The organism is Escherichia sp. MAL-1, assembly GCF_052948035.1.
On record NZ_CM129609.1, the window covers coordinates 57672 to 115342 of the forward strand.

The 57671-nt window shown below is 49.7% G+C and carries 54 protein-coding genes and 3 pseudogenes (2 of these 57 cut by a window edge); 25 read left to right on the forward strand and 32 right to left on the reverse strand.

The window, feature by feature from the left end; genetic code table 11:
* The 5 genes in view from recG to gmk are tightly spaced (at most 54 nt apart) and all read right to left on the reverse strand, a layout consistent with a single transcriptional unit that may run on beyond the window.
* Positions 1–1974: the 5' portion of an ATP-dependent DNA helicase RecG gene (gene recG, locus ACU8XX_RS00275; RefSeq protein WP_000678419.1), read on the reverse strand. Its footprint begins 108 nt before the window's first position; only the first 1974 of its 2082 coding nucleotides appear in the window; the start codon lies at positions 1972–1974; the stop codon falls past the left edge of the window.
* A gap of 5 nt (positions 1975–1979) precedes the next feature.
* A complete protein-coding gene (trmH, locus tag ACU8XX_RS00280) occupies positions 1980–2669 on the reverse strand; it encodes a tRNA (guanosine(18)-2'-O)-methyltransferase TrmH (protein ID WP_001070177.1) in 690 nt (229 codons plus the stop codon).
* Positions 2670–2675: 6 nt separating this feature from the next.
* The gene (gene spoT, locus ACU8XX_RS00285; RefSeq protein WP_000280488.1) at positions 2676–4784 is read right to left on the reverse strand and encodes a bifunctional GTP diphosphokinase/guanosine-3',5'-bis pyrophosphate 3'-pyrophosphohydrolase; all 2109 of its coding nucleotides are present in this window, start codon (positions 4782–4784) and stop codon (positions 2676–2678) included.
* Between the two features lie 18 nt (positions 4785–4802).
* Entirely contained in the window at positions 4803–5078 is a 276-nt protein-coding gene (gene rpoZ / locus ACU8XX_RS00290; RefSeq protein WP_000135058.1) for a DNA-directed RNA polymerase subunit omega, read from the reverse strand.
* Positions 5079–5132: 54 nt separating this feature from the next.
* Positions 5133–5756 (reverse strand): guanylate kinase, encoded by a 624-nt coding sequence (gene gmk, locus ACU8XX_RS00295; RefSeq protein ID WP_001295237.1) that lies wholly within the window; start codon positions 5754–5756, stop codon positions 5133–5135.
* A gap of 257 nt (positions 5757–6013) precedes the next feature.
* Here gmk and ligB point away from each other — a divergent pair, with 257 nt between their 5' ends.
* A complete protein-coding gene (gene ligB, locus ACU8XX_RS00300; protein ID WP_000870047.1) occupies positions 6014–7696 on the forward strand; it encodes an NAD-dependent DNA ligase LigB in 1683 nt (560 codons plus the stop codon).
* Here ligB and ACU8XX_RS00305 read toward each other — a convergent pair.
* From ACU8XX_RS00305 to ACU8XX_RS00315, 3 genes are all read right to left on the reverse strand, one after another.
* The gene (locus ACU8XX_RS00305; protein ID WP_000924289.1) at positions 7693–8310 is read right to left on the reverse strand and encodes a trimeric intracellular cation channel family protein; all 618 of its coding nucleotides are present in this window, start codon (positions 8308–8310) and stop codon (positions 7693–7695) included. The two genes, ligB and ACU8XX_RS00305, sit on opposite strands and share 4 nt — an antisense overlap.
* A gap of 290 nt (positions 8311–8600) precedes the next feature.
* A complete protein-coding gene (dinD, locus tag ACU8XX_RS00310; protein ID WP_001300958.1) occupies positions 8601–9425 on the reverse strand; it encodes a DNA damage-inducible protein D in 825 nt (274 codons plus the stop codon).
* A 220-nt stretch (positions 9426–9645) separates the two neighbouring features.
* Entirely contained in the window at positions 9646–10509 is an 864-nt protein-coding gene (locus ACU8XX_RS00315; protein ID WP_000621336.1) for a YicC/YloC family endoribonuclease, read from the reverse strand.
* 126 nt (positions 10510–10635) lie between these two features.
* Here ACU8XX_RS00315 and rph point away from each other — a divergent pair, with 126 nt between their 5' ends.
* Complete coding sequence (rph, locus tag ACU8XX_RS00320) at positions 10636–11352, forward strand: ribonuclease PH (protein WP_001247089.1); 717 nt, start codon at positions 10636–10638, stop codon at positions 11350–11352.
* 65 nt (positions 11353–11417) lie between these two features.
* Positions 11418–12059, forward strand: a complete 642-nt coding sequence (pyrE, locus tag ACU8XX_RS00325; RefSeq protein WP_000806177.1) for an orotate phosphoribosyltransferase — start codon at positions 11418–11420, stop codon at positions 12057–12059.
* A 36-nt stretch (positions 12060–12095) separates the two neighbouring features.
* Here the strand turns inward: pyrE and slmA are convergent, their stop codons facing one another.
* The 3 genes from slmA to coaBC all read right to left on the reverse strand — a co-directional run bounded on the left by slmA (position 12096) and on the right by coaBC (position 14455).
* Positions 12096–12692, reverse strand: a complete 597-nt coding sequence (gene slmA, locus ACU8XX_RS00330) for a nucleoid occlusion factor SlmA (RefSeq protein ID WP_000818601.1) — start codon at positions 12690–12692, stop codon at positions 12096–12098.
* Positions 12693–12798: 106 nt separating this feature from the next.
* On the reverse strand, positions 12799–13257 hold the full coding sequence (dut, locus tag ACU8XX_RS00335; RefSeq protein ID WP_000976070.1) for a dUTP diphosphatase: 459 nt from the start codon (positions 13255–13257) through the stop codon (positions 12799–12801).
* Positions 13235–14455 (reverse strand): bifunctional phosphopantothenoylcysteine decarboxylase/phosphopantothenate--cysteine ligase CoaBC, encoded by a 1221-nt coding sequence (gene coaBC, locus ACU8XX_RS00340; RefSeq protein WP_000050139.1) that lies wholly within the window; start codon positions 14453–14455, stop codon positions 13235–13237. The genes dut and coaBC overlap by 23 nt, the downstream gene beginning before the upstream one ends.
* 171 nt (positions 14456–14626) lie before the next feature.
* Between coaBC and radC the strand changes: the two genes are divergently transcribed.
* The 4 genes from radC to mutM all read left to right on the forward strand — a co-directional run bounded on the left by radC (position 14627) and on the right by mutM (position 16843).
* Positions 14627–15295, forward strand: a complete 669-nt coding sequence (gene radC / locus ACU8XX_RS00345) for a RadC family protein (protein WP_001297375.1) — start codon at positions 14627–14629, stop codon at positions 15293–15295.
* A gap of 216 nt (positions 15296–15511) precedes the next feature.
* On the forward strand, positions 15512–15748 hold the full coding sequence (rpmB, locus tag ACU8XX_RS00350; RefSeq protein ID WP_000091955.1) for a 50S ribosomal protein L28: 237 nt from the start codon (positions 15512–15514) through the stop codon (positions 15746–15748).
* Positions 15749–15768: 20 nt separating this feature from the next.
* Positions 15769–15936 (forward strand): 50S ribosomal protein L33, encoded by a 168-nt coding sequence (gene rpmG / locus ACU8XX_RS00355; RefSeq protein WP_001051798.1) that lies wholly within the window; start codon positions 15769–15771, stop codon positions 15934–15936.
* 97 nt (positions 15937–16033) lie between these two features.
* Positions 16034–16843 carry a bifunctional DNA-formamidopyrimidine glycosylase/DNA-(apurinic or apyrimidinic site) lyase gene (gene mutM, locus ACU8XX_RS00360; RefSeq protein WP_001114529.1) on the forward strand — a complete coding sequence of 270 codons (810 nt, stop codon included), beginning with the start codon at positions 16034–16036 and terminating at the stop codon, positions 16841–16843.
* Between the two features lie 38 nt (positions 16844–16881).
* On the opposite strand, the gene coaD is transcribed toward mutM, so the two are convergent.
* Entirely contained in the window at positions 16882–17361 is a 480-nt protein-coding gene (gene coaD / locus ACU8XX_RS00365) for a pantetheine-phosphate adenylyltransferase (RefSeq protein WP_001171873.1), read from the reverse strand.
* 7 nt (positions 17362–17368) lie between these two features.
* A complete protein-coding gene (gene waaA / locus ACU8XX_RS00370) occupies positions 17369–18646 on the reverse strand; it encodes a lipid IV(A) 3-deoxy-D-manno-octulosonic acid transferase (protein ID WP_000891562.1) in 1278 nt (425 codons plus the stop codon).
* A 412-nt stretch (positions 18647–19058) separates the two neighbouring features.
* Between waaA and rfaQ the strand changes: the two genes are divergently transcribed.
* The 9 genes from rfaQ to ACU8XX_RS00415 are packed head-to-tail and all read left to right on the forward strand — an operon-like array spanning position 19059 to position 27921.
* Positions 19059–20117: a lipopolysaccharide core heptosyltransferase RfaQ gene (rfaQ, locus tag ACU8XX_RS00375; protein WP_000360402.1), complete on the forward strand. Its 1059-nt coding sequence runs from the start codon at positions 19059–19061 to the stop codon at positions 20115–20117.
* Entirely contained in the window at positions 20114–21238 is a 1125-nt protein-coding gene (locus ACU8XX_RS00380; protein WP_000634249.1) for a glycosyltransferase family 4 protein, read from the forward strand. The genes rfaQ and ACU8XX_RS00380 overlap by 4 nt, the downstream gene beginning before the upstream one ends.
* A complete protein-coding gene (gene rfaP, locus ACU8XX_RS00385; RefSeq protein ID WP_001338688.1) occupies positions 21231–22028 on the forward strand; it encodes a lipopolysaccharide core heptose(I) kinase RfaP in 798 nt (265 codons plus the stop codon). The genes ACU8XX_RS00380 and rfaP overlap by 8 nt, the downstream gene beginning before the upstream one ends.
* 15 nt (positions 22029–22043) lie before the next feature.
* Positions 22044–23060: a lipopolysaccharide 3-alpha-galactosyltransferase gene (waaO, locus tag ACU8XX_RS00390; RefSeq protein WP_001272730.1), complete on the forward strand. Its 1017-nt coding sequence runs from the start codon at positions 22044–22046 to the stop codon at positions 23058–23060.
* Between the two features lie 16 nt (positions 23061–23076).
* The gene (locus tag ACU8XX_RS00395) at positions 23077–24072 is read left to right on the forward strand and encodes a glycosyltransferase family 8 protein (protein WP_001001730.1); all 996 of its coding nucleotides are present in this window, start codon (positions 23077–23079) and stop codon (positions 24070–24072) included.
* A gap of 9 nt (positions 24073–24081) precedes the next feature.
* Positions 24082–24774 (forward strand): lipopolysaccharide core heptose(II) kinase RfaY, encoded by a 693-nt coding sequence (gene rfaY / locus ACU8XX_RS00400; protein WP_000633082.1) that lies wholly within the window; start codon positions 24082–24084, stop codon positions 24772–24774.
* Positions 24775–24799: 25 nt separating this feature from the next.
* Positions 24800–25828, forward strand: a complete 1029-nt coding sequence (locus ACU8XX_RS00405; RefSeq protein WP_016241718.1) for a UDP-galactose--(galactosyl) LPS alpha1,2-galactosyltransferase — start codon at positions 24800–24802, stop codon at positions 25826–25828.
* 31 nt (positions 25829–25859) lie between these two features.
* Positions 25860–26633 (forward strand): glycosyltransferase family 25 protein, encoded by a 774-nt coding sequence (locus ACU8XX_RS00410; protein ID WP_001052918.1) that lies wholly within the window; start codon positions 25860–25862, stop codon positions 26631–26633.
* A 34-nt stretch (positions 26634–26667) separates the two neighbouring features.
* Entirely contained in the window at positions 26668–27921 is a 1254-nt protein-coding gene (locus tag ACU8XX_RS00415; protein ID WP_089640202.1) for an O-antigen ligase family protein, read from the forward strand.
* Between the two features lie 47 nt (positions 27922–27968).
* Here the strand turns inward: ACU8XX_RS00415 and rfaC are convergent, their stop codons facing one another.
* Genes rfaC through rfaD form a run of 3 tightly spaced genes read right to left on the reverse strand, consistent with a single transcriptional unit; the run spans position 27969 to position 30920 of the window.
* Complete coding sequence (gene rfaC / locus ACU8XX_RS00420) at positions 27969–28928, reverse strand: lipopolysaccharide heptosyltransferase RfaC (protein ID WP_016241715.1); 960 nt, start codon at positions 28926–28928, stop codon at positions 27969–27971.
* A 3-nt stretch (positions 28929–28931) separates the two neighbouring features.
* The gene (gene rfaF, locus ACU8XX_RS00425; RefSeq protein WP_000699228.1) at positions 28932–29978 is read right to left on the reverse strand and encodes an ADP-heptose--LPS heptosyltransferase RfaF; all 1047 of its coding nucleotides are present in this window, start codon (positions 29976–29978) and stop codon (positions 28932–28934) included.
* 9 nt (positions 29979–29987) lie between these two features.
* Positions 29988–30920: an ADP-glyceromanno-heptose 6-epimerase gene (rfaD, locus tag ACU8XX_RS00430; RefSeq protein WP_023157596.1), complete on the reverse strand. Its 933-nt coding sequence runs from the start codon at positions 30918–30920 to the stop codon at positions 29988–29990.
* Positions 30921–31133: 213 nt separating this feature from the next.
* Here rfaD and kbl point away from each other — a divergent pair, with 213 nt between their 5' ends.
* From kbl to waaH, 3 genes are all read left to right on the forward strand, one after another.
* Positions 31134–32330: a glycine C-acetyltransferase gene (kbl, locus tag ACU8XX_RS00435; protein WP_016241713.1), complete on the forward strand. Its 1197-nt coding sequence runs from the start codon at positions 31134–31136 to the stop codon at positions 32328–32330.
* A gap of 9 nt (positions 32331–32339) precedes the next feature.
* Entirely contained in the window at positions 32340–33365 is a 1026-nt protein-coding gene (gene tdh, locus ACU8XX_RS00440) for an L-threonine 3-dehydrogenase (RefSeq protein WP_000646013.1), read from the forward strand.
* A gap of 238 nt (positions 33366–33603) precedes the next feature.
* The gene (gene waaH, locus ACU8XX_RS00445; RefSeq protein ID WP_000982103.1) at positions 33604–34638 is read left to right on the forward strand and encodes a UDP-glucuronate:LPS(HepIII) glycosyltransferase; all 1035 of its coding nucleotides are present in this window, start codon (positions 33604–33606) and stop codon (positions 34636–34638) included.
* Here the strand turns inward: waaH and ACU8XX_RS00450 are convergent.
* From ACU8XX_RS00450 to gpmM, 3 genes are read right to left on the reverse strand one after another with little or no spacing between them, the layout of a single operon-like run.
* Positions 34625–35584: a divergent polysaccharide deacetylase family protein gene (locus tag ACU8XX_RS00450; RefSeq protein ID WP_000483856.1), complete on the reverse strand. Its 960-nt coding sequence runs from the start codon at positions 35582–35584 to the stop codon at positions 34625–34627. The genes waaH and ACU8XX_RS00450 overlap by 14 nt on opposite strands.
* Positions 35585–35587: 3 nt before the next feature.
* Entirely contained in the window at positions 35588–36847 is a 1260-nt protein-coding gene (envC, locus tag ACU8XX_RS00455) for a murein hydrolase activator EnvC (RefSeq protein WP_000196256.1), read from the reverse strand.
* A 33-nt stretch (positions 36848–36880) separates the two neighbouring features.
* Entirely contained in the window at positions 36881–38425 is a 1545-nt protein-coding gene (gene gpmM, locus ACU8XX_RS00460; protein ID WP_000116565.1) for a 2,3-bisphosphoglycerate-independent phosphoglycerate mutase, read from the reverse strand.
* Between the two features lie 244 nt (positions 38426–38669).
* Here gpmM and ACU8XX_RS00465 point away from each other — a divergent pair, with 244 nt between their 5' ends.
* From ACU8XX_RS00465 to cysE, 5 genes are all read left to right on the forward strand, one after another.
* Positions 38670–39101 carry a rhodanese-like domain-containing protein gene (locus tag ACU8XX_RS00465; protein WP_001295234.1) on the forward strand — a complete coding sequence of 144 codons (432 nt, stop codon included), beginning with the start codon at positions 38670–38672 and terminating at the stop codon, positions 39099–39101.
* Positions 39102–39242: 141 nt separating this feature from the next.
* A complete protein-coding gene (gene grxC, locus ACU8XX_RS00470) occupies positions 39243–39494 on the forward strand; it encodes a glutaredoxin 3 (protein ID WP_000024392.1) in 252 nt (83 codons plus the stop codon).
* A 62-nt stretch (positions 39495–39556) separates the two neighbouring features.
* Positions 39557–40024, forward strand: coding sequence for a protein-export chaperone SecB (gene secB / locus ACU8XX_RS00475; RefSeq protein WP_000003382.1), 468 nt, complete (start codon positions 39557–39559; stop codon positions 40022–40024).
* Positions 40024–41043, forward strand: a complete 1020-nt coding sequence (gene gpsA / locus ACU8XX_RS00480; protein ID WP_001076194.1) for an NAD(P)H-dependent glycerol-3-phosphate dehydrogenase — start codon at positions 40024–40026, stop codon at positions 41041–41043. The genes secB and gpsA overlap by 1 nt, the downstream gene beginning before the upstream one ends.
* Before the next feature lie 79 nt (positions 41044–41122).
* Positions 41123–41944, forward strand: a complete 822-nt coding sequence (gene cysE, locus ACU8XX_RS00485) for a serine O-acetyltransferase (protein WP_001277561.1) — start codon at positions 41123–41125, stop codon at positions 41942–41944.
* A 52-nt stretch (positions 41945–41996) separates the two neighbouring features.
* Here the strand turns inward: cysE and trmL are convergent, their stop codons facing one another.
* The 10 genes and pseudogenes from trmL to ACU8XX_RS00535 all read right to left on the reverse strand — a co-directional run bounded on the left by trmL (position 41997) and on the right by ACU8XX_RS00535 (position 54549).
* Positions 41997–42470 (reverse strand): tRNA (uridine(34)/cytosine(34)/5-carboxymethylaminomethyluridine(34)-2'-O)-methyltransferase TrmL, encoded by a 474-nt coding sequence (trmL, locus tag ACU8XX_RS00490; protein ID WP_097723070.1) that lies wholly within the window; start codon positions 42468–42470, stop codon positions 41997–41999.
* Between the two features lie 153 nt (positions 42471–42623).
* Positions 42624–43814: a quinone-dependent L-lactate dehydrogenase gene (gene lldD / locus ACU8XX_RS00495; RefSeq protein WP_000586976.1), complete on the reverse strand. Its 1191-nt coding sequence runs from the start codon at positions 43812–43814 to the stop codon at positions 42624–42626.
* Positions 43811–44587: a transcriptional regulator LldR gene (gene lldR / locus ACU8XX_RS00500; protein ID WP_000636500.1), complete on the reverse strand. Its 777-nt coding sequence runs from the start codon at positions 44585–44587 to the stop codon at positions 43811–43813. The genes lldD and lldR overlap by 4 nt, the downstream gene beginning before the upstream one ends.
* The gene (gene lldP, locus ACU8XX_RS00505) at positions 44587–46242 is read right to left on the reverse strand and encodes an L-lactate permease (RefSeq protein ID WP_001297977.1); all 1656 of its coding nucleotides are present in this window, start codon (positions 46240–46242) and stop codon (positions 44587–44589) included. Before lldP ends, lldR begins: the two co-directional genes overlap by 1 nt.
* A 426-nt stretch (positions 46243–46668) precedes the next feature.
* A pseudogene (locus ACU8XX_RS00510) lies at positions 46669–51423 on the reverse strand (YadA-like family protein); the annotation flags it as partial.
* Between the two features lie 13 nt (positions 51424–51436).
* Positions 51437–52588: an IS30-like element IS30 family transposase gene (locus tag ACU8XX_RS00515; protein ID WP_001254932.1), complete on the reverse strand. Its 1152-nt coding sequence runs from the start codon at positions 52586–52588 to the stop codon at positions 51437–51439.
* Positions 52585–52668 (reverse strand): annotated as a pseudogene (locus ACU8XX_RS00520) (hypothetical protein); the annotation flags it as partial. The pseudogene ACU8XX_RS00520 and the gene ACU8XX_RS00515, both read right to left, overlap by 4 nt.
* A 164-nt stretch (positions 52669–52832) precedes the next feature.
* Positions 52833–52916: pseudogene (locus ACU8XX_RS00525) on the reverse strand (ESPR domain-containing protein); the annotation flags it as partial.
* A 43-nt stretch (positions 52917–52959) separates the two neighbouring features.
* A complete protein-coding gene (locus ACU8XX_RS00530; protein ID WP_001049550.1) occupies positions 52960–53643 on the reverse strand; it encodes a DUF3251 domain-containing protein in 684 nt (227 codons plus the stop codon).
* Positions 53644–54186: 543 nt separating this feature from the next.
* Positions 54187–54549 (reverse strand): YibL family ribosome-associated protein, encoded by a 363-nt coding sequence (locus ACU8XX_RS00535; protein WP_000665676.1) that lies wholly within the window; start codon positions 54547–54549, stop codon positions 54187–54189.
* A gap of 284 nt (positions 54550–54833) precedes the next feature.
* On the opposite strand from ACU8XX_RS00535, the gene yibT reads away from it, so the two are divergent.
* Positions 54834–55043 (forward strand): protein YibT, encoded by a 210-nt coding sequence (gene yibT / locus ACU8XX_RS00540; RefSeq protein ID WP_000517100.1) that lies wholly within the window; start codon positions 54834–54836, stop codon positions 55041–55043.
* 11 nt (positions 55044–55054) lie between these two features.
* Here the strand turns inward: yibT and mtlR are convergent, their stop codons facing one another.
* The 3 genes from mtlR to mtlA form a co-directional block, all read right to left on the reverse strand.
* Positions 55055–55642: a mannitol operon repressor MtlR gene (gene mtlR, locus ACU8XX_RS00545; protein ID WP_000228271.1), complete on the reverse strand. Its 588-nt coding sequence runs from the start codon at positions 55640–55642 to the stop codon at positions 55055–55057.
* Positions 55642–56790: a mannitol-1-phosphate 5-dehydrogenase gene (gene mtlD / locus ACU8XX_RS00550; protein WP_000645405.1), complete on the reverse strand. Its 1149-nt coding sequence runs from the start codon at positions 56788–56790 to the stop codon at positions 55642–55644. The genes mtlR and mtlD overlap by 1 nt, the downstream gene beginning before the upstream one ends.
* Before the next feature lie 229 nt (positions 56791–57019).
* On the reverse strand, positions 57020–57671 hold the final stretch of the coding sequence (gene mtlA / locus ACU8XX_RS00555) for a PTS mannitol transporter subunit IICBA (RefSeq protein ID WP_000093258.1). It continues 1262 nt past the right edge of the window; only the last 652 of its 1914 coding nucleotides appear in the window; its start codon lies off the right edge, out of view — the gene reads right to left on this strand; the stop codon is at positions 57020–57022.

The following is a 57671-nucleotide window of genomic DNA, read 5'->3' on the forward strand; positions in this document are numbered from 1 at the left end:
GATCATCGCCTGATCGCGCAGTAAATCCGCCACTTTAAACTCAGCATTACCCGTCTGACGCGTACCTAACAGTTCACCCGGTCCGCGAATCTCTAAGTCTTTCTGTGCAATCACAAAACCGTCGTTGCTGTCGCGCAGCACTTGCAGCCGAATTTGCGCGGTTTTGGAGAGCGGCGTTTTGTAGAGCAGCACGCAGTGAGAAGCCACCGCACCACGACCTACACGCCCGCGAAGCTGGTGTAACTGCGCCAGACCCAGACGCTCCGGGTTTTCGATAATCATCAGACTGGCGTTAGGCACATCAACGCCGACTTCAATAACGGTTGTGGCAACCAGCAGGTGTAGCTCACCTTGTTTAAACGACGCCATCACCGCCTGTTTCTCGGCAGGTTTCATCCGCCCGTGTACCAGGCCAACGTTCAACTCTGGTAGCGCCAGTTTCAACTCTTCCCAGGTAGCTTCCGCCGCCTGCGCTTCCAGCAATTCCGACTCTTCAATCAACGTACAAACCCAGTATGCCTGACGACCTTCAGTTATGCAGGCGTGGTGCACGCGGTCAATGATGTCGGTACGGCGGGTATCAGGAATAGCGACCGTAGTCACTGGCGTGCGGCCTGGCGGCAGCTCATCTATCACCGAGGTATCGAGATCGGCATACGCAGTCATTGCCAGCGTGCGGGGGATCGGCGTGGCGGTCATGATCAACTGATGCGGATGGAAGCCCTGCTGCTGGCCTTTCTCCCACAATGCCAGACGCTGATGCACGCCAAAACGATGCTGTTCGTCGATAATCACCAGCGCCAGGCCGTTAAACTGCACCTGTTCCTGGAAGATGGCGTGTGTACCGACAATCATCTGCACCTGACCGCTGGCGATGGCTTCCTGCTGTGCCAGCCGTGCTTTACCTTTCTGCTTACCGGCGAGCCAGCCCACTTCGATACCGAGCGGTGCAAACCAGTTGCGGAAGTTATTGGCGTGCTGCTCGGCGAGTAATTCGGTTGGTGCCATCAATGCTACCTGTTTGCCGTGGGCAATCGCACGCAACGCGGCGAGGGCGGCGACCAGCGTTTTACCGGAACCTACATCGCCCTGCACCAGACGCATCATCGGCACATCCAGCGCCATATCGCGCTCGATCTCCGCCACTACGCGTGCCTGTGCGCCCGTTGGCTTGAACGGTAAGGCGGCGAGGAGTTTATTTTTCAGCGTGTCATTGGCGCTCAGCGGCTGGGCATGAAAACGCTGTGCTCCGGCACGTAAGGCTAACATGCTGAGGTTGTGCGCCAGCAGTTCTTCCAGAATCAGACGACGTTGCGCCGGATGCTGCCCGGTTTCCAGATCGCTAAGCTGTAGCGTCGGTGGCGGGCGGTGCAAAGTGCGCAACGCTTCCGGTAGCGTCATCATTCCTTGTGACAGTTCCGGCGGCAGGAGTTCTTCAATGGCGCAGGTGTCGAGCAGATCCAGCGCCTGGTCGGTTAATTTACGCAGCGTGGCCTGCTTTACGCCTTCCGTTGTTGGATAAACCGGCGTGAGCGTTTCCTGTAATTCTGGCGTGCTGAGATCGCCCTGCACGCGGTATTCCGGGTGGATCATCTCCGCACCATATTTACCGCGCTTTGCTTCGCCATAAGCCAGTACACGGCGGCCCGCCGCCAGGCTATTTTTCATTGCCGCGCTGAAATTGAAAAAGCGCATGGTGAGGATGCCGGAACCGTCGCTGATCTGGCAGGTCATCATCCGCCGACCGCCGAAGGAGATATTGCAGTTCAGCACTTCGCCTTCCACCGTGGCATAAACGCCCGGCAGTAGTTCTCCGATGGGGTAGAGATGGGTGCGATCTTCGTAGCGCAGGGGAAGGTGTAAGAGTAGATCCTGCACGGTATGCAGGTTGATTTTCGCCAGTTTGTTACTAAGTGCTGCGCCAACGCCCGTTAGGGAACTGAGTGGGACAGCATCTAACAGGCGACCTTTCATGGCACTTACCCTGCAGCCTGCATAGTAGCCCACCAGTCGGCATCAGCTTCGATCTCGCCTTGCTGATTGACGTGGGGATAAGGCAGGCCTTTGCGTTTTGCGACTTTCGCCAGCACCGGATAGCCGCCTTCAAACAACAGGCGTTGTTGCTCTGCTTCCGGCAACATGCTGTTTTCACGCAGGTACATGCCTGCATTTTGCCGCTGACGCTGGGCTTCGTAAAGAATGAGGGCTGAGGCAACGGAAACATTCAGCGACTGCACCATGCCGATCATCGGAATGATGATGTCCTGATCCGCCAGGGCCAATGCTTCCTGCGTGATGCCCGTTTTCTCCTGTCCCATCAAAATGCAGGTCGGGCGAGTGTAATCAATTTCGCGGAAATCGACAGCGTTATCAGAAAGATGGGTTGCCAGAATCTGCATGCCCTGGCCTTTGAGATGAGCGACGGCATCGCCAATGGTGCGGTGTGTTTTCACCTGTACCCAGCTGTTACTACCCGCCGCTGCCGAAGCCATGGTGCGCATGCGGCTACCAGGCCAGACGGCGTGAACTTCATGTACGCCAACGGCATCTGCGGTACGAATAATCGCAGAAACGTTATGAGGTTTGTGGACCTGCTCCATGCAGACGGTCAGATCAGGCTGCCGCCTGGCGAGCATTTCGCAGATGCGTGCATAACGTGTTGGGTTCATAAAACATTAATTTCGGTTTCGGGTGACTTTAATCACGTCTGGCATCACGCGGATTTTGCGCATGATATTCGCCAGATGCACACGGTCACGAGCGGTCAGACGAATAAAGGCGCTGTAGACGCGACCATCTTTCTCTTCCGTATTCAAACTTTGAATATTCGAAGTCGTGGTGTTAATTGCCGCCGTCAGGTTTGCCAGCGCACCCTGATGATTGAACATCTCCACCTTGATTTCGGTGATGAACTCCTGCGCCGTCTCTTTATCCCATTCCACAGCCATAAACTTCTCTGGCTCTTTCTGGTAGCCACGGATATTACGGCAGGATTCATGGTGGATCACCAGACCTTTACCGGGGCTGACGTGGGCGATAATCGGGTCGCCAGGAATAGGGCGGCAGCATTTCGCAAAGGTGATCAGCACGCCATCGGCACCTTTAATGGGCAGATGTCCGTGGCTTTGGGTTGCCGGTGGAATGGAGGCGTCCCCATGTTGCAGATTTTTCGCGACCACCACGCTCATTGCGTTACCAAGTCCGATTTCTGCCAGCAGATCGTCAAGCGTTGCCAGCTTCATGCGATCCAGCTCGCGCTGAATATTTTCCTGCGGGATTTCATTCAGCTTACGGCTACCACCCAAAGCATGGTTGAGCAGACGACGGCCCAGGCTTACAGAATCATCACGCTTGAGGTTTTTCAGCAACTGACGAATTTTGGCGCGCGCTTTCGAGCTAACGACAAAGTTCAGCCAAGCGGCATTCGGGCGAGCGCCCGGAGCGGTAATGATTTCAACGGTTTGACCGCTGGTAAGCGGCTGCGACAGCGGGTAAGGCTGGCGGTCAACGCGTGCGCCCACGCAGGCATGACCGATATCGGTATGCACTGCATAAGCGAAGTCGACGGGCGTTGCACCGGCAGGCAGCTCGACAATGCGCCCTTCCGGTGTGAAAACGTAAATCTCATCCGGGAAGAGATCGGATTTAACGCTCTCGATAAATTCAAACGAACTACCGGCGCTCTGTTGCAGCTCCAGCAGGCTTTGCATCCAGCGCTGGGCGCGGATTTGTGCGGTAGTACTGGTTTCGCCGTGCTCTTTATAAGCCCAGTGCGCGGCAACACCCATCTCCGCCATCTGATCCATATCTTCGGTACGGATCTGGACCTCAACCGGCACGCCGTGCGGGCCAATCATCGAGGTGTGCAACGACTGATAGCCGTTCGCTTTTGGAATGGCGATATAGTCTTTCACGCGGCCCGGACGCGGCTTGTACAGGCTGTGCATCTGGCCCAGCACGCGATAACAGGTGTCAGAATCATTGACGATCACGCGGAAAGCGTAGATGTCCATGATTGAGTGAAAACGCTGCTCTTTGAGCACCATTTTGCAGTAAATCGAATAAAGATGCTTTTCGCGACCACTGACGCGGCACGGTATTCCCGCTTCCTGCAAACGCCCTTCGATTTCAGAGAGGATTTTTTGGATCATCTCTTTACGGTTGCCGCGCGCGGCTTTCACCACTTCTTTAATTACGCGGTAACGATTGGGATACAGCGCCTCAAAACCCAGCTCTTCGAGTTCGGTTTTAATGTGGTGGATACCTAAACGGTGCGCCAGCGGGCTGTAAATTTCGAGAGTTTCACGGGCGATGCGGCGACGTTTGTCCGGGCGAAGTGAGCCCAGCGTGCGCATGTTGTGGGTACGGTCGGCAAGTTTGATGAGGATGACGCGGATATCCTGCACCATCGCCATAATCATCTTGCGAAAGTTTTCGGCCTGCGCCTCTTTCTTATCGCGGAACTTGAGTTTATCAAGTTTCGACACCCCCTCTACCAGCTCGGCGACGCTTTTACCAAAAAGCTGTTCCATATCCTGGTAGGTGGCGGGAGTATCTTCAATCACGTCATGCAGCAGCGCCGCCATCAGCGTTTCATAGTCGAGTTTCATCTCGGCCAGAATGCAGGCAACCGCTACCGGGTGCGTGATATAGGGTTCACCGCTTGAACGTGTTTGCCCCTCGTGAGCATCACGTGCAACGAGATACGCCTGCCGCAGACGCTTGATTTGGTCTTCCGGCAGGTAGGTTTGAATCAGTTGATTCAGGCTTTCAAACAGATACAAGGGCGACCCGCTTTGTGATTAACGACGACCTTCAGCAATAGCGGTAACGGCTTGTAATTCAGCGGCTTCCTGCTCTTGCTGTTCCTGGCGTTCGCGAACGTCGAGGATCTGGTTGTTGATCAGACCTTCTTCGATTTCGCGTAGCGCGATTACAGTGGTTTTATCGTTTTCTTCCGGTACCAGCGGATCCTTTCCGCCTACCTGCATCTGACGAGCGCGACGCGCGGCGACCAGTACCAGGTCAAAACGGTTACCAATTTTCTCTACAGCGTCCTGAACAGTTACGCGTGCCATACTTAAAAAGCTCCACAGGTGAAGAAATGACTGGGCATGATACTGAAATCAGGTTCAGTCTGCCAACAATTTGCTGATTAAAGCGTCATGACGCTGCTTTTGGCGGCTCATGCGCAGACGTTCGGCGCGAATAATGGTCTTCAAATCGGTCAACGCGGTATCGAAGTCATCATTCACAATCAGGTAATCATATTCGGCGTAATGGCTCATTTCTGCAACAGCTTGCGCCATACGCTTTGCAATGACCTCTTCGCTGTCCTGACCGCGACCGCGTAGACGGCGGTCCAGTTCAATTTTAGACGGCGGTAAAATAAAGATACTCCGCGCGTGCGGCATCTTCTGGCGAATTTGCTGCGCGCCCTGCCAGTCGATATCGAGAAAAACATCGACACCGGTCGCCAGTACTTGCTCAATGGCCTCACGCGAAGTGCCATAGTAATTACCAAAAACTTCTGCGTGTTCGAGGAACGCATCTCTGCTAATCATTTCTTTAAATTCATCATGATTAACAAAGAAATAATGTTCACCGTGGACTTCACCAGGACGCGGTTGGCGTGTGGTGTGTGAAACAGAAACCTGGGTGTCATACAACGGTTGGGTTTTTAATAAAGCCTGAATCAGGCTGGATTTACCCGCGCCACTGGGGGCAGAAACAATATAAAGCGTGCCTTGAGCCATGAGTATCTTTCGTATGTGATTAGCGAAATAAAGCCTACATACGAGCTTATTATACACGGCGCGGCCATGTGACGTAGCCCTTGCTCACACTTTTTGCGCAAAGTTGTTGCGTTTTGCGTAGCTGCTTCCGCATTTGCCTGTCATTCACTGCAATAAAGACGATTTTCAGGAAGCGTCCTCGCAGACTCCGTTTTTGCCACTCGGCTTTGCTTTCATCACGTTGTATATCTGCCTGACTACCTACAGCGGAGGTGATGATGAAAGTATGGATGGCGATATTAATAAGTATCTTGTGCTGGCAATCATCTGTGTGGGCGGTCTGTCCGGCCTGGTCGCCAGCCAGAGCACAGGAAGAAATTTCCCGCCTGCAACAGCAAATAAAACAGTGGGACGATGACTACTGGAAGGAAGGAAAAAGTGAGGTGGAAGACGGTGTTTACGATCAGTTAAGCGCCCGTCTTACGCAGTGGCAACGCTGCTTTGGGAGCGAGCCCCGCGACGTGATGATGCCGCCTTTAAATGGTGCGGTTATGCATCCGGTTGCCCATACGGGTGTACGCAAAATGGTGGATAAAAACGCATTAAGTCTGTGGATGCGAGAACGTAGCGATCTTTGGGTGCAGCCAAAAGTTGATGGCGTTGCGGTAACCCTGGTTTATCGGGACGGGAAACTGAACAAAGCAATCAGTCGCGGTAATGGCCTGAAAGGCGAGGACTGGACGCAGAAAGTTAGCTTAATTTCCGCTGTGCCGCAAACCGTTAGCGGGCCTTTAGCCAACAGTACGCTTCAGGGGGAAATATTTCTCCAGCGCGAGGGGCATATCCAACAACAAATGGGGGGAATAAATGCCCGCGCAAAAGTTGCTGGCTTGATGATGCGCCAGGACGATAGCGACACGCTGAATTCTCTGGGCGTTTTTGTCTGGGCATGGCCGGATGGACCGCAGTTAATGTCTGATCGTTTAAAAGAGCTGGCTACCGCAGGTTTTACTCTAACGCAGACGTATACCCGTGCGGTGAAAAATGCTGATGAAGTTGCGCGCGTACGCAATGAGTGGTGGAAAGCGGAATTACCCTTCGTCACCGATGGCGTAGTTGTACGAGCGGCGAAAGAGCCAGAATCCCGCCATTGGCTACCGGGCCAGGCAGAGTGGCTGGTGGCCTGGAAATATCAACCTGTAGCTCAGGTTGCCGAAGTGAAGGCAATTCAGTTTGCGGTGGGTAAGAGCGGTAAAATATCGGTGGTTGCGTCACTCGCACCTGTCATGCTGGATGATAAAAAAGTCCAGCGGGTGAATATTGGTTCCGTCAGGCGCTGGCAGGAGTGGGATATTGCGCCTGGTGATCAGATTCTCGTCAGCCTTGCCGGTCAGGGTATTCCTCGCATTGATGATGTGGTGTGGCGCGGTGCAGAACGTACAAAACCGACACCGCCAGAAAACCGCTTTAACTCGTTGACCTGCTACTTTGCTTCTGATGTTTGTCAGGAACAGTTCATTTCACGCTTAGTCTGGCTGGGGGCAAAACAGGTTCTTGGGCTGGATGGCATTGGTGAGGCCGGCTGGCGCGCGCTGCATCAGACTCATCGCTTTGAGCATATCTTTTCCTGGCTTTTATTAACGCCAGAGCAATTACAGAACACGCCGGGGATCGCGAAAAGTAAAAGTGCGCAGCTATGGCATCAGTTTAATCTGGCTCGTAAGCAGCCTTTTACTCGCTGGGTGATGGCAATGGGAATACCGCTAACCCGGGCGGCGCTTAATGCCAGTGATGAACGGTCCTGGTCGCAACTTTTATTTAGCACGGAGCAGTTCTGGCAGCAGCTGCCGGGCACTGGATCGGGGCGCGCCAGACAGGTTATTGAATGGAAGGAAAATGCGCAAATCAAGAAGCTGGGCAGTTGGCTGGCTGCCCAGCAGATCACAGGTTTTGAACCTTAGTGTCCTTCGTGGCTGTAGTAAAAGACCGGTAATCCCAGCTTAAGGCGTAGCGCCAGTAAGCGGGCAAAAAAGCCGAATACCAGGGTGGAGATAATTACCACATCATGATTAGAAACATAGTGTTGCAGCGCGATGTACAGCACGGCGGAGGCAAATGAGACACCGGCATACAACTCTTTCTGGAATACCAGTGGGATGCGTTTACAGAACATATCGCGCAAAACGCCGCCAAACACGCCGGTGGTTACCGCCGCGACAACGGCAATAATTGGGCCGTGCCCCATATCCAGTGCAACCTGTGCCCCGATGATAGAAAAGACCACCAGTCCGAGCGCATCGAGCACCAGAAACACTTTGCGCAGGTAAGGCATTACAGGAGCAACGATAGTGGTGAGTACTGCGGCGGTAGCGACGATAATCACATATTCCGGGTGTTTGACCCAGCCGAGCGGATAGTGGCCCAGCAGAATATCGCGCACTGACCCTCCGCCAATTGCGGTGGCGGTCGCAATAATAATTACGCCAAATGTATCCATGCGCCGTCGTCCGGCCGCCAGCGCCCCCGTCATGGCTTCGGCAGTAATGCCAACCAAATACAAAATGTGTAACAGCATGGTTCTCTCCCTAAAAATCTGTCTGGCAGGGTAGCGATTTGTGCGCATTGTCACGATTGAGATTTTTTAAGGTGAGGGGAAATTGATAACTTGTAGTTATGTGAAATCGCTATTTTCTGTAGCAGAGATGCATTCTTCTGACTTCTTGTCTGAGAAAATGCATAAGAAAAAATAGGTTAAAACTGAGGGGGGAAAAGAAAGGTGCAATATTTAGCCATTGTGTTCACTGCACCTGGACCTTGGCTTACGCATCGGGTGTCTCAATCAACAAAAAGAGTTTTTAGTTTCTGCTATTTCTTCTCTGTAATTTTTACACTGTTTTCCAACTGCTTGATGCTGACCTGCGGGGTCGGCAACTCCTCAGGCATGGTTCCGCCAAGTTCCTGAATGGTTTGCCTCACCTTGCGACCCACGTCAAAGTGTGTGGTGTTTGCTTGCTGTTTTGAATTCACGCCATCCCGCTTGAGTTTTTCTTCTGTTTGGGTAGCTCGAAAGAGATTAGCCGCCAGTTCTGTTGAACCCATATGATCCAGGATCTTCTGATTCTTTTTCAGCCCCTTCCGCTGATGAATAGCTTTCTGATCTAATCCACCATACAGCCCCCGGTAACCATGATTCTGAAATATGGCGAAATCGATAGCTGTCGCTCCCCCAGCTTGCTGCGCTGCCTCAACCAATTGTTTGTTATGTTCTTTCAATTCATTTCTCAGAAAAAGACGCTTTTCGTCTTCACGAAGTTGCCTGAAAGCTTCATCGTCAGCCAGCTCCTGCCGTCGGGTCTGGATAGCAAAATAAGTTTGCCCTGCCGCAATAACCGGTTTCGCAGGGTCGCCGTTTTGTACTACCAGGTAACAGGCATAGCGGGAGAGATGAACATCTTCAAGTTCTCGTTGAGCCCCTGAACCTAATACAACCATTTTGGTGGTTTCAACGAAATGGTCAGATGCAGCTTGATTGCTGGCTTCGCACGCTTGAGTCGCGCGGGCCAGTACCTTTTGAAAATTGCGCCAGTCCCGATAATCCAGTAACGGTGCCAATTCTCTAGCTGACCAAAATTCTTGCCCTTCAGTGCCATAATGCCGTATTTCTTCAAAAGGTTGATGATGTTCGTTCATTGCCCACTCCATGTGATATCGATTGCAAAGAAAGTAAATCTGTAACTGTATTTATATACAGTTGTGAGTATCTCACGTTCTCAGTGTGCTGGGCAAAAAAACATCGCAAAATCTGGAGCAGGCACGCAAAACAGAATTGAAGTTGCGGGGAAGAAAAATGCCGCTCTGTTTGAGTGGGCGGCATTTGTGAAGGCTGAAAAGTAAGAATTAGTGTTACGAGTTACTCAATATTCTGAATCTGCTCGCGCATCTGCTCAATCAACACTTTCAGCTCGATGGCGGAGTTTGTCACTTCGGCATTGATAGATTTCGACGCAAGAGTGTTCGACTCGCGGTTGAATTCCTGCATCATAAAGTCCAGACGACGACCAACGGCTTCTTTTTTCTTCAGAATGTTGTAGGTCTCTTTGACATGCGCTTCCAGGCGGTCCAGTTCTTCGGCAACGTCAATTCGTTGTGCCAGCAGAACCAACTCCTGCTCCAGACGGTTGTTTTCCAACTGAACCTGAGCATCTTCCAGCTTCGCGACCAGACGCTCACGCTGCCATTGCAGGATTTCCGGCATATGGGCGCGGACTTTGACCACTTCGGCGGTGACGCCTTCCAGACGCTGCTCGATCAATGCTTTCAGTGCCTGACCTTCGGTTTCGCGCGCGACAATAAAGTCGTCCAGCGTACCATCCAGCGCCGCGAGAATTTCAGCGGCAATGGCGTCGAGATCCTGCTCCTGGGCTGCCATCACGCCCGGCCAGCGCAGAATATCAACCGGGTTGATTTCCCCTTCGTCACTCTGCATTTTTACCCAGTTCGCGGCAGTTACCAGCTGTTTAGCCAGTTTTTCATTGAGGATCAGCTCACCTTGTGCGCTAACATCTGGCTCATAGCGCAGGGTACATTCCACTTTACCGCGCGTCAGGCGAGAACGAATACGCTCGCGAACGACAGGTTCAAGGCTACGGAACTGCTCCGGCAGACGAAAGTAAGTTTCCAGATAACGCTGGTTTACCGAGCGCATTTCCCAGGTTGCGCTCCCCCATTCACCCTTGATTTCACGCCGGGCGTAGGCGGTCATACTGCGGATCATAGACGTTCCTGTTTATAAAAGGAGAGGTGGAAGGATTATAGCCATCGATGCCTTGTCAGGATAGGAATAACCGCCGGAAGTCCGTATAATGCGCAGCCACATTTGTTTCAAGCCGGAGATTTCAATATGCGTCCAGCAGGCCGTAGCAATAATCAGGTGCGTCCCGTTACCCTGACTCGTAACTATACAAAACATGCAGAAGGCTCGGTGCTGGTCGAATTTGGCGATACCAAAGTGTTGTGTACCGCCTCTATTGAAGAAGGCGTGCCGCGCTTCCTGAAAGGTCAGGGCCAGGGCTGGATCACCGCAGAGTACGGCATGCTGCCACGTTCTACCCACACCCGTAACGCTCGTGAAGCGGCGAAAGGTAAGCAGGGTGGACGCACAATGGAAATCCAGCGTCTGATCGCCCGTGCTCTTCGCGCGGCAGTAGATTTGAAAGCGCTGGGTGAGTTCACCATTACGCTGGACTGCGACGTGCTTCAGGCTGATGGTGGCACGCGTACCGCGTCGATTACGGGTGCCTGCGTGGCGCTGGCAGATGCGCTACAGAAGCTGGTGGAAAACGGCAAGCTGAAAACCAACCCGATGAAAGGGATGGTAGCCGCAGTTTCTGTCGGTATTGTAAACGGTGAAGCAATTTGCGATCTGGAATACGTTGAAGACTCAGCCGCAGAGACCGACATGAACGTAGTGATGACCGAAGACGGGCGCATCATTGAAGTGCAGGGGACGGCAGAAGGCGAGCCGTTCACCCATGAAGAGCTACTCACCTTGTTGGCGCTGGCCCGAGGGGGAATCGAATCCATTGTAGCGACGCAGAAGGCGGCGCTGGCAAACTGATTTTTAAGGCGACTGATGAGTCGCCTTTTTTTTGTCTGTAGAAAAGTAAGATGAGGAGCGAAGGCATGAAACCATATCAGCGCCAGTTTATTGAATTTGCGCTTAGCAAGCAGGTGTTAAAGTTTGGCGAGTTTACGCTGAAATCCGGGCGCAAAAGCCCCTATTTCTTCAACGCCGGGCTGTTTAATACCGGGCGCGACCTGGCACTGTTAGGCCGTTTTTACGCTGAAGCATTGGTGGATTCTGGCATTGAGTTCGATCTGCTGTTTGGCCCTGCTTACAAAGGGATCCCGATTGCGACCACTACCGCCGTGGCGCTGGCGGAGCATCATGACCTTGACCTGCCGTACTGCTTTAACCGCAAAGAGGCAAAAGACCACGGTGAAGGCGGCAATCTGGTTGGTAGCGCGTTACAAGGACGCGTAATGCTGGTAGATGATGTGATCACCGCCGGAACGGCGATTCGCGAATCGATGGAGATTATTCAGGCTAATGGCGCGACGCTTGCTGGTGTATTGATTTCGCTTGATCGTCAGGAACGGGGGCGCGGCGAGATTTCGGCGATTCAGGAAGTTGAGCGTGATTACAACTGCAAAGTGATCTCTATCATCACCCTGAAAGATCTGATTGCCTATCTGGAAGAGAAGCCGGAAATGGCGGAACATCTGGCGGCGGTTAAGGCCTATCGCGAAGAGTTTGGCGTTTAAAGAAACTCGCCGGATGAAAAGTCATCCGGCGTCATATTACTGCAACTGCGCGGCAATTAGCGGCCAGCGGGCGTCAAAATCATCCGTCGGGCGGTATTTAAATTCGCTGCGGACAAAACGTGACAGCATACCTTCACAGAAGGCCAGGATCTGGCTTGCCAGCAGGGTTTCATCGGTGGTGTAACCTTCACCCTCACGCATTCTCTTTTCACGCAATACCTGACGCAGCTGCGCTTCAATACGCTCGAACAGCTGGTTGATACGCCCTTGCAGGCGATCCTGTTCAAACATCAGCGCATGACCAGTGAGGATGCGGGTCAGGCCAGGATTACGCTCACCAAAACCGAGAAGCAGCAACACAATCAGACGCAGGCGCGCTGTGGTGTCTTTCTCATCTTTCAGAATCAGGTTGATGCGAGTAATCAGGCTATCTTCGATAAACTCAATCAGGCTATCGAACATGCGGGTCTTACTGGGGAAGTGGCGATACAGTGCCGCTTCGGAAACGCCGACAGAGGCGGCCAGTTTTGCCGTCGTGATACGTTGGCTTCCATCGCTGGATTCCAGCATCAGCGCCAGAGACTGAAGTATTTCCTCGCGACGGTTCCTTTTCGCAGTTTGTTTTTCTGCCATGTTACAAAATACCCCTGAAAATAAGCACTTGCCAGGCGGCACCCACGCTATGACCGCAAACGAAATGTTTGCGGCTATGTTATGACGTTATTCGGATGCGTATGTGTTACTGACGACCAGAGTGACCAAAGCCGCCTTCACCGCGGTCGGTGGCGTCGAAATCTTCCACCAGATTAAATTCAGCCTGTACTACCGGAACAAAAATCATCTGGGCGATGCGTTCGCCAGGTTGAATGGTGAAGCTGTCCTGACCACGGTTCCAAACGGAAATCATCAACTGGCCCTGATAGTCAGAATCGATCAATCCTACCAGGTTACCAAGCACGATACCGTGCTTATGTCCCAATCCGGAGCGCGGCAGCATCATTGCCGCCAGTGAAGGATCGGCAATATGAATCGCCAGCCCGGTCGGAACCAGCGTAGTGTCACCCGGAGCCAGTTCTACGGCGTCGTCGAGACAGGCACGCAGGTCAAGTCCGGCAGAGCCAGAGGTGGCATAAGTCGGGAGCGGAAATTCCTTCCCAACGCGCGGGTCCAGAATCTTAACGTCGATTTTTTTCATCATAACGGGTCACGATCTCGTCGAGTAATAATTGGCCAAGGAGCTCTTTGCGCTCAAGCGGTAAGACTTTATCTCCGTCCTGCCAGAAAAGGTGTAATGCGTTGTTGTCGCTGTTAAATCCTTGAGTTGGCTGGGAAACATCGTTCGCGCAGATCAGATCAAGGTTTTTACGGATACGTTTTTGCCGGGCGTATTCTTCCACATTATTTGTTTCGGCGGCAAATCCAACGACGTAGGGTCGATGGTCTTTTAGTGCGGCAACGCCTGCGACGATATCGGGGTTTTTAACCATTTTTATTGTTAATTCATCACCCTGCGTGGCCTGCTTTTTGATTTTTTCTGGGGCCACGGTAGCTGCGCGATAATCCGCCACGGCGGCGCAACCGATAAAAATATTTTGCTGCTGTACAGAAGCATTCACGGCGGCTTCCATTTCCAGCGCGGTCATCACATCAACACGTTTAACAAACGGTGGCGTCGGTAGTGAAACTGGACCTGATACCAGCGTGACGTTCGCGCCACGACGGGCAGCGGCGGCGGCGATAGCAAAACCCATCTTGCCGGAGCTGTGATTAGAGATATAACGCACCGGATCGAGCGGTTCACGCGTCGGACCGGCGGTAATCATAATGTTCAGATGTTTCAGGTCGTTGACGGGCGAAAAATGCGCCACCGCCATATCCACAATGGTTAACGGATCGAGCATTCGCCCAGGACCGATATCACCACAAGCCTGACTGCCACTGTCTGGCCCCCAGATGAGCAAACCACGGGAAGCAAGCACCTCTAAATTATGCTGCGTGGCAGCGGCACGGTACATCTGCTGGTTCATGGCGGGGAGCACGGCTACAGGCGCAGGTGTAGCCAGACAAATCGTCGATACCAGGTCATTCGCCATTCCGGCAGCAACACGGGCAATCAAATCTGCCGTGGCAGGGGCGAGAATCACTAAATCAGCCCATTTACCCAGCTCAATATGGCCCATAGCGGCTTCGGCTGCCGGGTCCAGCAAACTGTCGGAAACGGGATAACCAGAAACCGCCTGCAAGCTAAGTGGGGTGATAAAGGCTTTTGCCGCTTCGGTCATGGCTACGCGGACGTCGGCCCCGCGATCGCGCAAACGACGCACCAGTTCAGGGGTTTTATAGGCAGCAATACCGCCGCTAACGCCGAGAACGATTTTTTTACCGGCCAGGCTCATGTTGATTTTTCCTGTAGGGTGACACCAGAAGTTGGCGATTTTATCACAATACTTTTGTTGTCGTGCCTTCACCTGAGATTCACTTTGCGAGGCGCTTTCCAGGATTGAAAACTGGCCGTCGATTTAACGGAACGGCTATGACAGGATGCGAGCACCACAAAGGAGGTGAAGGTGAAAAACAATGCACAGCTGTTGATGCCGCGCGAAAAAATGCTGAAGTTTGGTATTAGCGCCTTAACGGATGTCGAGCTGCTGGCGTTATTTCTGCGTACCGGAACGCGCGGTAAAGATGTATTAACCCTGGCAAAAGAGATGCTGGAGAATTTCGGCTCTCTTTATGGCTTGTTAACCTCTGAATATGAACAATTTAGTGGCGTTCATGGAATTGGCGTAGCGAAATTTGCCCAGTTAAAGGGGATTGCTGAACTGGCGCGGCGTTACTACAACGTGCGGATGCGTGAAGAAAGCCCTTTACTCAGCCCGGAGATGACGCGGGAATTTTTACAAAGCCAGCTCACGGGTGAGGAGCGGGAGATCTTTATGGTGATCTTTCTCGACTCACAACACCGGGTTATAACGCATAGCCGTCTTTTTTCCGGCACGCTAAACCATGTTGAAGTCCATCCTCGGGAAATTATCCGCGAAGCGATAAAAATAAACGCCTCGGCGCTGATCCTTGCACATAATCACCCTTCGGGTTGTGCTGAACCCAGTAAAGCGGATAAACTCATTACTGAACGGATAATAAAGAGTTGTCAGTTCATGGATTTACGCGTGCTCGACCATATCGTGATTGGGCGTGGAGAGTATGTTTCTTTTGCCGAACGCGGCTGGATTTAACCCGCTATGCGCGATCCTTCGGGATCTTTGTCTGTTCGGGACTTGAGCACATCGCTGAGTCAGCGTATACTACGCCACCTTTGAGAATCTCGGGTTTGGCATTTGGGCCTGGCAATCGAGAGTTCACATAGAACTGCGATGACCGGGCTGTAAAGCCTGACGAGGCGCCAATACCCCATACGAAGCTCGAGCTAATTTGATTTTTGGAGAATAGACATGTCCCGAGTCTGCCAAGTTACTGGCAAGCGTCCGGTGACCGGTAACAACCGTTCCCACGCACTGAACGCGACTAAACGCCGTTTCCTGCCGAACCTGCACTCTCACCGTTTCTGGGTTGAGAGCGAGAAGCGTTTTGTCACCCTGCGCGTATCTGCTAAAGGTATGCGTGTAATCGATAAAAAAGGCATCGATACAGTTCTGGCTGAACTGCGTGCCCGTGGCGAAAAGTACTAAGTACTTAGAGGAAATAAATCATGGCTAAAGGTATTCGTGAGAAAATCAAGCTGGTTTCTTCTGCTGGTACTGGTCACTTCTATACCACTACGAAGAACAAACGTACTAAGCCGGAAAAACTGGAACTGAAAAAATTCGATCCAGTTGTTCGCCAGCACGTGATCTACAAAGAAGCGAAAATCAAATAATTCTCGCTTTGATGTAACAAAAAACCTCGCTCCGGCGGGGTTTTTTGTTATCTGCTTGCCCCCATATTGACTGCATCTGTTCATTCCTGGAGATGCTATGCCTGAATTACCCGAAGTTGAAACCAGCCGCCGCGGCATAGAACCGCATCTCGTTGGTGCAACCATTCTTCATGCAGTGGTGCGCAACGGACGCTTGCGCTGGCCGGTTTCAGAAGAGATCTACCGTTTAAGCGACCAACCAGTGCTTAGCGTGCAGCGGCGGGCTAAATATCTGCTGCTGGAGCTGCCTGAGGGCTGGATTATCATTCATTTAGGGATGTCTGGCAGCCTGCGCATCCTTCCAGAAGAACTTCCCCCTGAAAAGCATGACCATGTGGATTTGGTGATGAACAACGGCAAAGTGCTGCGCTACACCGATCCGCGCCGCTTTGGTGCCTGGCTGTGGACCAAAGAGCTGGAAGGGCATAATGTGCTGGCCCATCTTGGACCGGAGCCGCTTAGCGACGATTTCAACGGTGAGTACCTGCATCAGAAGTGCGCGAAGAAAAAAACGGCGATCAAACCGTGGCTGATGGATAACAAGCTGGTGGTAGGCGTAGGGAATATCTATGCCAGCGAATCTCTGTTTGCGGCGGGGATCCATCCGGATCGGCTGGCGTCATCACTGTCGCTGGCGGAGTGCGAATTGCTGGCTCGGGTGATTAAAGCGGTGTTGCTGCGTTCGATTGAGCAGGGTGGTACAACTCTGAAAGATTTTCTGCAAAGTGATGGTAAACCGGGCTATTTCGCGCAGGAATTGCAGGTTTACGGGCGAAAAGGCGAGCCGTGTCGGGTGTGCGGTACGCCGATTGTGGCGACTAAACATGCGCAGCGGGCAACGTTTTATTGTCGGCAGTGCCAGAAGTAATTCATGCGCGCCGGATGGCATACCATCCGGCATAAACGCTACGCTAACTTCGCCATCAGCGCCTGATGGACATTCTCCGGCAGGAAATGGGTGACATCGCCCTGATGGCGCGCCACCTCTTTCACCAACGATGAAGAGATAAACGACCACTCTTTCGACGGCATCAGAAACACACTTTCCAGTTCCGGCATTAAGTGGCGATTCATATGCGCCAGCTGCATTTCATATTCAAAATCCGCCACCGCACGCAGGCCACGAATCAGCACCGTAGCGTGTTGATTACGGGCGAAGTTCGCCATCAAATCACTAAACCCGACCACTTCCACGTTCCCCAGATGCGCGGTTGCCTGCTGTGCCAGCTCCACACGCTCTTCCAGGGTAAACATCGGTTTTTTACTGGGGCTGGCGGCAATCGCCAGAATAACGTGATCGAACATTTGCGTGGCGCGCGTCACGATATCGATATGACCATTGGTAATGGGATCGAAAGTACCCGGATAAATCGCCCGTTTTTGCATAACAACCTCAATGCGTTTTCGGTGGCAGGTAAGGTTCCAGCAGTTGAAGCAGACGCTGTAGCGCGCCCTGGTTTTGATACAGTACTTCAACGGCATGACGGCCATAGAAACTACGGTAATCGGCGTCGGTGAGTAAAGAGGAAACCTCTTTTGCAAGCGACGTGGCATCGGTAACGGTAATCAGCCCGCTTGCCTGCTCCAGCCGCGCGCAAATGTCTTTAAAGTTAAAAGTATGCGGCCCCATCAATACCGGAATAGCGTGTGCGGCAGCTTCCAGCGGATTATGCCCACCACGTTCAACCAGTGAACCGCCAACAAAGGCGAGATCGGCAATGCCGTACAGTAACATCAACTCGCCCATCGTATCGCCCACCACAACCTGCGTGCTGGTGGAGGGGACTTCCCCTGAAGAGCGTGTGATATAGCTTAGTCCAGCCTGGCGGACAAGATTAATCGCATCCGGGAAGCGTTCTGGATGACGGGGTACCAGGATGAGCAATAAATTCGGGAATTGCTGTAACAATGCCTGATGTGCGGCGATCACCACACTCTCTTCGCCTTCGTGAGTGCTGGTGGCAATCCATACCGGGCGGTGTGGTGCCCACTGGCGGCGCAGCGTCACGGCTTTAGCAGCCAACTGCGGCGTTACAGAAATATCGAATTTCAGGCTACCGGTAACGGTTACCTGGTTATTTTTTGCGCCCAGCGCCACAAAACGTGCACCATCTTCTTCATTTTGGGCGGCAATCAGCGTAATACGACGCAGCAAGCGACGGACGAATTTACCCAGTTTGGCATAACCTGCGGCCGAGCGGGCAGAGAGTCGCGCGTTAGCGATCACCAGCGGAATTTTACGTTTATGTAGCGCCGCAATCAGGTTAGGCCATAGTTCGGTTTCCATAATCAACACCAGTTTAGGGTCGACTTTATTCAGGAAACGGTTGAGCGCATCGGGCAGGTCATACGGCAGATAAACGTGCTGAACATCCTTCCCGAAAGCCGATTGTACGCGCTCCGAACCGGTTGGCGTCATGGTTGTAACGGTAATCGGTAAATCAGGATAACGATGACGCAGCGCGCGCACCAACGGGATCGCCGCCAGAGTTTCACCGACGGAGACGGAGTGCAGCATAATGCCGCCTGGTTTTAGCGGATGGCGGTAAAAACCGTAACGTTCACCCCAGCGTTTTCGATAGGCCGGAGCCTTACGTCCGCGCACCCAGAGCCGTATCCAGATCAGCGGCTGAATAAGGTAGAGAAGGGCGGTGTAAAGCAATTCGAGCATAGTAAATAGCTGACTTATGGATGTGCTGGGGATTCTATGTATTTAGCTGTGGCTTTACCATTACTTTTCCCGTTTTTGACTTAAATAGCAATTTACCCGCCAATTCTTGCTGAACATCTATACTTTTTTTGTATTTTTATGCGATTCATTGATTTCTGCTGTACGTGCAGGAAGGAATCGCAGAGCAACAGTGAAAGAATATGGTTGCTAATGATTTTATTTGATTGATTTCTTTATTGAAAATCAACAATGTGCTTAAAAATCATTCGGGTCGGATTGCCGCGAAAGAAGTGATACACTAGCGCGTCAATATCAGTGCGGTATCAGTATTCAGGTAGCTGTTGAGCCTGGGGCGGTAGCGTGCTTTTTCTGCTTCACCTTAATCGGATAATCTCAACAAAAAGAGTTACTTGTGGATAAGCCATTTCGAAGAATTTTGCTCATTAAGATGCGTTTTCATGGGGATATGTTATTAACTACTCCCGTCATTAGTTCGCTGAAAAAAAATTACCCTGACGCAAAAATCGATGTGCTGCTTTATCAGGACACCATCCCGATCCTGTCTGAAAATCCAGAGATTAACGCGCTCTACGGCATAAAAAATAAAAAAGCAAAAGCCTCAGAAAAAATTGCCAACTTTTTTCATCTCATCAAGGTATTACGTGCCAATAAGTATGACCTTATCGTCAATCTTACCGATCAATGGATGGTTGCTATACTGGTTCGCTTATTAAATGCCCGTGTGAAAATTTCCCAGGATTATCATCATCGGCAGTCTGCTTTTTGGCGTAAAAGTTTCACCCATTTGGTGCCGTTGCAGGGTGGAAATGTGGTGGAAAGTAACTTATCCGTGCTGACACCATTGGGACTTGATTCGTTGGTGAAGCAGACAACCATGAGTTACCCGCCTGCAAGCTGGAAACGTATGCGTCGCGAACTTGATCACGCTGGTGTTGGACAAAATTATGTGGTTATCCAACCTACGGCGCGGCAAATCTTCAAATGCTGGGACAACGCCAAGTTTTCCGCTGTGATTGATGCCTTACATGCTCGTGGTTATGAAGTCGTTCTGACGTCCGGCCCAGATAAAGACGATCTGGCCTGCGTCAATGAAATTGCGCAGGGATGCCAGACGCCACCAGTAACGGCGCTGGCTGGAAAGGTGACCTTCCCGGAACTTGGTGCGTTAATCGATCATGCGCAGCTATTTATTGGCGTTGATTCCGCACCGGCGCATATTGCCGCAGCAGTTAATACGCCGCTGATATCGCTGTTTGGTGCGACAGACCATATTTTCTGGCGTCCCTGGTCAAATAACATGATTCAATTCTGGGCGGGAGATTACCGGGAAATGCCAACGCGCGATCAGCGTGACCGAAATGAGATGTATCTTTCGGTTATTCCGGCGGCAGATGTCATTGCTGCTGTCGATAAATTACTGCCCTCCTCCACGACAGGTACGTCGTTATGATCGTTGCTTTTTGTTTATATAAATATTTTCCCTTTGGCGGTTTGCAGCGCGATTTTATGCGTATTGCTCAGACAGTCGCCGCCCGAGGTCATCATGTTCGGGTTTATACCCAGTCGTGGGAAGGCGAATGCCCTGATGTATTTGAACTGATCAAAGTACCGGTTAAATCGCATACCAATCACGGGCGCAATGCGGAGTATTTTGCCTGGGTGCAAAAACATTTACGCGAACATCCCGTCGATAAAGTCGTTGGATTCAACAAAATGCCGGGGCTGGACGTTTATTATGCCGCTGATGTTTGTTATGCCGAGAAAGTAGCGCAGGAGAAAGGCTTTTTCTATCGCCTGACGTCACGTTATCGCCATTATGCCGCCTTTGAGCGGGCAACCTTCGAACAGGGTAAGCCGACACAGCTGCTGATGCTGACAGATAAGCAAATCGCCGATTTCCAGAAACATTATCAGACTGAAGCGGAGCGTTTTCATATTCTGCCACCGGGGATTTATCCTGATCGTAAATATAGCCAGCAGCCAGCCAATAGCCGTGAAATCTTCCGTAAGAAGAATGGAATAACCGAACAACAATATTTATTGTTGCAGGTCGGTTCAGACTTCACGCGTAAAGGTGTCGATCGTTCCATTGAAGCACTTGCTTCGTTACCGGATTCGCTGCGCCACAACACATTGCTATATGTTGTTGGGCAGGATAAACCGCGAAAATTTGAGGCACTGGCAGAAAAACGCGGCGTGCGCAGTAATGTTCACTTCTTCTCGGGGCGCAACGATGTCTCGGAATTAATGGCGGCGGCGGATTTATTACTGCATCCTGCCTACCAGGAAGCGGCGGGAATTGTGCTGCTGGAAGCGATTACTGCAGGATTACCGGTACTAACAACAGCCGTTTGTGGCTATGCGCATTATATTGTCGAGGCCAATTGCGGCGAGGCTATTGTTGAGCCATTCCGCCAGGAAACATTGAATGAGATTTTACGCAAAGCGTTAACGCAATCTTCATTGCGCCAGGCCTGGGCGGAAAATGCGCGACATTATGCTGATACACAAGATTTATACAGTCTGCCAGAGAAAGCGGCGGATATCATAACGGGTGGTCTGGATGGTTGAACTTAAAGAGCCGTTTGCCACGTTATGGCGCGGCAAAGATCCTTTTGAGGAAGTTAAAACCTTGCAGGGTGAGGTATTTCGTGAACTGGAAACTCGCCGTACTCTGCGCTTTGAAATGGCGGGCAAAAGCTATTTTCTCAAATGGCATCGCGGCACGACCCTGAAAGAGATAATCAAAAATTTACTCTCATTGCGGATGCCAGTATTAGGCGCTGACCGCGAATGGAATGCGATTCATCGACTGCGGGATGTCGGCGTTGATACTATGTATGGGGTGGCATTTGGCGAAAAAGGCATGAATCCGCTGACCAGAACTTCATTTATTATTACCGAAGATCTGACACCAACCATAAGTCTGGAAGATTACTGTGCTGACTGGGCGACTAACCCTCCAGATGTTCGCGTAAAGCGTATGCTTATTAAGCGTGTCGCGACGATGGTGCGCGATATGCATGCTGCGGGCATTAACCACCGTGACTGTTATATCTGTCATTTCCTGCTGCACTTGCCTTTTTCCGGTAAGGAAGAGGAGTTAAAAATTTCGGTAATTGACCTGCACCGGGCGCAGCTTCGCACGCGCGTTCCACGTCGTTGGCGGGATAAAGATCTTATTGGGCTTTATTTTTCTTCGATGAATATCGACCTGACTCAGCGGGATATCTGGCGGTTTATGAAAGTGTATTTTGCCGCCCCGCTTAAAGACATTCTCAAGCAGGAACAAGGACTGCTGTCGCAAGCAGAAGCAAAAGCCACAAAAATCAGGGAAAGAACGATTCGAAAATCGTTGTAATTTCCGGAGAGAAATATGAGTGCCCACTATTTTAATCCACAAGAGATGATCAATAAGACAATCATCTTCGATGAAAGGCCAGCGGCGTCAGTGGCATCATCATTCCATGTTGCTTATGGCATTGATAAAAACTTTCTTTTTGGTTGTGGTGTTTCAATCACGTCAGTTTTGTTACATAACAACGACGTGAGTTTTGTTTTCCACGTTTTTATTGATGATATCCCTGAAGCCGATATCCAGCGTTTAGCCCAATTGGCGAAAAGCTATCGTACCTGTATCCAGATCCATCTGGTAAATTGTGAACGGCTTAAGGCATTACCGACGACCAAAAATTGGTCTATTGCCATGTATTTCCGTTTTGTAATTGCAGATTACTTTATTGATCAACAAGATAAGATCCTTTACCTGGATGCTGATATCGCCTGTCAGGGAAACTTAAAGCCGCTGATAACAATGGATCTTGCCAATAACGTTGCTGCTGTTGTTACTGAACGCGATGCTAACTGGTGGTCGTTACGGGGTCAAAGTCTGCAGTGTAATGAACTTGAAAAGGGTTACTTTAATTCAGGTGTCCTGTTAATTAATACACTAGCGTGGGCGCAGGAGTCCGTTTCTGCTAAAGCGATGTCGATGCTTGCTGATAAAGCCATCGTTTCCCATTTAACCTATATGGATCAAGATATCCTTAATCTTATCCTGTTAGGGAAAGTTAAATTCATTGATGCTAAATACAATACGCAGTTTAGTTTAAATTATGAATTAAAAAAATCATTTGTTTGTCCAATTAATGATGAAATCGTATTAATTCATTATGTCGGCCCGACAAAACCCTGGCATTACTGGGCCAGTTATCCAAGTGCGCAACCATTTATCAAAGCCAAAGAAGCATCGCCCTGGAAAAATGAACCGTTAATGCGGCCAGTTAACTCAAACTATGCTCGTTATTGCGCCAAGCATAATTTTAAACAAAATAAACCAATTAACGGGATAATGAATTATATTTATTATTTTTATTTAAAGATAATAAAATGAAATTGAGAAAAGTTAAATGAATGAATTTATAAAAGAACGGTTTTCGTATTTAGCAGATAATAAAAAAGAAAACGCCCCAGAGCTAAATGTTTCCTACGGTATCGATAAGAATTTTTTGTATGGTGCTGGCGTTTCAATTTCTTCCGTTTTGATTAATAATTCAGATATTAATTTTGTCTTTCATGTTTTCACTGATTATGTGGATGATAATTATTTAAAGTCATTTAATGAAACAGCAAAACAATTTAATACCTCAATTATTGTATATTTAATTGACCCCAAATACTTTGCTGATCTGCCGACGTCACAGTTTTGGTCGTACGCGACATACTTCAGGGTATTGTCTTTTGAATATCTGAGTGAAAGTATTTCCACACTGCTGTATCTGGATGCCGATGTTGTTTGTAAAGGAAGCCTGAAACCTCTCACAGAAATTATATTTAAAGATGAGTTTGCTGCGGTCATTCCTGACAATGATAGTACTCAGGCGGCATGTGCAAAACGCCTCAACATTCCCGAAATGAATGGACGTTATTTCAATGCAGGCGTTATCTATGTCAATCTTAAAAAATGGCATGAAGCAAATTTGACACCGTATTTACTCACGCTTTTACGAGGGGAAACTAAATATGGCTCTCTTAAATATTTAGATCAGGATGCGTTGAATATCGCATTTAATATGAATAATATCTACCTCGCGAAGGATTTTGATACTATTTATACCCTGAAAAACGAACTTCATGATCGTAGTCATCGAAAGTATCAGCAAACCATTACTGATAAAACAGTATTGATTCACTATACAGGGATAACTAAACCATGGCATAGCTGGGCTGGATATCCGTCTGCATCATACTTTAATATCGCGCGTGAACAATCTCCCTGGAAGAAATATCCTCTTAAAGAGGCGCGGACTGTTGCAGAAATGCAGAAACAATATAAGCATCTGTTTGCCCATGGTGAGTATATTAAAGGTATAACTTCATTAATTAAGTACAAGCTTAAGAAATAAATTACTCTTATGATTACAAGTATACGCTATCGCGGCTTCTCATTTTATTACAAAGATAACGATAATAAATATAAAGAAATCTTTGATGAAATACTGGCCTATAATTTTAAAACAGTAAAAGTATTACGTAATATTGATGATACCAAAGTATCGTTGATTGATACGAAATATGGTCGCTATGTTTTTAAAGTCTTTGCCCCGAAAACGAAAAGGAATGAACGTTTTTTAAAATCTTTTGTAAAAGGTGACTACTATCAGAATTTGATCGTTGAAACCGATCGTGTCAGAAGTGCAGGTCTTACTTTTCCTAATGATTTTTATTTTCTGGCTGAGCGTAAAATTTTCAACTATGCCAGTGTTTTTATCATGCTTATCGAGTATGTCGAGGGCGTAGAGCTCAATGATATGCCGATTATTCCAGAAGATGTTAAAGCAGAAATTAAGGCTTCAATGGAAAAATTGCATGCCTTAAATATGCTATCGGGCGACCCACACCGGGGTAACTTTATCGTTAGTAAAGATGGTGTCAGGATAATTGACCTATCCGGTAAAAGCTGTACGGCAGAGCGGAAAGCCCGTGATCGTCTGGCCATGGAACGTCACCTGGGTATTGCCAACGAAATAAAAGATTATGGCTACTATTCAGTAATCTACAGAACCAAACTACGCAAATTTATTAAAAAATTAAAAGGCAAAGCGTAAACCACACAGTCAAAACGGAACCAACATGGATTTATTAGCTGAGAGTATTACTGAAGTCGCTGTCTCTGGGGAAATTGCTAACACCGATCGTGTGTTAAATATCGCTTACGGTATTGACCGTAACTTTTTATTTGGTGCGGCAGTATCTATGCAATCAGTTGTTATGCATAACCCGGACCTTGCGGTTAAGTTTCATCTCTTTACCGACTACATTGATGAAGATTATCTACAACGTGTTAATGCTTTTACCAGCAAAAATGCTAACGTTGAAGTAAGAATTTATAAAGTCTCCAATGCCTTTATTGATATCTTCCCCAGCCTGAAACAGTGGTCTTATGCAACATTCTTCCGTTTAGTTGCGTTCCAGTATCTGAGTGAAACTATTGAAAATCTGTTATATATCGATGCTGATGTCATCTGTAAAGGCTCATTAGCTGGATTGCTTGATATTAATTTTGATGGGGATAAGTTTGCAGCTGTTATTAAAGATGTGCCTTTTATGCAGGAAAAACCAGCGAAGCGTCTGGCTATAGAGGGACTTCCAGGGAATTATTTCAACGCCGGTGTAGTATATCTGCAGCTTGAAGCATGGGCGAAAAATGATTTTATGAATAAAGCCATTGCTATGCTGGCAAGTGACCCGCAGCACACGAAGTATAAATGCCTTGATCAGGATATTTTAAATATTCTGTTTTTTGGTCATTGTATTTTTATTAGCGGCGATTATGATTGCTTTTATGGCATCGATTATGAGTTAAAAAATAAAAGCGATGAAGATTATAAAAAGACCATTACCGATGATACTAAGCTGATTCATTATGTTGGCGTAACGAAGCCCTGGAACGACTGGACGAATTATCCCTGCCAGAAGTATTTTAATGAGGCTTATCAGGCTTCTTGCTGGAATGATGTGGCGTTTATTCCAGCCACGAATGAAAAGCAGTATCAAGTGAAATCCAGACATTTGAAAAGAAATGGTAATATTGCATCTTCATTTTACTATTTCATGCTCTATTATAGTAAGAAAATAGCGCGTAAGCATTTTTCCAAATAATTATTAAGATTAATCACCCAGAGATTTTTTAATGAACTTGCCCATTTATATTGTCTCACTTAAAAGAGATATTGAGCGAAGAAATAAAATAAATGATGTTTTTCATCGATTAAATATTAATTTTGATTTTTTTGATGCCATAGATGCTAAAGACCCTCAAAATAAAGAAATTATTGATAAAATGAGATTAAGTGGTGTCGGCGCAGAAATGACTGATGGAGAAATTGCTTGTACATTAAGTCATCAGCTTATATATAAGGATATGATAGATAAAAATATAGAATGGGCAGTCATTCTCGAGGATGATGTTATCGTCAATGAGAAGTTTAAAAAATTTCTGCAATATTTTAATCTTTCTGAAAAAGACAAGTTAAAACATAATAATTTGTATTTGCTTGGAGGACAAAAAGGATTACATGATTATCCGGTATTGGGGCAAAGCCTTTTTAGTAAAGTTAAGGTAAGTACTTGTACTTTTCGGCGTGTTAATTTCAATAAAAATAAAATTCGTCGTACATGTTCATATTTGATGAATAAAGATATGGCACAAAAGTTGCTCAAATTGACAAAGGATTATGGCACCTATCGAGCTGATAGCTGGAAGTTAATGCACCAACATAATATTATAAAAGAGTTTTATTTAGACGAAATAATATTACATCCTATTTTAAATGAGTTTAATAGTCATCTTGAAAGTGAAAGGCTATTAACATCGGAAAAAAAACAACCTAGAACAAGGCTTCAGAAAAGAATGAAGTTTATACGCTCCTGGATAAAGGTGGCTTTTTTTTCTCTTTTGAAATGAGATTGTTAATTTCAATTTGTTGTGAGATATTAACGTGGAAGTAAAAATTGAGCAATTTCGAAATAATAGCTGTAATTTTATTTTTTTATTGTATTTAATCGGTTTGTTGTTTGTGCCAATTGATCTTAATATCACCACTAAAATAATTAATGCGACAGGTGCATTTTCTCTTTTCTTATTAATTGTAAATAAAAAGCATAATTATAATAAAAATGTCATTATATTAATTCTTGGTTTACTTCTTTTGGGTGCAATGAACCTGATATGGTATGAATTTTATAAAACAGAAGATGTAGTATATAGAAATGCTTATCGAGGCTACCTTGAGTCTGGAAAACTATTAGTATTTAGCTCGTTGACATTTTTATTACTAAGTAAAAATAAATTCAGGCAAAATGAAAAACTACATTTTATTTCAGCTATCTTAGTTCAAATAATCATGCTATGTAGAGCATATTATCAAGGGATATATTTGCATGCAGACCGCATTCCCCTCTCCGCAATGAATGGGAATATTGGTCAGATGGGGGCAGCGACTATTGCGGCTTATGTGATTACATTCACTACTTTATATTCTTCAATTGTATTCATCAAAATGCAATCGAAATATAAATGGTTTCTATTTTATGCCAACTTTGCTTTAAGCTTTGCAGCAGTGATGTTAACAGGAACGCGTGCGGCAATTTTTACATTCCCACTTATGATTATGGTCATATTATTTCTTCAGCATCGTGATCAAAAAGTGTTTTTATTTAAAGGATTGAGTTGTGTTTTTATATTGCTACTTGCTTGTGGTTTGATATTTAATAAGGAAATTGAGAGGCGAATTAATTCATTAAAAGCTGATGTTATTTCATATGCTACAAAAAATAACAGTCAATCCTCGGTCGGAGCACGTTTTGCAATGGTTAACGCAGGAATTAAAGGAAGTCCTGATGGTTTGAATTGGCAATCTCTTGAGCAGCGTGCTGAAAAGATAAAAGCATTAAGTGCAGACAATAATATTTATAGTGGAGCTTTATTATTCCTTGATGTACATATGCATAATGAAATTGTTGAAGCTCTTTCCACGAAAGGGAAAATTGGTCTTCTTGTTCTTATTATGTTCTATGTTGCAATTATCTACTACTGTATCCGGGAGAAAAAATATATACTTTTGGTTTTCCCTGCTTCTATTATGTTATTTGGCATTAGTGATGTCATTACGCATGCTAAACCAATACCGGCATCATGGATTGTGTGCCTCTTCCTGTCTATATCGTTTTTGAGTAAAAAAGAACCGCAATAATAAAAACGTTGATTAAGTAAGTGGGTATAATGCCCACTTACTATTTATTAAATCAATGTAATTTCTTTATAAACAGCCGCTGCTTCTAAATTATTTAAACTCTTTAGCGGAGCCCTACATACCATCTGATTCTTCCCATACCCGCCAATTAATCCAGGATCGGTAGGTCCATAAACCGTGATATTCGGTCTATCCAGTGCCGCCGTTAAATGGCTTAACCCCGTATCCACCGACACTACAAATTTAGCCCCGGCCAGCACGCGGGCAACGCCTTCCAGACTCATCTTCGGCAATACTTCAACATAAGCAAATCCTTCCGCCAGTCGTTTCGCCCGTTCTTCCTCATGCGGCGCGCCCCACGGAAGTTTAATCCGTATTCCTGAATCAGCCAGTAAACCAATCAATTCTCGCCAGTGTTCTTCCGGCCAGTGTTTATCATCACGGGTCGTCGCATGAAGAAATACGGCATATTCGCCAGCATCTGTAGGCAGGTTCGTCAGGAAATGCTGTGCAATAGCATAATCGCCCTGGGTTTGCGGTTTGCTATAGCCCAGACTTTTGGCAAACAGTTCGCGGGTGCGTTCTACGGCGTGCTGCTGTTTTGCAATATGATGCTTACGATTGTAAAACAGGCTGGCTAACGGTTCGCGAGCGGTTTGCCAGTCCAATCCATGCTTTACGCCATGCGCCAGACGCGTCACCAGCGCCGCGCTTTTTACCAGCCCCTGAGCATCGATAACTGCGTCATAGTTCTCTGCTTGTAGCGCTTCACGAAACGCTTTGCGTTCAGCTTTTATGGGGGCCGAGAACCAGGCTTTACGCCAGCGACGTATTGCCACAGGAATAACTCGCTCAACGGCAGCGTGCCAGGAAGGAATCTGTGCGAACCCTTCTTCCACCACCCAGTCAAACTTAATCCCTGGGATTGCCTGCTGGGCATCAGTGAGTGCGGGCAACGTATGGAGAACATCGCCCATCGACGATGTTTTAACGATCAAAACCCGCATCCGTCAGGCTTCCTCTTGTAACAATAGCGCGTTGAGTTCTTCCAGTACGCGCTGGGGAGTAATGTCGATCAAGCTCTGGTGATAACCCTCCGCAGCGTCACCTTTACGCACTTTGTGATAGCCGGTAATCAGACGGATCACGCGCGCTTTATGGGATAGCGGCGGTGTGAAGTCCGGGCTACTCGGACCATACAGGGCAACCAGCGGACGATTGAGCGCCGCCGCAACGTGCATTAGGCCAGAATCGTTAGTGACAATGGCTTTACAGGCTGCAATCAGGATAACCGCTTGATCAAGCTGTGTTTCCCCCGCCAGGTTCCGACACCATGCCTGCTGCTCGGTATTCAAAGCGGCAAGAATCTCATTGCCCGCTTCATGATCTTTCGCAGAGCCAAACAGAACCACCTGATAACCTTCATCAATCAGCTGCTTTGCCAGCTCCGCATAGTGGTAGTGTGGCCAGCGTTTTGCCGGACCAAACTCCGCACCCGGGCAAAAGCCAATCATCGGACGTTCTGATGAAAGCGAAAATTGATTACAGGTATATGATTTTTCACCTTCGCTCACCTGCAACTGCGGCCATAACAATGGCTGCGGCAGATCTTGTGCGGTACGCATAATGCCTTTGTCATAGGCCAGCGCGACATAGCGTTCCACCATTAGCGGCCAGGCTTCTTTATCGAGCACGCGTACATCGTTGAGTAAACCGTAGCGCATCTCGCCGCGCCAGCCGGTGCGATGAGGAATACCCGCGAAGAAAGGCACTAATGCAGATTTGAAGGAGTTTGGTAAGACGTAGGCGCGGTCGTAGCGCTTTTCACGCAGGCTATGACCCAGTTTGCGGCGTTCGCCGATTTCCAGCGCTCCGTGACCGAGAGGCATAGGGATAGCTTCGTTAACTTCCGGCATCCGCGATAATAATGGACGGCACCATGCCGGTGCCATCACATCGATTATCGCCTGGGGATAGCGCGCCTGGAGCGTGCGATAGAGACTTTGCGACATCATCATGTCGCCAACCCAAGACGGGCCGATCACCAGTATTTTCATGCAGAGCTCTTATGCGTCGCGATTCAGCCAGGCCATGTATTCCGTTACACCTTCAGCAACGGTTTTGAACGGTTTGTCGTAACCCGCCGCGCGCAGATTTGTCAGATCTGCCTGAGTGAACGCCTGGTAGCGGCCTTTCAGCTTATCCGGGAACGGAATGTATTCGATCTGGCCTTTCTTGTGATAAGCCAGAGTAGCATCTGCTACGGCCTGGAAGGATTCCGCACGACCAGTACCGAGGTTGAAGATACCGGAAACGCCATTTTCCAGGAACCACAGGTTTACATCTGCCACGTCGCCCACATAGACGAAGTCACGTTTGAAGTTCTCGCTACCTTCAAACAGCTTCGGTGATTCACCTTTGTTAAGCTGAGTGTTGAGATGGAAAGCGACGCTCGCCATGCTGCCTTTATGGCCTTCACGCGGTCCATAAACGTTGAAATAGCGGAAGCCAACAATCTGCGAGTTCGCTTCAGGCAGGATTTGGCGAACATATTCATCAAACAGGAATTTTGAGTAACCGTAGACGTTCAACGGTTTTTCGTACTCGCGGGATTCAATAAAGTCGGAGGTGCGTCCGCCGTAGGTGGCTGCGGAAGAAGCGTACAGGAACGGGATTTCGCGCTCCAGGCAGTAGTGCAGCAGCTCCTTGGAGTATTGATAGTTGTTATCCATCATATACTTGCCGTCCCACTCGGTGGTGGAAGAGCATGCGCCTTCGTGGAAAATCGCTTCGACATCGCCGAACTCTTCGCCAGCCATAATCTGGATCAGGAAGTCTTCCTTATCCATATAGTCCGCGATATCCAGATCCACCAGGTTCACAAACTTGGTGCCGTCTTTCAGGTTGTCCACCACCAGAATATCGGTGATGCCTTTATCATTCAGGGCCTTAACGATGTTGCTGCCGATAAAGCCCGCGCCGCCGGTAACGATGATCATAACTGTAACCTTCGAATTATGGAGTCAGAGACAATCTCAGACACGAATACTTCTATCATATCACTACACGGCGTTGGCTTCAGCCATTCGCCAAAAGTGAGATTGATGGACGTTATTTATCCTGAATTTTGCAGAAGTGTTAACGCGTCATCTCGTCGCGACCTATAAGTTTGGGTAATATGTGCTGGAATTTGCCCTGTCTGGAGAATCGCAATGCGTGGAGAATTTTATCAGCAGTTAACCAACGATCTGGAAACCGCACGGGCGGAAGGGTTGTTTAAAGAAGAGCGCATTATTACGTCTGCGCAGCAAGCAGATATCACTGTGGCTGATGGAAGCCACGTCATTAACTTTTGTGCCAACAACTATCTCGGGCTGGCGAATCATCCGGATCTGATTGCGGCAGCAAAGGCGGGAATGGATTCTCACGGTTTCGGCATGGCTTCGGTGCGTTTTATTTGCGGCACTCAGGACAGCCATAAAGAGCTTGAACAAAAACTGGCGGCATTCCTGGGGATGGAAGATGCGATTCTCTACTCTTCCTGCTTTGATGCTAACGGTGGACTGTTTGAAACGCTGCTGGGTGCGGAAGACGCCATTATCTCCGACGCACTGAACCACGCGTCTATTATTGATGGTGTGCGTCTGTGCAAAGCTAAACGCTATCGCTATGCCAACAACGATATGCAGGAGCTGGAAGCACGTCTGAAAGAAGCGCGTGAAGCCGGTGCGCGTCATGTGCTGATTGCCACCGATGGTGTGTTCTCAATGGACGGCGTGATTGCCAACCTGAAAGGCGTTTGCGATCTGGCAGATAAATACGATGCCCTGGTGATGGTAGACGACTCCCACGCGGTCGGTTTTGTCGGTGAAAATGGTCGTGGTTCCCATGAATACTGCGATGTGATGGGCCGGGTCGATATTATCACCGGTACGCTTGGTAAAGCGCTGGGCGGGGCTTCTGGTGGTTATACCGCGGCGCGCAAAGAGGTGGTTGAGTGGCTGCGCCAGCGTTCTCGTCCGTACCTGTTCTCCAACTCGCTGGCACCGGCCATTGTTGCCGCGTCCATCAAAGTACTGGAGATGGTCGAAGCGGGCAGCGAACTGCGTGACTGTCTGTGGGCGAACGCGCGCCAGTTCCGTGAGCAAATGTCGGCGGCGGGCTTTACCCTGGCGGGAGCCGATCATGCCATTATTCCGGTCATGCTTGGCGATGCAGTAGTGGCTCAGAAATTTGCCCGTGAGCTGCAAAAAGAGGGCATTTACGTCACCGGTTTCTTCTATCCGGTCGTTCCGAAAGGTCAGGCGCGTATTCGTACCCAGATGTCTGCGGCGCATACCCCTGAGCAAATTACGCGTGCAGTAGAAGCATTCACGCGTATTGGTAAACAACTGGGCGTTATCGCCTGAGGATGTGAGATGAAAGCGTTATCCAAACTGAAAGCGGAAGAGGGCATCTGGATGACCGACGTTCCTGTACCGGAACTCGGGCATAACGATCTGCTGATTAAAATCCGTAAAACAGCCATCTGCGGGACTGACGTTCACATCTATAACTGGGATGAGTGGTCGCAAAAAACCATCCCGGTGCCGATGGTCGTAGGCCATGAATATGTCGGTGAAGTGGTAGGTATTGGTCAGGAAGTGAAAGGCTTCAAAATCGGCGATCGCGTTTCTGGCGAAGGCCATATCACCTGCGGTCACTGTCGCAACTGTCGTGGCGGTCGTACCCATCTGTGCCGCAACACCATTGGTGTCGGTGTTAACCGTCCGGGCTGCTTCGCCGAATATCTGGTGATTCCGGCGTTCAACGCTTTCAAAATCCCCGACAATATCTCCGACGACCTGGCTTCCATTTTTGATCCCTTCGGTAACGCCGTGCATACCGCGCTGTCGTTCGATCTGGTGGGCGAAGATGTGCTGGTTTCTGGTGCAGGTCCGATAGGTATTATGGCTGCGGCGGTGGCGAAACACGTTGGTGCACGCAATGTGGTGATCACCGATGTTAACGAATACCGCCTTGAGCTGGCGCGCAAAATGGGTATCACCCGTGCGGTTAACGTCGCGAAAGAAAACCTTAATGATGTGATGGCTGAACTGGGCATGACCGAAGGCTTTGATGTCGGTCTGGAAATGTCCGGCGCGCCGCCAGCGTTTCGTACCATGCTCGATACCATGAACCACGGCGGTCGTATTGCGATGCTGGGTATTCCACCGTCTGACATGTCTATCGACTGGACCAAAGTGATCTTTAAAGGCTTGTTCATTAAAGGCATTTACGGTCGTGAGATGTTTGAAACCTGGTACAAGATGGCGGCGCTGATTCAGTCTGGCCTCGATCTCTCGCCGATCATTACCCATCGTTTCTCTATCGATGATTTCCAGAAGGGCTTTGACGCTATGTGTTCGGGCCAGTCCGGGAAAGTTATTCTGAGCTGGGATTAACACGAAAAAGGGCTGGTATTCCAGCCCTTTTGCCTGAGGATAATCTGTTAAATATGTAAAATCCTGTCAGTGTAATAAAGAGTTCGTAATTGCGCTGATCTTTTATATAGCTGTTCTCATTATCTCTCTACCCTGAAGTGACTCTCTCACCTGTAAAAATAATATCTCACAGGCTTAATAGTTTCTTAATACAAAGCCTGTAAAACGTCAGGATAACTTCAGAGGTCGTCGGTAATTTATGATGAACAGCACCAATAAACTTAGTGTTATTATTCCGTTATATAATGCGGGCGATGATTTCCGCACTTGTATGGAATCTTTAATTACGCAAACCTGGACTGCTCTGGAAATCATTATTATTAACGATGGTTCAACGGATAATTCTGTTGAAATAGCAAAGCATTACGCAGAAAACTATCCGCACGTTCGTTTGTTGCATCAGGCGAATGCTGGCGCATCGGTGGCGCGTAATCGTGGGATCGAGGTGGCGACGGGCAAATATGTCGCTTTTGTCGATGCTGACGATGAGGTCTATCCCACCATGTACGAAACGCTGATGACCATGGCGTTAGAGGACGACCTCGACGTGGCGCAGTGCAACGCTGACTGGTCTTTTCGTGAAACGGGAGAAACCTGGCAATCCATCCCCAGCGATCGCCTTCGCTCAACCGGTGTATTAACCGGCCCGGACTGGCTGCGGATGGGGCTTTCTTCGCGCCGTTGGACTCACGTTGTCTGGATGGGGGTTTATCGCCGTGATGTTATTGTTAAAAATAACATTAAATTTATTGCCGGATTACATCATCAGGATATTGTCTGGACAACAGAATTCATGTTTAACGCGCTGCGTGCGCGATATACCGAGCAATCATTATATAAATATTATCTGCATAATACGTCAGTGAGTCGGTTGCATAGACAAGGGAATAAAAACCTTAATTATCAACGTCACTATATTAAGATTACCCGCCTGCTGGAGAAATTAAATCGAAATTATGCCGACAAAATTATGATTTATCCGGAATTTCATCAGCAAATAACTTACGAAGCATTGCGTGTTTGCCATGCGGTGCGCAAAGAGCCGGATATTCTTACCCGCCAACGGATGATTGCCGAGATATTTACTTCCGGTATGTATAAGCGCCTGATTACCAATGTGCGCAGCGTGAAGGTCGGTTACCAGGCGTTACTGTGGTCTTTCCGCTTATGGCAATGGCGCGACAAAACGCGGTCGCACCATCGCATTACGCGTAGCGCCTTTAATTTGCGCTAGCGTTAAACTTCGCCGCTTCGGGCTGTTTGCCCCAGCCTTGCCACTGATGCTGGAAGTAAACGATCAGCGTGCTCTGGCTGATGCTTTCGCTTAATACTTCAAAGAAGCGATTAGCATAAACAGGTTCTATCGGTTTCTTCGGTTTGCACAGCTTCACGCCACGGAACGGATTACGCGGTGCATCAGGCACAGCGTTTTTCGGCGGTGTAGAAGTATCAACCTGCGGTTCATTCAGCAAGCTGCTGGCTTTCACCAGCGTAATGTCTGGCGGCAGGTTATAAACCATCTGTTGTAGCACGCGTACCGTTGAAGGGTGAGGATGCCCAATGGCAATGGTTGAACCGTTGCGACGCGCCAGATCAATTGCGCGATTAAATTGCACACGGATGTCCGCTTCGTTCTGCGAATCGTCGAGGAACACCTTCCGTTTGATCACCTTCACGCCAGTACCTTGCGCGGCGCGCATCGCCTGGGTATTACCGATGGTTACGCTGTCGAGGAAGTAAAGATTGTAACGCTCCAGTGCCTGCATCACTTTCTGCATACCAAACAGGTTAGAGGTCATCTTGCTACCCATGTGGTTGTTGATCCCCACGGCATAGGGCACGTTATTGACCGCACTACGAATAATGCGCTCAATTTCGTCGCTGCTCATCTCCGGGCGCAGCGTATTTTTCTCCAGCGGCTGTTTACTCAGTGGTGCCATCGGGAGATGAATCAACACTTCGTGCCCGCTGTTATGCGCTTTGGTCGCCATCTCTCTGGCGTGCGGTGAATCGGGTAATACAGCGACGGAGATAGCGGAGGGCATCGCCAGCACCTGGTTTTCGTTGTGCGGGCGATACCCAAAATCATCAATGACGATGGCAAGTTTGCCAGCAAGTACGGGGGAGGAGAGCGCCAACAGAGCGGCAAATGCAAGAACGTTACGACGAAATGGAAACAAAACTTATCTTCCCAACCACGGCTGTGGATTGACCGCCTGACCCTGGCGGCGAATTTCGAAATAGAGTGAAGGCCGACCCTGACCGCCACTGCTGCCCACCAGTGCAATTGGCTGGCCCGCGCGAACCTGCGAACCAACGCTCACCAGTGCGCTCTGATTATAGCCGTAAAGACTCATGTCGCCTTTACCGTGCTCAACCACCACCACCAGACCGTAACCTTGCAGCCAGTCAGCCAGAATCACCCGACCGTCGGCAATCGCTTTAACTTCAGTACCTTCAGAGGCACCGATAACCATTCCTTTCCAGCGTAGTTCGCCCTGTAGCTGTTCACCATAGCGATGCAGCGTCGGCCCGCGAACCGGCCAGAATGCCTGACCACGCGGCGCACCCAGGCCACCAGTTCGGGACATCAGCGATTTTTCGCTTTCGGTCGGTTTATAGGTGGTGCCTTTGCGCGTCGCTTCTTTCTGGCGGTCGCGAACCGCCTGGGCCTCACGCGCTTCTCGTTCAGCACGCGCTTTCGCCGCGGCTTCCGCACGGGCAATGCTGTTACGCAGACGGGATTCGTTGGCACGCAGTTCACTTAGCTGCTGCTGACCTTGCTGGATGGAAGATTCCAGCCCCGCCAGCGTCTTTTTACGCTCGTTCAGAGCCTGAGTCAGTTTCGCCTGTTGGGCGCGCTGTTCATATAACAGCGTTTGTTGCTCGCTTTGTTTCTCTTCCAGTTCAGCACGCTGCATGGCGACTTCTTCACGCGTTTGCTTCAACTGGGCAATGGTTTCTTGTCGCGCCTGGTTGAGATAGCCGAAATAAGCCTGTAAACGCTGTCCACGCTGGCTTTCTTCACCGCTGAGAATTAGCTGAATACCGGTATGCTCGCCCTGACGGAATGCGGCATCCAGTTGTGCGGCGAGGCTGCGCTCCTGGGCGGCTTTTTGCTGCTCCAGTTTGGCAATTGACGCGTTCATCTCATCAATCTGTTTATTGAGTTGATTGAGCGTGTTTTGCGTTTCGCGCAGTTTGCGAGTGGCTTCAGAGATCGCTTCTTCCTGCTTTTTCAATTGTGCGAGCAGGCTTGCGCGTTGTTGTTGCTTTTGGCGTACCGCGCGCTCTTTTGCGGCGATGTCAGCCTGAATAGATTTGAGTTGGTCACGCTCATCCGCGTGGGCGGAAAAGGCGCACAACAATACGCCAGCGCTAAGAACGCTGGCGTAGATGATGGGCCTGATTGCAAACCTGCGCGGTTTCACGGCCCGTGTCATGGTATTAATCGCCTTTCCCCTCATGGGGAGGGATTATTCCACGATGAACAGCGGCTTACCAGTCATCTCTTGCGGGATTTCCATACCCATCAGCGACAACATGGTCGGCGCGATGTCAGAAAGTTTGCCGCCTGCAACCGCTTTCACGTTCTTATCACCAACGTAAATCAGCGGAACTGGCAGGTTGGTGTGTGCCGTGTGTGCCTGACCCGTTGCCGGATCGCGCATCTGTTCAGCGTTACCGTGGTCAGCGGTGATCAGCAGTTGTCCACCCACGGACTCAACCGCTTTCGCGACTTCTTCCACGCAGTGATCCAGCGCTTCAACTGCTTTAACCGCCGCTTCCATCACCCCGGTGTGACCTACCATGTCGCCGTTCGGATAGTTACAGATAATGGTGTCGTATTTGCCGCTCTTGATTGCCGCAACCAGTTTTTCGGTCAGCTCTGCGGAGCTCATTTCCGGTTGCAGATCGTAGGTAGCCACTTTCGGTGAGTTGATCAGAATGCGATCTTCGCCTTTGAACGACTCTTCTACGCCACCGTTGAAGAAGAAAGTAACGTGGGCATATTTTTCGGTTTCGGAAATACGCAACTGAGTTTTGTCGTTTTTCGCCATCCACTCGCCGAAGGTGTTAACCAGGGAAGCGGGTGGGTAAGCAACCGCAGTTTTGATGTCAGCGGCGTATTCGGTCAGCATCACGAAATCGACGTTAACCACTTTCTTACGCGCGAAGCCGTCGAAATCTGCGTTTACGAATGCACGAGTGATTTCGCGCGCGCGGTCAGCACGGAAGTTCATGAAAATCAGCGCATCGCCGTCTTCCATTGCCGCATCTGGCTGACCTTCTGCACGAATAACGGTCGCTTTCACGAACTCGTCGTTTTCGTCGCGAGCATAAGCTGCCTGCAAACCAGCAACGGCAGTATCGGCCTGGAACTCACCCTGCGCCAGAGTCAGCAGGTCATAGGCTTTTTCAACGCGATCCCAACGGTTATCGCGGTCCATCGCGTAGTAACGACCAATGATGGACGCTACGCGGCCTTTACCCAGCGCAGCAAATTTCTCTTCAAATTTTTTCAGCGAGGATTCAGCACTGCGCGGCGGGGTGTCGCGACCGTCAAGGAATGCGTGCAGGTAGATTTTTTCTGCGCCGCGTTCAGCTGCCAGTTCTACCATCGCCATGATGTGATCTTCGTGGCTGTGTACGCCGCCTGCGGAGAGCAGACCCATAATGTGTACTGCTTTACCTGCGTTTTTCGCTTTATCTACCGCGCCAGTCAGCACTGGATTAGCAAAGAAAGCGCGATCTTTGATTTCAACGTCCAGACGAGTCAGGTCCTGATACACGATGCGGCCGGCACCCAGGTTAACGTGGCCTACTTCGGAGTTACCCATCTGACGGTCAGGCAGACCGACTTCCAGACCGGAAGCGTCGATCAGGGTATGCGGACGATTGGCCCACAGTGCATCCATTACCGGGGTTTTAGCACTAAAAATGGCGTTATCCTGCTGTTCTTCACGATAGCCATAGCCATCCAGAATCACCAGTACCATAGGTTTTTTAGAAACCGACATTGCGACAACCTCATACTCAAGAGTCAAAATTTGCGTAATTTTACTACAGCTGAATCGATAAAATAGCCTCTGAAGATCAAAATATACGACCGCTCGCGGCAAGCCGATGCCAGATTTGCGCTTTTTTTTCGTCGTGCCCCGCAAAATTGCATTCCAGTTAACGCGCTGGCTGTATTTGCCGCACCGCGCAGGTATACTCCTTTCCTGGTTTTTTTAATCACTACGTCGGGAGTTGTTACCCCCCATGCAAGAAATTATGCAATTTGTTGGCCGTCATCCCATACTGAGTATCGCCTGGATCGCGTTACTGGTGGCGGTTCTTGTGACTACGTTTAAGAGCCTGACCTCGAAAGTGAAGGTGATTACTCGTGGTGAAGCTACGCGTCTGATCAACAAAGAAGACGCTGTGGTTGTGGATTTACGTCAGCGTGATGACTTCCGTAAAGGCCATATCGCAGGTTCTATCAATCTGTTGCCGAGCGAAATCAAAGTCAACAATGTTGGTGAGCTTGAGAAGCACAAAGACAAACCGGTTATCGTGGTAGACGGTTCTGGCATGCAGTGCCAGGAGCCTGCAAACGCACTGACGAAAGCTGGTTTTGCGCAAGTATTCGTGCTGAAAGAAGGCGTCGCTGGCTGGGCTGGCGAAAACTTGCCTTTGGTGCGCGGCAAATAATTTACCTGTCGTCTTTCATGATGCAGGCCGTTAGCTGCAATTAGGCCCCCAGCGACTTATTGTTATAAGCTTCTGGGGACACTCCATTTTGCAGCCGCCCTGCAACATGAAATTTCAGGGTAAAAAAACAGGAGCTAAATTATGGCCAATGTTGAAATCTATACCAAAGAAACCTGCCCGTATTGCCATCGTGCAAAAGCACTGCTGAGCAGCAAGGGCGTGAGTTTTCAGGAGTTGCCGATCGATGGCAATGCCGCCAAGCGTGAAGAGATGATCAAACGCAGCGGTCGCACCACGGTTCCCCAGATTTTTATTGACGCACAGCACATTGGCGGCTGTGATGACTTGTATGCATTGGATGCACGTGGTGGACTGGATCCCCTGCTGAAATAACGTGTGAACGTTGGCATTACATTGCGCAGTATTTAAGGACAACACTTAAGGGTTTTCTACACATGTCAGAACAAAACAACACCGAAATGACTTTCCAGATCCAACGTATTTATACCAAGGATATTTCTTTCGAAGCGCCGAACGCGCCGCACGTTTTCCAGAAAGATTGGCAGCCAGAAGTTAAACTTGATCTGGATACGGCATCTACTCAACTGGCAGATGACGTTTACGAAGTGGTACTGCGTGTTACCGTAACGGCCTCCCTGGGCGAAGAAACCGCGTTCCTGTGTGAAGTTCAGCAGGGCGGTATTTTCTCCATCGCGGGTATCGAAGGCACCCAGATGGCACATTGCCTGGGCGCATACTGCCCGAACATTCTGTTCCCGTATGCTCGTGAGTGCATCACCAGCATGGTATCCCGCGGTACATTCCCGCAACTGAACCTTGCGCCGGTTAACTTCGATGCGCTGTTCATGAACTATTTGCAGCAGCAGGCTGGCGAAGGTACTGAAGAACATCAGGATGCCTGATGAACCAACGTAATGCTTCAATGACTGTGATCGGTGCCGGCTCGTACGGCACCGCTCTTGCCATTACCCTGGCAAGAAATGGCCACGAGGTTGTCCTCTGGGGCCATGACCCTGAACATATCGCAACGCTTGAACGCGACCGCTGTAACGCCGCGTTTCTCCCCGATGTGCCTTTTCCCGATACGCTCCATCTTGAAAGCGATCTCGCCACTGCGCTGGCAGCCAGCCGTAATATTCTCGTCGTCGTACCCAGCCATGTCTTTGGTGAAGTGCTGCGCCAGATTAAACCGCTGATGCGTCCTGATGCGCGTCTGGTGTGGGCGACCAAAGGGCTGGAAGCGGAAACCGGGCGTCTGTTACAGGACGTGGCCCGCGAGGCGTTAGGCGATCAAATTCCGCTGGCGGTTATCTCTGGCCCAACGTTTGCGAAAGAACTGGCGGCAGGTTTACCGACAGCTATTTCGCTGGCCTCGACCGATCAGACCTTTGCTGATGATCTTCAGCAGCTGCTGCACTGCGGCAAAAGTTTCCGCGTTTACAGTAACCCGGATTTCATTGGCGTGCAGCTTGGCGGCGCGGTGAAAAACGTCATTGCCATTGGTGCGGGGATGTCCGACGGTATCGGTTTTGGTGCGAATGCGCGTACGGCGCTGATCACCCGTGGGCTGGCTGAAATGTCGCGTCTTGGCGCGGCGCTGGGTGCCGATCCTGCCACCTTTATGGGCATGGCGGGGCTGGGGGATCTGGTGCTTACCTGTACCGACAACCAGTCGCGTAACCGCCGTTTTGGCATGATGCTCGGTCAGGGCATGGATGTACAAAGCGCGCAGGAGAAGATTGGTCAGGTGGTGGAAGGCTACCGCAATACGAAAGAAGTCCGCGAACTGGCGCATCGCTTCGGCGTAGAAATGCCAATAACCGAGGAAATTTATCAAGTATTATATTGCGGAAAAAACGCGCGCGAGGCAGCATTGACGTTATTAGGTCGTGCACGCAAGGACGAGCGCAGCAGCCACTAACCCCAGGGAACCTTTGTTACCGCTATGACCCGGCCCGCGCAGAACGGGCCGGTCATTATCTCATCGTGTGGAGTAAGCAATGTCGTGTGAAGAACTGGAAATTGTCTGGAACAATATTAAAGCCGAAGCCAGAACGCTGGCGGACTGTGAGCCAATGCTGGCCAGTTTTTACCACGCGACGCTACTCAAGCACGAAAACCTTGGAAGTGCACTGAGCTACATGCTGGCGAACAAGCTGTCATCGCCAATTATGCCTGCTATTGCTATCCGTGAAGTGGTGGAAGAAGCCTACGCCGCTGACCCGGAAATGATCGCCTCTGCGGCCTGTGATATTCAGGCGGTGCGTACCCGCGACCCGGCAGTCGATAAATACTCAACCCCGTTGTTATACCTGAAGGGTTTTCATGCCTTGCAGGCCTATCGCATCGGTCACTGGTTGTGGAATCAGGGGCGTCGCGCATTGGCAATCTTTCTGCAAAACCAGGTTTCTGTGACGTTCCAGGTCGATATTCACCCGGCAGCAAAAATTGGCCGTGGCATTATGCTCGACCACGCCACGGGCATCGTTGTGGGTGAAACGGCGGTAATTGAAAACGACGTATCGATTCTGCAATCTGTGACGCTTGGCGGTACGGGTAAATCTGGTGGTGACCGTCACCCGAAAATTCGTGAAGGTGTGATGATTGGCGCGGGCGCGAAAATCCTCGGCAATATTGAAGTTGGTCGCGGCGCGAAGATTGGCGCAGGTTCCGTGGTGCTGCAACCGGTGCCGCCGCATACAACCGCCGCTGGCGTTCCGGCTCGTATTGTCGGTAAACCAGACAGCGATAAGCCATCAATGGATATGGACCAGCATTTCAACGGTATTAACCATACATTTGAGTATGGGGATGGGATCTAATGTCCTGTGATCGTGCCGGATGCGATGTAATCATCTATCCGGCATACAGTAACTAATCTCTCAACAACGCTCCCGGATATCCCAGCTGCCGCCAGGCTTCATACACCACAACTGACACCGCATTGGACAGGTTCATGCTGCGGCTGTCCGGCACCATCGGAATGCGAATTTTTTGTTCAGCGGGCAGGGCATCAAGAATGCTCGCTGGCAGGCCGCGTGTTTCCGGGCCGAACATCAGATAATCGCCATCCTGATAGCTTACGGCGCTGTGAGCAGGCGTACCTTTCGTGGTGAGGGCAAACAGGCGCTGGGGATTTTCTGCTTCGAGGAACGCGCGAAAGTCATGATGACGCATAACGGCGGTAAACTCGTGATAGTCCAGCCCCGCGCGGCGCAGGCGCTTATCGTCCCAGGCAAATCCCATCGGTTCGATGATATGCAGACGAAAGCCGGTATTAGCGCAAAGACGGATGATGTTGCCAGTATTTGGCGGAATTTCTGGTTCGTAAAGTACGATGTTTAGCATACTGCCCCCTTAGTGCGGGGGCAGGATAGCAGAAAATTGGTGAGCAGTGCGGCCTTTTCCCCTCACCCCGGCCTCCCCCTGTCTCTTGATCAGGAGATCTGATCAAGAGACAGCTCCCTGAGGGAGAGGGTTAGGGGGAGGGGGCGCAAACGACTATGCCGCATTCCCTTTCGCCATCGGGGCCAGTGCCGCAGGCAACTCTTTACCCAGCCCCTGCACCAGCGAATCTTGCGTAATTTCGCTGATCGATTTCGCGCCAGTCAGCGTCATCGCCACTTTCATCTCTTTTTCGATCAGATTTAGCAGGTTAGCTACACCCGCCTGGCCCGCTGTTGCCAGCGCATACAAGAAAGCACGACCCAGCAGTACGGTGTCGGCACCGAGCGCAATCATACGCACGACATCAAGCCCGTTACGAATTCCGCTATCCGCCAGAATGGCTATATCACCTTTCACCGCATCTGCAATAGCAGGCAGTGCACGGGCGGAAGAGAGTACACCGTCCAGCTGGCGGCCACCGTGGTTAGAAACCACAATTCCATCAGCACCAAAACGTACTGCATCGCGCGCATCTTCCGGATCGAGGATCCCTTTGATCACCATCGGGCCATCCCAGAAATCGCGGATCCACTCAAGGTCTTTCCATGAGATGGACGGATCGAAGTTATTTCCCAGCCAGCCGATGTAATCTTCCAGTCCGGTCGGTTTGCCGAGGTAAGCCGAAATATTTCCTAAATCATGCGGACGACCGTTCAGGCCCACATCCCACGCCCATTGCGGATGCGTCACCGCCTGCAAATAGCGGCGCATTGCCGCGTTCGGGCCGCTCATTCCAGAATGCGCATCACGATAACGCGCTCCCGGTGTCGGCATATCCACGGTGAAAACCAGCGTCGAACAACCCGCTGCTTTTGCTCGCTCCAGCGCGTTACGCATAAAGCCGCGATCGCGCAGTACATAAAGCTGGAACCACATTGGGCGCTTGATGGCTGGCGCGACTTCTTCAATCGGGCAAACGGAAACCGTCGAGAGAGTAAACGGAATGCCATGCGCATCCGCCGCTTTGGCTGCCTGAACTTCGCCGCGTCGCGCATACATGCCACACAAACCTACCGGACCTAGCGCCACCGGCATCGACAATTTCTCATTAAACAGCGTCGTTTCCAGGCTTAAGTCGGACATGTTTTTCAGAATACGCTGGCGCAGCGCCACTTCTGACAAATCTTCCACGTTGCGGCGCAGCGTGTATTCAGAATATGCACCCCCATCCATATAGTGGAACAGGAACGGCGGCAGAATGCGTTGCGCTGCGGCGCGATAATCGCTGGCTGCGGAAATAATCATGCGTTTTTCTCCCTCGAATGCTCATTATGCTCACCGGGCAGGCGGGTAATCCGTGCGTGGCGAGCCTGATCTTCATCGAATCGTTTCATGGTGGTGTGAACAAAACTAAGGTGCGCCATCATTGCTTTACGCGCCCCGTCGGCATCACCAGCAAAAATGGCGTCAATGACAGCCTGATGTTGTTCGGTCAGTTGTGAAAAAACCGGTGGCACCAGATACATCCGCTGACGGCTATGCTTCACTGAGGATTGCAGGACATCGAAGAAACCGCGCATGGTTTGCAGCAGCACGATGTTATGTGAGGCTTCGGCAATCGCCAGATGAAAACGAACGTCCGCTTGTGAGGCGATATCCGGGTCTTCACTTAGCGTTGCTTCAAAGCAAAGCTGAATCTTTTCTTTGTCGCCAGGTGTGGCGCGCATTGCCGCATGCCATGCGGTGCTGGCTTCAATGGCGTAGCGAGCTTCCAGAATATCGAAACTGTAATCCGGATCATCGGCCATCAGCGTTTTTAGCGGCTGGACGATGTTTTGCTCCGACCATGTGTCATGACGCCAGCGAATAAACGTCCCGCCGCCGCGTCGACTGAGCAGCACGCCTTCGCTCACCAGTTTTGCCAGCGCCTCGCGCAGTGAATTACGCGATACGCCGAGTTGCATTGCCAGTTGACGTTCAGCGGGCAACTTCATGCCCGCTTCCAGGTTTTTTTCATCAATCAGCGCCCGCACACGATCGGCAACCTCGTCTGACAGGCGTCTGGGTAAAACAATCATTAAGGAATCATCCACGTTAAGACATAAGCCTGAAGCGTGGTGATCACGCCCACCATACAGGTGAAGATCAGGCTGTGTTTGACAGTAAAGCGGAACAAATCAGACTCTTTGCCCACCAGGCCTACCGCCGCACAGGCGATAGCGATAGATTGCGGGGAGATCATCTTACCGGTGACGCCACCGGTGGTATTGGCGGCAACCAGCAACAGATCAGAGACGCCAATTTGTTGTGCTGCGGTGGCTTGCAGCGCGGCGAACAGGGCGTTAGATGAGGTATCCGACCCGGTCAGGAATACCCCCAGCCAGCCGAGGAACGGCGAGAAGAAGGTGAATGCATGACCGGTGTGCGCCAGTGCCAGCGCCAGGGTTGATGACAGTCCGGAATAGTTCGAAATAAAGGCGAATGCCAGCACCATACCGATGGAGTAGATGGGCAGAGCCAGTTCTTTCAGCGTGCTGCCGAAGGTGCTGATAGCGTCAGACGGTTTCATCTTCAGCCAGACAATCGAGAGCAGTGCAGCAAACAGAATGGCGGTGCCGGTGGCAGAGAACCAGTCAAACTTAAACACGGCGGCATAGGCTGTAGCCTCGCTGACCACTGGCGGCATACGGGCAACCAGTTTATCGAGGTACGGCACCGGAATGTTGATCACCCACTCATACAGCGCGCCACCCGATGCGAACAGGGCTTTAAACGGCGGGATACTCCACAGTGTTACGGTAGCTGTCAGGAACAGGAACGGTGTCCAGGCACGTAACACCTGACCCGCAGTGTAACCGGTGTGGGCCAGCGTCATATCAACCTGTGACGCCCCCAAATCACCAAAACGGAATACGCGCACTGGCTGCCAGCGTTTGAGGAACAGCGTCAGGCAGAGCAGTGATACCAGCGAAGAGATAATGTCCGGCAGCTCCGGCCCAATGAAGTTAGAGCTAAGGTACTGAGCGATGGCAAACGAGCCGCCCGCAACCACGACCGCAGGCCACGTCTCTTTGATACCGCGCCAGCCGTCCATAATCGCCATGATCCAGAACAGCACGATAATGGTCATAAACGGTAGCTGACGCCCCACCATCTGGCCAATCTCAAAACTGTCGATGCCTGTTACTTGTCCGGCAACCAGGATTGGAATGCCCATCGCGCCAAATGCCACTGGCGCGGTGTTAACAATCAGGCACAGTCCGGCGGCGTACAGCGGTTTAAAACCCAGGCCGACCAGCAATGCGGCGGTAATTGCTACCGGTGCGCCAAAGCCTGCGGCTCCTTCAAGGAAAGCGCCGAAACAGAAACCGACGATCAGCATTTGCAGACGCTGGTCAGGGGTTATCGAAAGAATAGACGAGCGAATGATGTCAAACTGCCCGGTTTTCACCGAGATCTTATAGACGAACACTGCTGCAATAATGATCCACGCGATGGGCCACAAACCATAGAAGAAGCCATAAACCACCGAGGCCAGCGCGTTAGCGACCGGCATTTTATAGAACAGCAAAGCCACGGCAAGGGCGATTGCTACCGTCCATGAGGCGGCGACGTATCCTTTCAGTTTGAGCTTAATCAGCGCAAAGAAGAAAAACAGGATGGGAAGCGATGCTATCAGACTGGAAAGCCAGATATTCCCGGCGGGATCGTAGTTTTGTTGCCAGAGATTCATTGCAGGTCTCCTGGAGTCCACGCACATCGTGTAATGAGTCTGTTGCTCATCTCCTTGTCACACGTTGTGTAAAAGTGGCACTGCCAATTGTGTTGTGTAGGGATAATGACAATGAATGGTTAACTAAATGTTATGTATTGGCAATATTGATGTGAGTTTTAATTGGGGAATTGTGAACCAGAGGTCAGATAAGCGAAGAATTGGTAGGGCCAATTCTTGTGGGGGGAGATGTCTGGTAAAGAAAAGGGCAATCCTCATCAGAGAATTGCCCTTAGATTGTTGACCCGGAGCGCCTTATCTTGCCAGATGCGGCGTGAACACCTTACTCGGCCTATAGGAATGTGCAGAATCACCCTGTAGGCCTGATAAGCGTAGCGCATCAGGCAATTTGGCGTTTGCCCTTAGTCACACTAACTTAATGGATCATTACCACTGAATACCGGCACCGAGTGCGGCGGAGTATTCACCCTGGCTATTGGTACTACCTTGTAATTTGTAGACCCAACGACCATTGGCGCTCACCATCGATACACCTAAAGCAACTGCCGATTCACCGTTGTAAGTACCGCCACCAATAGAAGCCATGCTGGCACCTGGAGTGTAAGCCTGCGGCAGACCGGTCATTGCCATTGCAGAAGCGATACCACCGCTCAACTTGCTTTCAGTTTTAGACAGTTTGTTATCCATCTCAACCATCCGCTGATCGGTGTATTGCTTCGTTTCCTGCACGCTTTGCTTCAACTGCGCGTAGTTCACCGCGTCGTTGTTGTTGACGCCAGCGGAGACGTTGCTGATACGAGTCGTACCACCGTTGCCGCCACCGAGGGTGATATTGCTATAGTCGATAGAACCATCAGCTTTGGTGTCGTAACGCACGCCGCCCGCCTCAGAAGACTTCAACTGCGCAACGTTAACAGCATCGGTAGCATTTTTACCTGCGGCAACGTTAGTAATACGGCGTTGGTTAGTGGAAGAACCTACAGAGATTGTATTTTCTTCATCTGCAACGGAACCGGTACCCAGTGCGACGCTGTTGTCAGCGGCAGCAATGGAACCAGAACCAATAGCAACGCTATCTTTACCCTGGGCGTTGGCATCTACGCCATCGGTGTTGGTCTTGAAGTACTTGGTGCTACCGGTGGTGACAATGTCGCCAATACCGTTTTCGATATTAGTAACGCGAGTATCCAGATTAGTGACCTGATTGTTCAGGTTAGTAATGCTCTGGGTATTTTGCGCTACGCGCTCATCAGTGACTTTCAACTGACCTACGTTAACCGCATCGGTATCCGCTGAACCAGCCGCGACGTTGGTGATCTGACGTTGACCGTCTTCGCTGCCGACAGAGAATTCACCGACAGAATTCTGCGGCGCGTCCATGTTGTAGGCGGTGTAGTCAGTCTGCGCACCACGGGTGGTCTGGGAACCACTACCCATCGCAATACTGTTTGCATGATTTGCACTCGCGTTGCTACCGATAGCAATACCGTTGATTGCATCAGTTAACACCAGAGTGTTCAGGCCAATACCGATCCCGGCATCACCATTAACAATGGTTTTCGCACCCATTGCCAGTGAGTCTTCACCGACAGCCAGTGAATCTTCTTCCGTTGAATTAGCATGGAAGTATTTGGACGGTGTCGTTGCTACAGCACCAATCGCATTCTGCAACTGGCGAACCGTAACGGCGTCATGGGCTTCGGAACCATCGGCGACGTTGATGATTTGACGATATTTACCGTCATCACCAATCGACAATGCGCCAAGCAGTTCGCCATCACTGGTGTTATAACCAATGACTACGCCATCTTCGGTTACGCTGGTATCACGGGAGCCCTGAAGGATGACACGGTTAGACACAGAACTGCTGCCCAGAGCAATTCCAGATTCAATAGTACTGCTGCTATTCTGTCCAATTGCCACACTGCTATCGCCTGATGCGACGGAGTTATAACCTACAGCTGTAGCGCCCACACCTGTAGCACTGGCATCCTCAAAGACTAAACCGCTGTCGTTAGTACGCACATAGTTGATACCTTCACCGTTCTCTGTGATATAGCTTTCGCTGGTATCACCGGCAATATTCTGGATCAACATATTCGTGGCATTTAACTGGGAACCGTTAACCGCGTCGGTGCTGGTTTCGTTAATCTGACCATTGGCTACGTTGGTGATGACACTGGCTTTGCCATCATGGCTAGCGTTAAACGCACCGTTTTCACCTGCGGCAGCGTCCCAAAGCAAGGCGTTATCCAGGGTTGAGTCAATTGCATTCATCGCATCGCCGACGTTGGTATAGTCGGTATCAGCAATGGTGTAAGTCGGTGCGCTGATGCTGCCGTCAGAATTCACCGCCGCACCACCACCAAGAGCCTCAGCGACGGAACTGCTAACGCCGTGGAGTTGAGCCCCATTAACCGCATCGGTGCTGGTGTCAGAAATTGTTCCTGCCGCGACGTTAGTTATTTTGCTGGCACTGCCATCGTGGCTGGCACTGAAGGCACCATTTTCACCTGCGGTAGCATCCCACAGCATCGCATCGTCAAGAGTGGTATCAAGCGCGTTTAGGGCATCGCCGACATTATCGTAATCAGTGTTAGCAATGGTGTACGTTGGTGCACTGATGCTGCCATCCGTATTCACGCCAGCACCACCACCCAGAACATCGACAACAGAGTTGCTAACATCGTACAGTTGTGAGCCATTCACAGCATCAGAGCTAGAGTCAGAGACTGCACCGTCTGCGACGTTAGTGATTACGCTGGCGGTAGAACCGTGTTTGGCACTAAATGCGCCAGTCGTGCTATCCCAAAGGAGGGCATCGCCGAGTGAGTCGCTAAGTGAGGTGTTAATGGCGTCAAGTGCAGCACCAACATTGGTGTAATCATTACCATCAATGTTATAGGTAGGGCCGCTAAATACGCCAGAATCGCTCACAGTAGCACCACCACCAAGATAGGTAGCGATCGAACTGCTCAACCCATGAAGCTGGCTGCCATTAATGGCATCAGTACTGGCGGATGATACAGTCCCTGCCAGGACATTGGTGATTTTGCTGGCATCTTTGTTTGCACCATGCGCTGCACTGAATGCAGTGCCATCCCAAAGCAGCGCATCCTGTTCCAGAGCGTCAATGGATGTATTCAGAGTATTAATGCTGGCGGTGTTAGTAGCAATATTGGTGGTGTTGGTCGCCACATTCGCGTTAGTCGCGTTCAGCTGCGCACCGTTAACTGCGTCCGTACTATTTTCAGATAAAGTACCTGCTTTAACGTTGGTAATAGTGCTGGCTGTTTCTGTACCGTGCGCGGCGCTATACGCTGTTCCGTTCCAGAGTATTGCATCCTGCTCAAGGGTATCGATCGACGTATTGAGAGTATTAATATTGGCGGTGTTGGTCGCAATGTTAGCCGTATTGCTGGCGATATTGGTGGTGTTGGTTGCCACGTTATCGTTAGTAGCTTTCAGTTGCGAGCCATTAACCGCGTCAGTACTGTCATCCGAAAGGGTGCCAGCTTTCACATTAGTGATGGTGCTGGTGGTTTCCGTACCATGAGCGGCGTTGAATGCAGTGCCGTTCCAGAGCATAGCATCCTGTTCAAGAGCATCCACAGACGTGTTCAGGCTATTTATGCTTGTGGTGTTAGCCGCGATATTAGTGATATTGGTAGCAATGTTGGCAGTGTTACCTGCAATATTGCTGGTGTTGGTCGCAATGTTGGCAGTGTTATCGGCAATATTACTGGTGTTGGTCGCAATGTTGGCAGTGTTATCGGCAATATTACTGGTGTTAGTGGCAATGTTAGCCGTGTTGCTAGCGATATTGGTGGTGTTGGTCGCCACGTTATCGTTAGTGTCTTTCAGTTGCGAGCCATTAACCGCGTCAGTACTGTCATCCGAAAGGGTACCAGCTTTCACGTTGGTGATGGTGCTGGTGGTTTCCGTACCATGAGCGGCGTTGAATGCAGTGCCATTCCAGAGCAGGGCATCATCTTTAAGGTCGCCAACAGTATCTGTCAAATTAGTGATATTGGTGGTGTTGGTAGCAATATTTGCAGTGTTAGTTGCAATATTTCCGGTATTGGTAGCGATATTGGTGGTATTGGTCTCAACATCATCATTGGTGGCTTTCAGTTGTGAACCGTTAACCGCGTCTTTACTGGAATCTGAAACTGCGCCATCCGCCACATCGGTGATTACGCTGGCAGTTGAGCTACCATGAGCGGCGCTGTATTTGTCTCTGTTTTGATCCCATTGCAGGGTGAATTGATCGAGTACAGTGAGCGCATCGCCAACGTTATTTTTGTTACCATTTTTTAAATTGTAGGTTGGTGCTTTAACAGTACCGTCGTCAACGTTTACCGATGAACCCCCGCCAAGCCGTTTTGCCACCGAGTCGCTGATGGCATAAAGCTGTGAGCCATTAATGGCGTCGTGGCTATCAGCCTTGATCGTGCCATTTTTTACATTAACGATCTTGCGTTGTAATGAGTCACTGCCGACAGAAACGCTATCGTCTTGATCCGCAATAGAACCTGCGCCCAGCGCGACAGAGTTAATACCGTTGGCATTGGTATTGCTCCCAAGCGCAAGACTATTATCGCCAGTTACAACACTGGCCTTACCTAAGGCAATAGCGTTTAAGCCACTCGACTGGCTACCATTACCCAGAGCGATAGCATCAGCGCCGTTAGCCTTGTTGCCCTGGCCAATAGCAATTGCACTATCTGCCAGAGCCTGGCTGCCATTACCCAACGCGATGCTATTCACTCCTTTTGCATGCGCTTTATTGCCGATAGCGGTCGCATTTTCAGCGGCTTCGCTTTCTGCTCCCAGCGCCATAGCATAATCTTGTGACGCATTGGCATTATCACCGAGACCGATGCTCATAATACCAGCCGCCTTAGCGGCATTTCCCAGCGCAATGGCGTTTGCTCCATCCGCTTTGGAGCTATCCCCCATAGCTATAGACAATCTACCCAGCGCTTTGGAATAACGACCAAGGGCCATTGAGTATTGGCCGAATGAATACGACGATGCACCCAGCGCGATACTCCTGTCACCTTCAGAGATTGCACTAACCCCAAAGGCCATTGATGCACCACCAATAGCATGGGTTTTTGAGCCGATGGCAGAGCTATATTGGCCTTCAGCTATAGCGTCATAACCTAAAGCGGTACTGGCACCTGTAGATTCAATCTGTCAATGCAACACCCCTTTCAATTATCTCTTTCGGTGTTTTGAACTTCAGTGTCTTTCTCGGTCTGTTGTTTAGCTGAGCAGCAACCAGATCTAGTTCATGTTGAGTATATTGGGCAAGACATGTCTTTTTAGGAAAGTACTGCCGAATTAGCCCATTTGTGTTCTCATTTGTTCCCCGCTGCCAAGGACTCTGAGGATCGCAGAAGTAAACTTTAACGCCGGTGCTGACAGTAAATTCTAGATGTCTGGCCAGTTCCATTCCTCTGTCCCATGTCAGTGATTTTCTGAGTTCTGACGGTAAACTCAGGAATTTGTCGGTAAGAGCCTGATTTACTGAGACAGAATCTTTGCCCCTGAGTCTAAGGATGATCGTATAACGTGATTTTCGGTCTACAAGTGTGGCTATATGAGAGTTTTTTGTACCTGAGACTAAATCGCCCTCCCAATGCCCCAGAGAGCGTCTGTTATCGATATTTCGGGAACGTTCGTGAATTGGTGTTCCGTTCACTATGTTAATCGTACCTCTTTCGCCTTTGCGGGTATGACGCCTGCCATGGCGAAGGCTATGCGACCGTCGCAGATGCTGTATATTCAGGTGGTGTAGCGCTTCACGGCTACGAAAGTACAGCGTTTTATAAATTGTCTCAGGTGATATTCGCAGCGTTTTTTGACGTGGTTTTGTTCGCCTTAACCATCCTGATATTTGCTCTGGAGACCATTTCATCTCCAGCTTTTCCAGAACAAGCTTTCGCAATGGTAAATTTTGATCCAGTAAGCACGGTTTTGGCCTTTTCGCCATTCTGTTGGCTCGGTTATTAGCATCAACAGCTTTGTAATAGCGTCTGCCCCGATTACGCTGAACTTCACGTGAGATCGTCGAAGGACTGCGATTCAGCGCAGTAGCTATCGCACGAATGCTCATTTTGGCTGACAAACCAGCTCGTATCTCCTCGCGCTCAGACAGTGTCAGGTGAGCTACAGCCCGCTTACGCTCATGGGGTTTTATGCCGCCAGTATCCCTTAACATAGTGAAGATCGTTCCGGGTTTTGAACCCAGGATATTCGCTATTTCACTGAAGCCTGTTCCGTTCTTCCATAGTTCAAAAACAGAGGCTTTTTCCTCTGCTGTAAATGTTCGTCTCATTCAAAAAACCTCCGCAACCCCATGTTTTCACATAACTGTTGCGTTGACCAATTGAATCTACACCAGCGTTGTTTAAAAAAATATTTGCTTTTGCACCTTTACCGATAGCAACCCAGCCGTCACTAGCTGAGCCATCGCCGTAATCAACGCCCTGACCGTCGTAATTATCAGCCAGCGCCCCAAACGATGACAACAACCCACCCGCAACCAGCGCAGAAATTAACAGCTTACTGCGCCCAGATTTCTTGCCACGGCTTTTTGTCGTTTCGCTGGTAACAGTATAATTCCCTGTGGCAGGGTTCCAGATAACTTTAAATATTTTGTTCATTAATGATGCTCGCTATTCCTTGTTATAAGCGTACTAATTGCATTTATTTTTTGCTTCTTTTCTGCCGATTATCAGCAGCGGGAAGATTGTCAAACTGAATATTTTCCATATTGATGGCTAACTTCAGATATCCCAGGTTATTTGGCGATACACCCTTCAGTGTCAAATTAATGTCTTGCCATTGACCTGGTAATAATTTCAATGTGGATGTCATTGATGTGTTGAAAAGTAATTGTTGCCACCGGGCAAACTCTTTGGCATCGACAGGTTTTTCACCACCCCATGTCGCATTAAAGCCAATGTTTGAGATTGGTATACTTAATAAGTTGACCAGTGAAATATGAATAACACTGCCATTCTCTGTGGCGTCAATGGATAACACTCGGCCCGCTAAAGCCACCGAACCGTTGTTCAGGATGAAATACTTCGTTTTTGCTGGGTTAAACTCGGTAAAAATAAAAGTATTTTGTTGGTCTTTAACGGATTTAATTACGTGAGTTAAAGTCTTTGTGCTGTTTATTATGCCAGTTTGTTGTTTTTGAATAGTTTCGAGTTGACTCTTTAGCTGTGCTTGTTGTTTTTCAAGTAGCACAATTTTATTGTTATGTTCTTCTTCTTGTTTCAGTAAACTACTTTCTGGCTTGCCTTCTTGAATGTAGTCACATCCCGTTAATGCGCAGAGAACTGAAACAGTGACAGCACTGAAAAAAATCTTCTTCAAGTTCATGTGAAAATCCTTATTGCCTCCGACCAGCGATCAATGCCGGTAGAGTTGTCCATTGTATTATTGGTGATCTATGTTGCTTTACATTAATGACAGTGATGTGTGTCGATTAAATATTGTTTTAAGCATTCATCATAAAAATGTATCATTAGTTTCAAAAGATGTCTGTGTTTGTATGAATATAATATTTTTCGTGGATTCTAATGATGATTATTAATAAATGTCAAATATGAAAGAAACCATGTATGGGAAAAATTTTACAGATAATTGATTGTATGAATATGATGATTAAAATTTCACAATTAAATCCGAAAAAAAGAGACGTAACTGCTTGTTAATTAATAAATGATATCTTCTATATATTTTTATTGTTTATAGGTGGTTATTTCGGTAAAGATGCATTTTCAGAATATCAACCAGCGGTAAATCGAAGTAAAGGGAGTGAATTGTTTGGTCATTAGGCGAGTAGACAGGAGAGTCCCCGCATTGACCAGCTAACGCAAGTCAGATGCGGGTTGATACGATCGTACCAGTCGTCTGAGGGGCTTAAAACGCGGTCTTTGAAAACCCGGTCATCTCTTCCAGGCCCATTTCACGGCCCAGTGCGGTCATTGGGTGCACAACCACCAGTCCGCGAACACTTTTCTTCAGCTTGCCCATATCAGCCTGCTCTTTTTTGGTAATTGCGCGCTGAAACGGCATCTTCATCAGCTTCTGTGCTTCTTTACTCAGTTTTTGGCTATGAACCTCACGCAGGCGAGCAATTTCTGCTTCCAGCGTGGCTTTCTCTTTTTCCAGCTCGGCATATTTGTCTGCGGCTTCAACCAGCGACAGATCGGCCTGCTGGTGGCGGATGGCGTCCAGGCGATCGCTGAGACGTTTGATTTCGTTTTTTTCGACTTCTTTCATGTGATGGCTTCTGATAAAGATAAATTTATAGCCCCTAGTATGCGCGACCAGGTGCTTTGTTCACAACTGATGACATTGTAATAGTTCTGCAACGTAATCATTAACATGCTCAAAAACTACGCAATTCGTTGATTAATTAAGAAATCTATAGAAAAAAGATAATAAACAGCAGCGGATGATTATTGAGGATTCAGCACGTTTTCCTTAATGTCATCTTTACCGGGAACCTAAACTAAAATTGGCGGCCGCGCATTCCCGGCGCGGGGTAATACGGAGATATCATCATGGGCAAATTAGGTGAAAACGTTCCGCTTCTTATCGATAAAGCCGTAGATTTCATGGCATCAAGCCAGGCGTTCCGGGAGTATCTGAAAAAACTTCCTCCCCGTAACGCGATTCCGTCCGGAATACCCGATGAAAGCGTGCCGTTATATCTACAACGTCTGGAGTATTATCGTCGGCTTTATCGGCCGAAGCAGGTAGAGGGGCAGTAAGCAGACGTTGCTTACTTTTGAAAGGCTTTTTTTAAGCTGATTCTGGAAATCAGCTCAGTCAGTGAAAGGACCATTGTTGATCGCACAGCCTGTTGATAGCGCTGAATTTGCATTGCATACAAACTGGAGTCTGCTGGTTCAAACTGTGGCGGCGGTGGTAACGCCGCCACGCAGTGCAGTTCACCAAAGGGTCCAAGGATCTCGTCGTCGGTAAAGGCGTACTCGTTGCCGTCGTGATTTAGTTCTTCACGCAATGCCATCAGCAGCTCCGCATCTTCGTATTCCTGGCGGTTAATGACGCCCAACCCGTAAATGAGTTTTAAACGCACAGAAAGATCGCCCAGCGGACCGTCGCCGTCGAGTAACGGTTCTACAGCATACTTCACCGCGTAATCGTCTTTGCGGAATACCTGAAGCACCAGAAGATTTACCGCCTCGGTCAAAAGCTCGACGGCGGTGATCAGAAAGCTTCGCACGGTTTTGCCAGCATTCAGACGCTCAAGCACACGGTTTTCAAAGGCCTGGGTTTGTTCCATTGTTGCCTGCATATCTGACAATCTGTTATTCGGGCGCAGGGTGTCCTGCGCCTGGTCCACCATTATTGCATTGCTTTATAAGCGGTTACCGCCTCGGATACAACCTCGCTGTTGGCATCAAGACCGGAAATCTGTGCCAGCGCCGCCTGCGGACCTTTGTCAGCGATCAGTGCTGCCAGTTCCTGAGCCTGCGGATCATCTTCACTGCGGAAGTGCATTGCACCAGCAATCCCCTGAATCAGATTCTTGTGCGGAAGGCTGTATTCCAGCGTACCGAGCAGTGGCTTGATCAGACGGTCGCCAGCACTCAGTTTACGCAGCGGCTGACGGCCTACGCGCTCTACATCATCTTTCAGATACGGGTTCTCAAAACGACCGAGGATTTTCTGGATGTACGCCGCATGTTTGTCTGCGTCAAAGCCGTAGCGCTTGATCAGTACCGCACCACTTTCTTCCATCGCACCTTTTACCACCGCGCGGATTTTCTCGTCGAGAATAGCGTCACGAATGGTCTGATGACCGGCCAGTTTTCCGAGGTACGCGGTTATAGCATGACCCGTGTTCAGGGTGAAGAGTTTACGTTCGACAAATGCCATCAGGTTGTCGGTTAACTCCATGCCTGGGATGTTCGGCAGTGCGCCTTTGAACTGCGTTTTATCGACAATCCATTCGCTGAAAGTTTCTACCGTCACTTCCAGCGGATCGTTAGTTGCCGAAGCCGAAGGCGGTACGATGCGGTCAACGGCGGAATCGACAAAGCCAACGTGTTCTTCTACCCACGCTTTGGCGTCTTCTGGTAGGGCGTTCATCACATGACCTTTCAGCTGCGTGGTACCGCGTACCATGTTTTCACAGGCGATGATGTTCAGCGGGGATTCATTACCTTGTTCTTTACGTTTCACCAGCCCTTTGGCGATAGCCGGAGCAATACGTTCCAGCACAACCGGGCCAACGGCGGTAGTGACTAAATCGACCTGAGCAATCAGATCAACGACATCATCACCAATGCTGCTGACAGCATCGACGCCGGAAACGGTATCTACCTGCTCGGTTTCACCAACCACATGAACCTGATAGCTATGACGGGCATTCAGGGCATCAAGTACCACCTGATTGACATCGGCAAACGTCAGTTGGATACCCGCGTCTGCCAGCAGTTTACCGATAAAGCCACGACCGATATTACCTGCGCCAAAATGTAATGCTTTCATAGTATTAACCTTCATCAATGTTTTTACCCGAGAGGGCTGGGGTGAGGCTTTTCCCTCACCCAAACCCTCTCCGTGAGGAGAGGGGCAGCGCCGGATGCGGCGTAAGCGCCTTATCCGGCCTACAAGAACGTGCAAATTCAACAAATCGTGATGCATCCTGTAGGCCTGATAAGCGTAGCGCATCAGGCAATTAACCCCACCTTCTCCATGTGGAGAGGGTGGGATTGGATTACTTACGACCTGCCAACAGTTCCAGCACTTCATCCACGCTGGTGGTGTGTGCCAGACGCTCGATGACGGACTCATCATCCAGTGCATTGGTCAGGCTGGTGATAACCTGAATGTGCTCGTTGTTACGGGCTGCAATACCAATCACCAGACGGGCAATGTCATCTTCTTCTTCACCGAAGCGCACGCCTTCCGGGTACTGGCAGAACACCACGCCCGTTTTCAGTACGCGATCTTTCGCTTCAACCGTACCGTGTGGCACCGCGATAGACTCACCCAGATAAGTCGGGGTCAGTTTTTCACGATCCAGCATCGCCTGAACGTATTCCGGCTCAACGTAACCGCCTTTCACCAGCTGCTCGCCAGCAAAACGAATCGCTTCTTCTTTGGTTGCTGCTTTGCGACCGAGGAAGATGTTCTCCGCGCCCAGTTTGAACAGGTTAGCACTGGAATCGTCAAAGCTGTCTTTCAGACTGTCTTTCACTTTCACTTCGTTTTCAGTATGGCGCTGGGCAGCAACCAGACGTTCGGTTAGGCTGGTGTACAGGCCGCTGTCGAGGAAGTTGGTCAGCGAAATATGCTGCGCCTGCGGAACCTGGCGCATAGCGCGTTCGGTCAGGTCACGGTGAGTGATGACGAGGTCCACATCTGGC

What these genes read in the sequence shown, in the direction of transcription:
- trmH (WP_001070177.1), bottom strand. Translation starts at nt 2,669, where the DNA reads ATGAACCCAACACGTTATGCACGCATCTGCGAAATGCTCGCCAGGCGG.
- rpoZ (WP_000135058.1), bottom strand. Translation starts at nt 5,078, where the DNA reads ATGGCACGCGTAACTGTTCAGGACGCTGTAGAGAAAATTGGTAACCGT.
- gmk (WP_001295237.1), bottom strand. Translation starts at nt 5,756, where the DNA reads ATGGCTCAAGGCACGCTTTATATTGTTTCTGCCCCCAGTGGCGCGGGT.
- ligB (WP_000870047.1), top strand. Translation starts at nt 6,014, where the DNA reads ATGAAAGTATGGATGGCGATATTAATAAGTATCTTGTGCTGGCAATCA.
- ACU8XX_RS00305 (WP_000924289.1), bottom strand. Translation starts at nt 8,310, where the DNA reads ATGCTGTTACACATTTTGTATTTGGTTGGCATTACTGCCGAAGCCATG.
- dinD (WP_001300958.1), bottom strand. Translation starts at nt 9,425, where the DNA reads ATGAACGAACATCATCAACCTTTTGAAGAAATACGGCATTATGGCACT.
- ACU8XX_RS00315 (WP_000621336.1), bottom strand. Translation starts at nt 10,509, where the DNA reads ATGATCCGCAGTATGACCGCCTACGCCCGGCGTGAAATCAAGGGTGAA.
- rph (WP_001247089.1), top strand. Translation starts at nt 10,636, where the DNA reads ATGCGTCCAGCAGGCCGTAGCAATAATCAGGTGCGTCCCGTTACCCTG.
- pyrE (WP_000806177.1), top strand. Translation starts at nt 11,418, where the DNA reads ATGAAACCATATCAGCGCCAGTTTATTGAATTTGCGCTTAGCAAGCAG.
- slmA (WP_000818601.1), bottom strand. Translation starts at nt 12,692, where the DNA reads ATGGCAGAAAAACAAACTGCGAAAAGGAACCGTCGCGAGGAAATACTT.
- dut (WP_000976070.1), bottom strand. Translation starts at nt 13,257, where the DNA reads ATGATGAAAAAAATCGACGTTAAGATTCTGGACCCGCGCGTTGGGAAG.
- coaBC (WP_000050139.1), bottom strand. Translation starts at nt 14,455, where the DNA reads ATGAGCCTGGCCGGTAAAAAAATCGTTCTCGGCGTTAGCGGCGGTATT.
- rpmB (WP_000091955.1), top strand. Translation starts at nt 15,512, where the DNA reads ATGTCCCGAGTCTGCCAAGTTACTGGCAAGCGTCCGGTGACCGGTAAC.
- rpmG (WP_001051798.1), top strand. Translation starts at nt 15,769, where the DNA reads ATGGCTAAAGGTATTCGTGAGAAAATCAAGCTGGTTTCTTCTGCTGGT.
- mutM (WP_001114529.1), top strand. Translation starts at nt 16,034, where the DNA reads ATGCCTGAATTACCCGAAGTTGAAACCAGCCGCCGCGGCATAGAACCG.
- coaD (WP_001171873.1), bottom strand. Translation starts at nt 17,361, where the DNA reads ATGCAAAAACGGGCGATTTATCCGGGTACTTTCGATCCCATTACCAAT.
- waaA (WP_000891562.1), bottom strand. Translation starts at nt 18,646, where the DNA reads ATGCTCGAATTGCTTTACACCGCCCTTCTCTACCTTATTCAGCCGCTG.
- ACU8XX_RS00380 (WP_000634249.1), top strand. Translation starts at nt 20,114, where the DNA reads ATGATCGTTGCTTTTTGTTTATATAAATATTTTCCCTTTGGCGGTTTG.
- rfaP (WP_001338688.1), top strand. Translation starts at nt 21,231, where the DNA reads ATGGTTGAACTTAAAGAGCCGTTTGCCACGTTATGGCGCGGCAAAGAT.
- waaO (WP_001272730.1), top strand. Translation starts at nt 22,044, where the DNA reads ATGAGTGCCCACTATTTTAATCCACAAGAGATGATCAATAAGACAATC.
- ACU8XX_RS00395 (WP_001001730.1), top strand. Translation starts at nt 23,077, where the DNA reads ATGAATGAATTTATAAAAGAACGGTTTTCGTATTTAGCAGATAATAAA.
- rfaY (WP_000633082.1), top strand. Translation starts at nt 24,082, where the DNA reads ATGATTACAAGTATACGCTATCGCGGCTTCTCATTTTATTACAAAGAT.
- ACU8XX_RS00405 (WP_016241718.1), top strand. Translation starts at nt 24,800, where the DNA reads ATGGATTTATTAGCTGAGAGTATTACTGAAGTCGCTGTCTCTGGGGAA.
- ACU8XX_RS00410 (WP_001052918.1), top strand. Translation starts at nt 25,860, where the DNA reads ATGAACTTGCCCATTTATATTGTCTCACTTAAAAGAGATATTGAGCGA.
- rfaC (WP_016241715.1), bottom strand. Translation starts at nt 28,928, where the DNA reads ATGCGGGTTTTGATCGTTAAAACATCGTCGATGGGCGATGTTCTCCAT.
- rfaF (WP_000699228.1), bottom strand. Translation starts at nt 29,978, where the DNA reads ATGAAAATACTGGTGATCGGCCCGTCTTGGGTTGGCGACATGATGATG.
- rfaD (WP_023157596.1), bottom strand. Translation starts at nt 30,920, where the DNA reads ATGATCATCGTTACCGGCGGCGCGGGCTTTATCGGCAGCAACATCGTT.
- kbl (WP_016241713.1), top strand. Translation starts at nt 31,134, where the DNA reads ATGCGTGGAGAATTTTATCAGCAGTTAACCAACGATCTGGAAACCGCA.
- tdh (WP_000646013.1), top strand. Translation starts at nt 32,340, where the DNA reads ATGAAAGCGTTATCCAAACTGAAAGCGGAAGAGGGCATCTGGATGACC.
- waaH (WP_000982103.1), top strand. Translation starts at nt 33,604, where the DNA reads ATGATGAACAGCACCAATAAACTTAGTGTTATTATTCCGTTATATAAT.
- envC (WP_000196256.1), bottom strand. Translation starts at nt 36,847, where the DNA reads ATGACACGGGCCGTGAAACCGCGCAGGTTTGCAATCAGGCCCATCATC.
- gpmM (WP_000116565.1), bottom strand. Translation starts at nt 38,425, where the DNA reads ATGTCGGTTTCTAAAAAACCTATGGTACTGGTGATTCTGGATGGCTAT.
- ACU8XX_RS00465 (WP_001295234.1), top strand. Translation starts at nt 38,670, where the DNA reads ATGCAAGAAATTATGCAATTTGTTGGCCGTCATCCCATACTGAGTATC.
- grxC (WP_000024392.1), top strand. Translation starts at nt 39,243, where the DNA reads ATGGCCAATGTTGAAATCTATACCAAAGAAACCTGCCCGTATTGCCAT.
- secB (WP_000003382.1), top strand. Translation starts at nt 39,557, where the DNA reads ATGTCAGAACAAAACAACACCGAAATGACTTTCCAGATCCAACGTATT.
- gpsA (WP_001076194.1), top strand. Translation starts at nt 40,024, where the DNA reads ATGAACCAACGTAATGCTTCAATGACTGTGATCGGTGCCGGCTCGTAC.
- cysE (WP_001277561.1), top strand. Translation starts at nt 41,123, where the DNA reads ATGTCGTGTGAAGAACTGGAAATTGTCTGGAACAATATTAAAGCCGAA.
- trmL (WP_097723070.1), bottom strand. Translation starts at nt 42,470, where the DNA reads ATGCTAAACATCGTACTTTACGAACCAGAAATTCCGCCAAATACTGGC.
- lldD (WP_000586976.1), bottom strand. Translation starts at nt 43,814, where the DNA reads ATGATTATTTCCGCAGCCAGCGATTATCGCGCCGCAGCGCAACGCATT.
- lldR (WP_000636500.1), bottom strand. Translation starts at nt 44,587, where the DNA reads ATGATTGTTTTACCCAGACGCCTGTCAGACGAGGTTGCCGATCGTGTG.
- lldP (WP_001297977.1), bottom strand. Translation starts at nt 46,242, where the DNA reads ATGAATCTCTGGCAACAAAACTACGATCCCGCCGGGAATATCTGGCTT.
- ACU8XX_RS00515 (WP_001254932.1), bottom strand. Translation starts at nt 52,588, where the DNA reads ATGAGACGAACATTTACAGCAGAGGAAAAAGCCTCTGTTTTTGAACTA.
- ACU8XX_RS00530 (WP_001049550.1), bottom strand. Translation starts at nt 53,643, where the DNA reads ATGAACTTGAAGAAGATTTTTTTCAGTGCTGTCACTGTTTCAGTTCTC.
- ACU8XX_RS00535 (WP_000665676.1), bottom strand. Translation starts at nt 54,549, where the DNA reads ATGAAAGAAGTCGAAAAAAACGAAATCAAACGTCTCAGCGATCGCCTG.
- yibT (WP_000517100.1), top strand. Translation starts at nt 54,834, where the DNA reads ATGGGCAAATTAGGTGAAAACGTTCCGCTTCTTATCGATAAAGCCGTA.
- mtlR (WP_000228271.1), bottom strand. Translation starts at nt 55,642, where the DNA reads ATGGTGGACCAGGCGCAGGACACCCTGCGCCCGAATAACAGATTGTCA.
- mtlD (WP_000645405.1), bottom strand. Translation starts at nt 56,790, where the DNA reads ATGAAAGCATTACATTTTGGCGCAGGTAATATCGGTCGTGGCTTTATC.